Annotated in this window: 49 protein-coding genes (2 of these 49 cut by a window edge); 20 read left to right on the top strand and 29 right to left on the bottom strand. The window is 47.2% G+C overall.

Features of this window, described 5'->3' with window-relative positions:
• The 10 genes from secA to F8C67_RS04240 form a co-directional block, all read right to left on the bottom strand.
• Positions 1 to 49 carry the 5' end (the start) of a preprotein translocase subunit SecA gene (gene secA / locus F8C67_RS04285; protein ID WP_151666577.1) on the bottom strand. The gene continues 3,317 nt to the left of window position 1, outside the view, so the window shows 49 of its 3,366 coding nt (coding positions 1–49); it begins with the start codon at positions 47 to 49; its stop codon lies beyond the left edge, outside the window.
• 210 nt (positions 50 to 259) lie between these two features.
• Complete coding sequence (locus F8C67_RS04280) at positions 260 to 484, bottom strand: DUF2795 domain-containing protein (RefSeq protein ID WP_151666576.1); 225 nt, start codon at positions 482 to 484, stop codon at positions 260 to 262.
• Between the two features lie 80 nt (positions 485 to 564).
• Positions 565 to 1,113: a cob(I)yrinic acid a,c-diamide adenosyltransferase gene (locus F8C67_RS04275; protein WP_151666575.1), complete on the bottom strand. Its 549-nt coding sequence runs from the start codon at positions 1,111 to 1,113 to the stop codon at positions 565 to 567.
• 65 nt (positions 1,114 to 1,178) lie between these two features.
• Positions 1,179 to 2,600, bottom strand: a complete 1,422-nt coding sequence (locus F8C67_RS04270; RefSeq protein WP_170266358.1) for an ArnT family glycosyltransferase — start codon at positions 2,598 to 2,600, stop codon at positions 1,179 to 1,181.
• A 52-nt stretch (positions 2,601 to 2,652) separates the two neighbouring features.
• Positions 2,653 to 3,561 carry a T9SS type A sorting domain-containing protein gene (locus F8C67_RS04265; protein ID WP_151666573.1) on the bottom strand — a complete coding sequence of 303 codons (909 nt, stop codon included), beginning with the start codon at positions 3,559 to 3,561 and terminating at the stop codon, positions 2,653 to 2,655.
• A 57-nt stretch (positions 3,562 to 3,618) separates the two neighbouring features.
• Positions 3,619 to 5,046 (bottom strand): ArnT family glycosyltransferase, encoded by a 1,428-nt coding sequence (locus tag F8C67_RS04260; protein ID WP_151666572.1) that lies wholly within the window; start codon positions 5,044 to 5,046, stop codon positions 3,619 to 3,621.
• Between the two features lie 52 nt (positions 5,047 to 5,098).
• The gene (locus F8C67_RS04255) at positions 5,099 to 6,997 is read right to left on the bottom strand and encodes an amidophosphoribosyltransferase (RefSeq protein WP_151666571.1); all 1,899 of its coding nucleotides are present in this window, start codon (positions 6,995 to 6,997) and stop codon (positions 5,099 to 5,101) included.
• Between the two features lie 113 nt (positions 6,998 to 7,110).
• Positions 7,111 to 7,425, bottom strand: coding sequence for a hypothetical protein (locus F8C67_RS04250; RefSeq protein WP_151666570.1), 315 nt, complete (start codon positions 7,423 to 7,425; stop codon positions 7,111 to 7,113).
• The gene (locus tag F8C67_RS04245) at positions 7,422 to 7,796 is read right to left on the bottom strand and encodes a hypothetical protein (protein WP_151666569.1); all 375 of its coding nucleotides are present in this window, start codon (positions 7,794 to 7,796) and stop codon (positions 7,422 to 7,424) included. Before F8C67_RS04245 ends, F8C67_RS04250 begins: the two co-directional genes overlap by 4 nt.
• A gap of 5 nt (positions 7,797 to 7,801) precedes the next feature.
• Positions 7,802 to 8,833 (bottom strand): amidohydrolase family protein, encoded by a 1,032-nt coding sequence (locus F8C67_RS04240; RefSeq protein ID WP_189660806.1) that lies wholly within the window; start codon positions 8,831 to 8,833, stop codon positions 7,802 to 7,804.
• 98 nt (positions 8,834 to 8,931) lie between these two features.
• Here F8C67_RS04240 and F8C67_RS04235 point away from each other — a divergent pair, with 98 nt between their 5' ends.
• From F8C67_RS04235 to F8C67_RS04220, 4 genes are read left to right on the top strand one after another with little or no spacing between them, the layout of a single operon-like run.
• The gene (locus F8C67_RS04235; protein WP_151666568.1) at positions 8,932 to 9,489 is read left to right on the top strand and encodes a hypothetical protein; all 558 of its coding nucleotides are present in this window, start codon (positions 8,932 to 8,934) and stop codon (positions 9,487 to 9,489) included.
• Between the two features lie 30 nt (positions 9,490 to 9,519).
• Positions 9,520 to 10,059 carry a hypothetical protein gene (locus F8C67_RS04230; RefSeq protein WP_151666567.1) on the top strand — a complete coding sequence of 180 codons (540 nt, stop codon included), beginning with the start codon at positions 9,520 to 9,522 and terminating at the stop codon, positions 10,057 to 10,059.
• Between the two features lie 2 nt (positions 10,060 to 10,061).
• The gene (locus F8C67_RS04225) at positions 10,062 to 10,973 is read left to right on the top strand and encodes a tetratricopeptide repeat protein (RefSeq protein ID WP_170266357.1); all 912 of its coding nucleotides are present in this window, start codon (positions 10,062 to 10,064) and stop codon (positions 10,971 to 10,973) included.
• Positions 10,970 to 11,389 (top strand): hypothetical protein, encoded by a 420-nt coding sequence (locus F8C67_RS04220; protein ID WP_151666565.1) that lies wholly within the window; start codon positions 10,970 to 10,972, stop codon positions 11,387 to 11,389. The genes F8C67_RS04225 and F8C67_RS04220 overlap by 4 nt, the downstream gene beginning before the upstream one ends.
• Here the strand turns inward: F8C67_RS04220 and F8C67_RS04215 are convergent.
• The 4 genes from F8C67_RS04215 to F8C67_RS04200 form a co-directional block, all read right to left on the bottom strand.
• A complete protein-coding gene (locus F8C67_RS04215) occupies positions 11,386 to 11,916 on the bottom strand; it encodes a 3-hydroxyanthranilate 3,4-dioxygenase (RefSeq protein WP_151666564.1) in 531 nt (176 codons plus the stop codon). The two genes, F8C67_RS04220 and F8C67_RS04215, sit on opposite strands and share 4 nt — an antisense overlap.
• 52 nt (positions 11,917 to 11,968) lie before the next feature.
• Positions 11,969 to 12,955 carry a potassium channel beta subunit family protein gene (locus F8C67_RS04210; RefSeq protein ID WP_151666563.1) on the bottom strand — a complete coding sequence of 329 codons (987 nt, stop codon included), beginning with the start codon at positions 12,953 to 12,955 and terminating at the stop codon, positions 11,969 to 11,971.
• Between the two features lie 150 nt (positions 12,956 to 13,105).
• Positions 13,106 to 13,696 (bottom strand): peptide-methionine (S)-S-oxide reductase MsrA, encoded by a 591-nt coding sequence (gene msrA / locus F8C67_RS04205; RefSeq protein ID WP_223277508.1) that lies wholly within the window; start codon positions 13,694 to 13,696, stop codon positions 13,106 to 13,108.
• Positions 13,697 to 13,783: 87 nt separating this feature from the next.
• Positions 13,784 to 14,761 carry an aspartate-semialdehyde dehydrogenase gene (locus F8C67_RS04200; protein ID WP_151666562.1) on the bottom strand — a complete coding sequence of 326 codons (978 nt, stop codon included), beginning with the start codon at positions 14,759 to 14,761 and terminating at the stop codon, positions 13,784 to 13,786.
• A 60-nt stretch (positions 14,762 to 14,821) separates the two neighbouring features.
• Here F8C67_RS04200 and F8C67_RS04195 point away from each other — a divergent pair, with 60 nt between their 5' ends.
• Positions 14,822 to 17,239 carry a lamin tail domain-containing protein gene (locus F8C67_RS04195; RefSeq protein ID WP_151666561.1) on the top strand — a complete coding sequence of 806 codons (2,418 nt, stop codon included), beginning with the start codon at positions 14,822 to 14,824 and terminating at the stop codon, positions 17,237 to 17,239.
• 47 nt (positions 17,240 to 17,286) lie between these two features.
• A complete protein-coding gene (locus tag F8C67_RS04190) occupies positions 17,287 to 18,333 on the top strand; it encodes an agmatinase family protein (protein WP_151666560.1) in 1,047 nt (348 codons plus the stop codon).
• On the opposite strand, the gene F8C67_RS04185 is transcribed toward F8C67_RS04190, so the two are convergent.
• Positions 18,334 to 19,164, bottom strand: coding sequence for a hypothetical protein (locus F8C67_RS04185; RefSeq protein WP_151666559.1), 831 nt, complete (start codon positions 19,162 to 19,164; stop codon positions 18,334 to 18,336).
• 159 nt (positions 19,165 to 19,323) lie between these two features.
• On the opposite strand from F8C67_RS04185, the gene purQ reads away from it, so the two are divergent.
• Both purQ and F8C67_RS04175 read left to right on the top strand, forming a co-directional pair.
• Positions 19,324 to 20,016: a phosphoribosylformylglycinamidine synthase subunit PurQ gene (gene purQ / locus F8C67_RS04180; protein ID WP_151666558.1), complete on the top strand. Its 693-nt coding sequence runs from the start codon at positions 19,324 to 19,326 to the stop codon at positions 20,014 to 20,016.
• Positions 20,017 to 20,972: 956 nt separating this feature from the next.
• Positions 20,973 to 21,671, top strand: a complete 699-nt coding sequence (locus F8C67_RS04175; RefSeq protein ID WP_151666557.1) for a hypothetical protein — start codon at positions 20,973 to 20,975, stop codon at positions 21,669 to 21,671.
• A gap of 72 nt (positions 21,672 to 21,743) precedes the next feature.
• On the opposite strand, the gene F8C67_RS04170 is transcribed toward F8C67_RS04175, so the two are convergent.
• From F8C67_RS04170 to aspS, 3 genes are all read right to left on the bottom strand, one after another.
• Complete coding sequence (locus F8C67_RS04170) at positions 21,744 to 26,279, bottom strand: VPS10 domain-containing protein (RefSeq protein WP_151666556.1); 4,536 nt, start codon at positions 26,277 to 26,279, stop codon at positions 21,744 to 21,746.
• Between the two features lie 642 nt (positions 26,280 to 26,921).
• Positions 26,922 to 28,700, bottom strand: a complete 1,779-nt coding sequence (locus F8C67_RS04165; RefSeq protein ID WP_151666555.1) for a chloride channel protein — start codon at positions 28,698 to 28,700, stop codon at positions 26,922 to 26,924.
• Positions 28,701 to 30,455: an aspartate--tRNA ligase gene (aspS, locus tag F8C67_RS04160; RefSeq protein ID WP_151666554.1), complete on the bottom strand. Its 1,755-nt coding sequence runs from the start codon at positions 30,453 to 30,455 to the stop codon at positions 28,701 to 28,703.
• Between the two features lie 334 nt (positions 30,456 to 30,789).
• On the opposite strand from aspS, the gene F8C67_RS04155 reads away from it, so the two are divergent.
• Positions 30,790 to 31,209 (top strand): hypothetical protein, encoded by a 420-nt coding sequence (locus F8C67_RS04155; protein ID WP_151666553.1) that lies wholly within the window; start codon positions 30,790 to 30,792, stop codon positions 31,207 to 31,209.
• Positions 31,210 to 31,282: 73 nt separating this feature from the next.
• On the opposite strand, the gene F8C67_RS04150 is transcribed toward F8C67_RS04155, so the two are convergent.
• A complete protein-coding gene (locus tag F8C67_RS04150) occupies positions 31,283 to 31,726 on the bottom strand; it encodes a nucleoside deaminase (protein WP_151666552.1) in 444 nt (147 codons plus the stop codon).
• Between the two features lie 256 nt (positions 31,727 to 31,982).
• Between F8C67_RS04150 and F8C67_RS04145 the strand changes: the two genes are divergently transcribed.
• Both F8C67_RS04145 and F8C67_RS04140 read left to right on the top strand, forming a co-directional pair.
• Positions 31,983 to 32,462: a hypothetical protein gene (locus tag F8C67_RS04145; RefSeq protein ID WP_151666551.1), complete on the top strand. Its 480-nt coding sequence runs from the start codon at positions 31,983 to 31,985 to the stop codon at positions 32,460 to 32,462.
• 265 nt (positions 32,463 to 32,727) lie between these two features.
• On the top strand, positions 32,728 to 35,637 hold the full coding sequence (locus tag F8C67_RS04140) for a sensor histidine kinase (RefSeq protein ID WP_151666550.1): 2,910 nt from the start codon (positions 32,728 to 32,730) through the stop codon (positions 35,635 to 35,637).
• A gap of 126 nt (positions 35,638 to 35,763) precedes the next feature.
• On the opposite strand, the gene F8C67_RS04135 is transcribed toward F8C67_RS04140, so the two are convergent.
• Positions 35,764 to 36,387 carry a response regulator transcription factor gene (locus F8C67_RS04135; protein ID WP_151666549.1) on the bottom strand — a complete coding sequence of 208 codons (624 nt, stop codon included), beginning with the start codon at positions 36,385 to 36,387 and terminating at the stop codon, positions 35,764 to 35,766.
• Positions 36,388 to 36,516: 129 nt separating this feature from the next.
• Here F8C67_RS04135 and F8C67_RS04130 point away from each other — a divergent pair, with 129 nt between their 5' ends.
• Positions 36,517 to 37,368: an MBL fold metallo-hydrolase gene (locus tag F8C67_RS04130; protein WP_151666548.1), complete on the top strand. Its 852-nt coding sequence runs from the start codon at positions 36,517 to 36,519 to the stop codon at positions 37,366 to 37,368.
• A 10-nt stretch (positions 37,369 to 37,378) separates the two neighbouring features.
• Positions 37,379 to 39,241 (top strand): M1 family metallopeptidase, encoded by a 1,863-nt coding sequence (locus F8C67_RS04125; protein WP_151666547.1) that lies wholly within the window; start codon positions 37,379 to 37,381, stop codon positions 39,239 to 39,241.
• Here F8C67_RS04125 and F8C67_RS04120 read toward each other — a convergent pair.
• Entirely contained in the window at positions 39,238 to 39,909 is a 672-nt protein-coding gene (locus F8C67_RS04120) for a LysE family translocator (RefSeq protein ID WP_151666546.1), read from the bottom strand. The two genes, F8C67_RS04125 and F8C67_RS04120, sit on opposite strands and share 4 nt — an antisense overlap.
• 8 nt (positions 39,910 to 39,917) lie before the next feature.
• A complete protein-coding gene (gene rnr / locus F8C67_RS04115) occupies positions 39,918 to 42,095 on the bottom strand; it encodes a ribonuclease R (protein ID WP_151666545.1) in 2,178 nt (725 codons plus the stop codon).
• Positions 42,096 to 42,647: 552 nt separating this feature from the next.
• Here rnr and F8C67_RS04110 point away from each other — a divergent pair.
• Genes F8C67_RS04110 through F8C67_RS04100 form a run of 3 tightly spaced genes read left to right on the top strand, consistent with a single transcriptional unit; the run spans position 42,648 to position 45,193 of the window.
• On the top strand, positions 42,648 to 43,205 hold the full coding sequence (locus tag F8C67_RS04110) for an RNA polymerase sigma factor (RefSeq protein ID WP_151666544.1): 558 nt from the start codon (positions 42,648 to 42,650) through the stop codon (positions 43,203 to 43,205).
• Positions 43,202 to 43,993: a hypothetical protein gene (locus F8C67_RS04105; RefSeq protein WP_151666543.1), complete on the top strand. Its 792-nt coding sequence runs from the start codon at positions 43,202 to 43,204 to the stop codon at positions 43,991 to 43,993. The genes F8C67_RS04110 and F8C67_RS04105 overlap by 4 nt, the downstream gene beginning before the upstream one ends.
• Positions 43,994 to 44,017: 24 nt before the next feature.
• Positions 44,018 to 45,193, top strand: coding sequence for an outer membrane beta-barrel protein (locus tag F8C67_RS04100; protein ID WP_151666542.1), 1,176 nt, complete (start codon positions 44,018 to 44,020; stop codon positions 45,191 to 45,193).
• Between the two features lie 67 nt (positions 45,194 to 45,260).
• Here the strand turns inward: F8C67_RS04100 and F8C67_RS04095 are convergent, their stop codons facing one another.
• The 7 genes from F8C67_RS04095 to F8C67_RS04065 all read right to left on the bottom strand — a co-directional run bounded on the left by F8C67_RS04095 (position 45,261) and on the right by F8C67_RS04065 (position 53,432).
• A complete protein-coding gene (locus F8C67_RS04095; RefSeq protein ID WP_151666541.1) occupies positions 45,261 to 46,571 on the bottom strand; it encodes a T9SS type A sorting domain-containing protein in 1,311 nt (436 codons plus the stop codon).
• A 71-nt stretch (positions 46,572 to 46,642) separates the two neighbouring features.
• Positions 46,643 to 47,998, bottom strand: coding sequence for a murein hydrolase activator EnvC family protein (locus tag F8C67_RS04090; protein WP_170266356.1), 1,356 nt, complete (start codon positions 47,996 to 47,998; stop codon positions 46,643 to 46,645).
• Positions 47,982 to 48,770 (bottom strand): DUF4292 domain-containing protein, encoded by a 789-nt coding sequence (locus F8C67_RS04085; RefSeq protein WP_151666539.1) that lies wholly within the window; start codon positions 48,768 to 48,770, stop codon positions 47,982 to 47,984. The genes F8C67_RS04090 and F8C67_RS04085 overlap by 17 nt, the downstream gene beginning before the upstream one ends.
• Complete coding sequence (locus F8C67_RS04080; RefSeq protein ID WP_170266355.1) at positions 48,757 to 50,481, bottom strand: tetratricopeptide repeat protein; 1,725 nt, start codon at positions 50,479 to 50,481, stop codon at positions 48,757 to 48,759. Before F8C67_RS04080 ends, F8C67_RS04085 begins: the two co-directional genes overlap by 14 nt.
• A 4-nt stretch (positions 50,482 to 50,485) precedes the next feature.
• On the bottom strand, positions 50,486 to 51,493 hold the full coding sequence (locus tag F8C67_RS04075) for a sugar nucleotidyltransferase (RefSeq protein ID WP_151666537.1): 1,008 nt from the start codon (positions 51,491 to 51,493) through the stop codon (positions 50,486 to 50,488).
• 17 nt (positions 51,494 to 51,510) lie between these two features.
• Positions 51,511 to 51,945: a dUTP diphosphatase gene (gene dut / locus F8C67_RS04070; RefSeq protein ID WP_151666786.1), complete on the bottom strand. Its 435-nt coding sequence runs from the start codon at positions 51,943 to 51,945 to the stop codon at positions 51,511 to 51,513.
• Positions 51,945 to 53,432: an oligosaccharide flippase family protein gene (locus F8C67_RS04065; RefSeq protein WP_151666536.1), complete on the bottom strand. Its 1,488-nt coding sequence runs from the start codon at positions 53,430 to 53,432 to the stop codon at positions 51,945 to 51,947. The genes dut and F8C67_RS04065 overlap by 1 nt, the downstream gene beginning before the upstream one ends.
• Before the next feature lie 242 nt (positions 53,433 to 53,674).
• On the opposite strand from F8C67_RS04065, the gene F8C67_RS04060 reads away from it, so the two are divergent.
• The 4 genes from F8C67_RS04060 to F8C67_RS04045 form a co-directional block, all read left to right on the top strand.
• The gene (locus F8C67_RS04060; protein ID WP_151666535.1) at positions 53,675 to 54,109 is read left to right on the top strand and encodes a T9SS type A sorting domain-containing protein; all 435 of its coding nucleotides are present in this window, start codon (positions 53,675 to 53,677) and stop codon (positions 54,107 to 54,109) included.
• Positions 54,110 to 55,437: 1,328 nt separating this feature from the next.
• Positions 55,438 to 56,379, top strand: coding sequence for a pyridoxal-phosphate dependent enzyme (locus F8C67_RS04055; RefSeq protein ID WP_151666534.1), 942 nt, complete (start codon positions 55,438 to 55,440; stop codon positions 56,377 to 56,379).
• Positions 56,380 to 56,418: 39 nt separating this feature from the next.
• Positions 56,419 to 56,994 carry a sigma-70 family RNA polymerase sigma factor gene (locus F8C67_RS04050; protein ID WP_151666533.1) on the top strand — a complete coding sequence of 192 codons (576 nt, stop codon included), beginning with the start codon at positions 56,419 to 56,421 and terminating at the stop codon, positions 56,992 to 56,994.
• On the top strand, positions 56,991 to 57,671 hold the 5' end (the start) of the coding sequence (locus F8C67_RS04045) for a serine/threonine protein kinase (RefSeq protein ID WP_151666532.1). It continues 1,641 nt past the right edge of the window; the window shows 681 of its 2,322 coding nt (coding positions 1–681); its start codon is at positions 56,991 to 56,993; its stop codon lies beyond the right edge, outside the window. The genes F8C67_RS04050 and F8C67_RS04045 overlap by 4 nt, the downstream gene beginning before the upstream one ends.

Below are 57,671 nucleotides of genomic sequence, written 5' to 3'. Positions count from 1 at the left end.
CGCGCTTCGACTTATCTCCAAGTATGGTTTTGAGTATCTGATTGATCATTGTGTCGTGCTTAATCTCAGTGCCACTAGGGCGGCTGACAAAATTAGCCGAAATGTCTGCTAAGACCTATTTAAAACGCGGAATTTCGGAATAATGCTCAGGGAACGAAAATCATTCCGCAGAAGAGTTTAGGACAAAGTGTCAGAAAACAAAAAACCCTTCCGCCAATTCAGGCGAAAGGGAATGACAAAATCTTATCTGTAGGGAGAATCAATACTCCTCTTCGTTCCACAGGAAGTCTTCCTCCGAAGGGTAATCTGGCCAGATTTCTTCGATAGACTCATACACCTCACCGTCTTCGTCTTCGATAGATTGAAGGTTTTCAACCACCTCTAGCGGAGCCCCGGTACGGATGGCGTAGTCTACCAATTCGTCCTTGGTAGCTGGCCAAGGAGCATCACTTAAGTAGGAAGCAAGTTCTAACGTCCAATACATAGCGGCGTTTTAATTTTTGGCAAAAGTAACTTTTTTCGAATACCAGTCAAGCGCTTTTTTTCAACCTTACTCTCACATTCTCATGCACTTGGATTCCAAGGCACTTCATCAGCATTCAAATCGGCCGAAAGTTTGCGCGCCAACACAAACAGATAATCCGATAAACGGTTCAAATATTTTAGGATGATCGCATCCACCTCGCCTTCCTGACGCAGAAAAGCTACATGCCTTTCAGCTCGACGGCAAACCGTACGGGCAATATGACAATGGCTCACGGTTGGATGTCCACCCGGCAATACAAACGAACGAAGTTCCGGTAGAGTTTCATTCATTGAATCCATGGCCTTCTCCAACGCATCGATATCCGATTCGTCAATTTGCGGAAGTTTCACGCGATCGTTTCCACTTTCGTTGGCCAAATGGCTTCCCAAGGTGAAAATCCTATCCTGAATTCGAATCAATATCTCCACAACGGCAGCATCCTTCACCTCATCTCTCAGAAGCCCTACCCAAGAGTTTAACTCATCGGTAGTTCCATAGGCATGCAGACGCTCATTGTACTTGTCCACACGCTTTCCAGTGAGTAAACTCGTCTTTCCTTCGTCGCCTGTTTTGGTATATATCTTCATCGAATTCTATTCTCTATCAAATATGTCGATTTTCCTCGTGTTTTCCGCGCTTTCAAGAAAGGAAGTTATTCACCGTTCCGATGTTCCTCAATGGAAGCTTTGCTTTGGTAAACCCGCATGGGGTAGTTTGGTTCAGACCAAATCAATTCGTACTTATTTCGCAAGAGTGGCTCCACCCTCTCCCATTCCCACAAATGGACAAATAGAATGTCCGCTTCACCCTTAATATCCTTGTCATCCGTCAATTCTATGTTGAGCTTTCGGGTGCTGATATAATAGTTTGTGGAGTTCTTGTAGATATTGAATCGCTCAATCGATGCAGGTTCATCCCAGTCTTCCACCAAATCGCCTACAAAGTAAATAGCCTCTTTCGTCTTTGAAGAGTCGGGCCACTTGTGTGTCGTGTTAAGATTTATGGACAATCCAAAGTTGATCACGAAACCCAAGGCAACGATGCTAAGCACAGCCTTATACCCTTTGTTCGCAACTGAATCCAGCCGCGCGATTTCCTGAAGCATAAGGAAAAACACCAAACCCAAGATGGGAAGAAGGTTGACCAACATCCTACCTTCCGGCAGGTTCGCGCCTAAAAACTGATGTTCCACGAACCAACCGAACGGGATGCCGATCACTAGTGTAAGAGCAACCGCTAAATTGGATGTGAAGCGCTTATTCAACAAGACCCACAGTAAGATTCCGGAAACGAGTACGCCCACAGCGACACCCATCAGCTCTGTAAACCAAATCGGTTGATCATCAACATACAGAAACATCCGGGCCGTGCGCATAAAAGAGGCGTAGTAAGATGGTGCGCCAAACCTTAAATCATCGTTGCCCTTGAGTATGAGAAGTGATCCGATTGCAAAGGTGAGTGTAACACCAATTCCTAAAATCGATTTCAGATTCCTGCGAATCCAACCATGTCCACTTCGAGCTTGATCTACGATAAGCCATCCAAACAGTAAAAGGATGAAGTTGATAGCGTTGAAATTTGAGAGTACGGCAAGGAAGGCGGCAATCACGACCAAAAAATGACTCTTTTCCGCATATTCAGCATTCGTTCTACTCTGTATGAATAAACCCAAAGCCAGCATTGAAAACGCAAGGCTAAGTCCGTAGCCTCTCGCCAATGAGAAGAATTCTAGTGCAAAAGGATTCAGGAGTAAAAATGCCATTCCAGCCAATCCAACCCAAAGGTGATTTGAACGTTTAAGGATGAGCCATACCCCATTGCAATACACCAAAAATGACAAACCGTTGGGCAAGCGAAGTGACCATTCACTGTGCCCAAAAAGCCAATGGGTCACCCGCATCAATTGGGTGTTTAAGATGTGGTTGTTAGAGTGTAGCGCGTGGTTGTATTTGCCGATGGCGAAGTAGTAGGAAGTCGCCTCATCAGGTGTGAATGAAATCAATATTGCCCGCAAAAGAACGTATACAAAGAGTCCAAACGCTACGAAGCGAAAGGTCCATTTGAGTCGATTCATGCTTGATTGATTCATAGCCATACTCCAATCACGAATATAGCCTTTCCAACTTCTACTCGACGATGAGCTTTTGAGTCCGTTGATGGTTGTCGCTCTTCAATCGGATAAAGTATACGCCAGCTGGTAATTCAGCAACATCAAGCGTAACGGCCATATCAGACTTCATCAAAGCTCTAAGGGTTCTTCCGTCCGGAGCGAGTAACGTAATTTCACCGGTTAAGTCTCCTTCTATTGTGACGAAAGAATAAGTCGGATTTGGGTAAATCTTGAATCCGTCGGGATGGACTTCGGTTATTGAAACAGTACTTATCCCACAAGAATCACTCTGCCAATTCATGAAGAATTGAACGCCGTTGTCATAGCCACAGTGACTAGTGCGATTAGCAATGTGATTCAAATTACACGGATACTTGACGAAAAGTGGTGATTCAAAAGATCCAAACTTTTCCACATAAAAGAATGGGCCGTAGAAGCTAGTGGAGTTGCACGATTCATATTCCAACACGACTAAAGAATCTCCCAGCATGTCTTGAATTTTGTATCTATCCGTGATGTATATCAGGCTATCGTCCCCATTGGAAAGAGAAGAAGCTTTTGTCCATGGGATAAAAGAAACAAGCGTATCTCCAATCTGTGCAGATAAATCCATCATTGGATATTCTGATGAATCTGCGGGTTCGTAAAAAAACACTTCACCCGTGGTTAAATCCTCTCTAAAGAACAGCTCGGGTTCGTTTCCATTTTCAGAAACGACAGCGATGTATGTTTCACCAAAAACCACCGTGTCTCTATCGCAATAAACAGAGTCATTCATTGAGGAAACAGGAGAGGATGGGAGTTTCAGTGATGACGTTTGCCAAGACTTCCCCAAGGCATACGTGGCCTGGTAATTCTGAGCATGAGCATGTCCACCAAGGCAGAGAACAATGGATACAACAAGAAGGTTTGGGAGAAATTTCATGAGAGAGAGTTTAGAAGTTAGCTAAGGTACAATTCTTCTCCCAAAACCGGTCTCTACTCACAGCGCAAGGATATCTTTCCTGATATACAAACGTAGATTGCTTCTCTCGTAGTCACCGATAAGTTCGTACTTGGAAGTTAACTGCTCGTCATCGAACGAATAGTGAAAGTCATTCTTCCGCACAAGTAAAAACTCAGCGTCGAGTTGGATTCCGGCCTCCATATCCACTTGCGCATTCATGTCGCGCGTTCGTATGTAATAGTTTACCTCCGAGCGCAGAGAGTGGTGCTTTTCTATAACCGCTTCCGTTGATAGTTTCTCAGCATATTCGTCTACTTGGTACATGGCCGATTTCACATCAGCGCTTGCGCCCCATTCTCTGAGAACTTCAAAGTCAACGGCCTTGCTGAAATTACCCAAAATTACAAAGGCAAAGACGCTGTAGACGACCATGGTTGTATACTTGAGGATTGGTCGTTCCAGCCTCCCAACGGCAATTATGAAACCCACGGTCAACACCCCCAACAAGGGATAGTACACGAGACTTGTACGATGCATGGGTAAGAGAGAATCAAAGAATTCAAATTCCACAACCCAACCGATACTGGAACCTACTAGGATAACCAATGGAATGACAAACTCAGCTTTGAACTTCCTATTAAACAACCATAAGAAAACAGGCCAAAGTAATCCGAGCGCCAAGAGATTGAGCATTGTGGAGGCTCGAAGGAAATAGGGCCCATACACTGGCCACAAGTAATACAACTGAAAGCGTTCCCAAAATTGGGCATAGCTCTCATTTCCGTAGAAAAGCTGCTCTGACTGCCCCAGTTCAATGAGCTCATTTACACCCCAAGCGAAACCAAGTACTAGAATAAATCCCGTTGTCAACAACGATCTCCACCCAAACCTGCTCCACTTCCAAATTTGAAGTCCAAGAATGCAGGCTGAAATCATGATGAATACGTTGATCGCCGCCAAGTACGCACCAAGTCCAAGGCCAATACATATCGATGCGTACAAAAGTCGTCGCTGTGAAAAGCTAGCTGACTCTTTAGCGTCAGAAGCCTCAATCGTCATTACCACGGCAGCTATGAAGAAAACTGTGCCCAAAGCATACCCTCTTGCAATGCTGAAGAACTCAATCAAGTTTGGCTGCACTAATAGAACGACACTCGCCAAGACCGCTATCCAAGTGGATGGCACTCTCTTGACTAACCGCCAAGTGGCCCAAGCATACAAGACAAAAGAAAGGGAATTTGGTAAGCGCAATGCCCACTCATCGTGACCAAACACTCCACCAAAAACCTTCATTAAAAAGGTGTTTAGCTTGTGGTTGTTAGCGATGATGCGATCCCATTCATCAATCACAAAATTGTAGGTCATCGCTTCATCAATACTGAATGACAGCGTGATTGACCGCACTATGATGATGGCGAACAAGCATCCAGCTAGCGCCCAATGTACCGTTCTTGAGATGTGCAAGGAGTTGTCTTTTCGCGTTAGAGAGAAGTCGAATTTAGCAATTCCGCCTCACTTAGTAGGCGCGCTCGTTTCTTCCTTCCACGAAATTGATGAAGGCCTTATTTACAACTCGATTTCCTCCTGGCGTTGGATAGTCGCCCGTGAAATACCAATCGCCCAAGTTACCTGGACATGACGCGTGTAGGTCCTCTATCGTCTGGAAGATAATCTCCACCTCGGCATTCACGTCAACCGGCTTCAACAGTTCTGCGCATTTCTGGCTGATCTGCTCTGGCGTAAATGGCGCGTAAATGTCCTTCACAAAGTTGCGAACCTCCTCATCTGGCATGTTCACTTGAGCCAGACATTTCTCGTACGTCTCCTGGATGAGCTTGTGTTGGTTGCTTTCTTTCAAAAGCTCAATAGCCGCACGGAATGCGATAAAGTCGCCCATCTTCGCCATGTCGATTCCATAACAATCAGGGAATCGAATCTGCGGAGCCGAACTCACGACAATGATTTTCTTGGGCTCAAGTCTATCAAGAATCTTGAGGATGCTCTGCTTCAATGTAGTTCCTCGAACAATGGAATCATCCATCACAACGAGGTTGTCGCTTTTCTTGACCACCCCATACGTCACGTCATAAACGTGCGAAACAAGGTCATCGCGACTGTCATCTTGTGTGATAAAAGTTCGGAGTTTCACATCCTTCCAAGCCACCTTGTCTACACGCATACGGGTGTTGATGACCTTATCTAAACGGGCAGGATCGATATTTCCGCCCATTGCGGTGATCTCCTGCTTCTTCCATTCGTTTAGGTGTTCTTCCACGCCCTTTACTATCCCGTAGAAGCTAACCTCTGCGGTGTTAGGAATGAAGCCAAAGACCGTGTTGTCAATGTCGTGGTCTACCGCCTCCATAATCACCGGGGTAAGTCGGCGACCAAGTTCGAGGCGCTCTTCATAAATTGAGGCGTCGTTGCCTCGAGAGAAGTAGATACGTTCAAATGAACACGCCTTGCGCTCAAGCGGCTGCTTGATTTCCTCGAGGAATACATCGCCGTTCTTCTTCATGATCAAGGCGTTGCCCGGAGGAACTTCCTTGATAGAATCGATCGGTACATTAAATCCAGTTTGGATAACTGGGCGTTCGCTGGCTACGACAACGAGTTCGTCGTCTTTGTAATAGTAAGCCGGACGAATACCACTAGGGTCGCGAAGTACGAAGCTATCGCCGTGTCCAAACATACCGGCCATGGCATAACCTCCGTCCCATTTCTTTGCGGCGGCACGAAGAATCTCGCCGATGTCGAGGCTTTCGGCAATCTTGTGAGAGATCTCCACTTTGCTCAAGCCGTCTTCTCTAAATTGATGGTAGAGCTCTTCGTTGGCCTCATCTAGGAAGTGACCAATCTTCTCCATCACCGTTACCGTATCGGCTTTCTCCTTTGGATGCTGACCAAGCTCAACGAGTTGGTTGAAGAGTTCATCAACATTTGTCATGTTGAAGTTTCCCGCAACGATGAGGTTACGCGTCATCCAGTTGTTCTGGCGAAGGAAAGGGTGACAAGCTTCGATGCTGTTCTTTCCGTACGTTCCATAGCGAAGGTGACCGAGGTATACTTCGCCGATGAACGGCAAATTCTCCTTCAGCCAATCGGCATCTTTCAACAACTCTGGATTATCCGCTACACCGTCGGCAATGCGCTTCTGAACGTATTGGAAAATGTCTTGAATCGGTTTCGGGTCGATGCTACGCTGGCGAGAAATGTAACGTCTGCCTGGAGGAACATCCAATTTGATGCTCGCGAGGCCGGCTCCGTCTTGTCCGCGGTTGTGCTGTTTCTCCATAAGGAGATACATTTTGTTTAAACCGTAGAGGGCTGTGCCGTATTTCTCGACGTAATAATTGAGGGGTTTGCGGAGCCTTACCATGGCTATACCGCACTCGTGGTGGATGAAGTCACTCATTTGAAAAACGACCTTTTTTCCTCCTATCAACGTAGCTGCCGAAAGGAGCTGCAAAGATACAAACTATCTATCGTCTTACGACTATCGCCGTTGACGTGCGAATGTGACTTACCTTACTTAGTGAACCAAAGCATTCCGATAAGGAAGTACAATGGAACAGGTATAACACCACTTTGGTAAGGGACGTAAATTGCTATGAGTGAAAACACAACGAGGATGGCTGTGTACAACTTCGGATTGAGCGGATTGGCCCGATTGAAGCGCTCAACACTCTCGCCCCACTTGTTCGAACGACCCGCAAAAAATCTGAAAATCATCATCAAAAACAGGAACAAAGCTAGGATGACATGCAAGGTTACCTGCATATCTCCGAAGGCTATCACCTCCGCCAGCAGCACAGCCCATATAGCGTAGTTCAGGTTTTTCATGACATAAACTGCTTCTTGTAATCGGAATAAGCTCGAACGAGAATCAAACTCGTAACCGTCAGGCCAAGTGCGAAAATCTCATCGAATTTAGCATCATCTAGCGCATACGTCCAATACCCTCCGGCAAAGGTTAAATGAACAAGCACGGCAACAATATAGGTAGGCGTATTTCTACAAATATTTCCCCCCTTAAAAACGCCCCAGCCCGCACTAGGCAGCATGGGCCAGCAAGCTACAGCAGCACCCGTAAAGGCAATAGGCAATAGCGGTTCAAGCCGATCTGACATAAACTCGTACCAGCCAAAAACGACCATGGCGGCCATTTCAACAAACACTATCCAAGCCACTGCTCGGAGTACGGAGAAAGGCACGGGTCTCACTTAAAATCGGATTTAGACATGTTGAGCCACTCAAGGGCAGACCCACTGAGTAGGTTCTCTTTTTTTGATTCTGACCAGTCCATTGAGTGGATGAGCTGACCTGGTTCGAGTTCGCCTAAAGGGAAGGGATAGTCTGTACCTAGTGCTACACGGTTTTCCCCAACCAGATCCACCACATAATCGAGCATCTTTTGATCGTGTACGAGAGAATCAAGCCAGAACTTACCCATGTACGATGTTGGCGGAATAGGGTTGTCGATGGCGCATAAATCTGGACGCACATCGAAACCGTGTTGGATTCTTCCCAAGGTGGCTGGGAAGCTGCCCCCGCCGTGAGCGATTGCCACGCGAAGATTAGGTAGCTTCTCGAACGTACCAGAGAAAATCAAACTGCAAAGTGCAAGCGAGCTTTCGGCTGGCATACCAACAAGCCAGGGCAACCAGTACTTAGGCATATTCTCCTTACCCATCATGTCCCATGGATGCACAAACACCGCCATATCCAAATCTTGGCAAGCTTCAAGAACGGCGAATATCTCAGGTGCATCGAGGTTCCAATCGTTTACGTGTGTCCCGATTTCGATTCCTCTTAATCCAATTTCCTTGCACCGCTTCAATTCTTGAATGGCGAGCTCTGGATCTTGCATTGGGACCGTGCCCAATCCTACGAATCTGTCGGGATACGTATGACGGATATCGGCGATGTGATCATTGAGAAACTTGGCAACTTCGAGTGTGTGCTCTGGTTTTGCCCAGTAACTGAACATCACAGGCACCGTGGAAAGCACTTGTACATCCACTTGTTGATGGTTACACTCTGTTGCACGGGTTTTGGGATCCCAGCAGTTGTCTTGCACTTCGCGAAAGAACTTATCATCCATCATCATACGCGCACAGCAAGGCTTGTGATGATCTAAGTGAATAAAGCCGCCGTACCCAAACTTCTCACGGAAATTTGGAATATTCTCCGGGAGGATATGGGTGTGGATATCAATCGTGAATATATCTGGAAAAGCGGATTTCGACACTGCAAATGGGGTTTGTCGCGAAGATAACAAAAGCGCAACGGTATATGATTGTGAGTTGCGCCATCTGGTTCTTAAATTGCGTACTCAAACTCTCAGTTATGCTCTTAGACGCCGATCCATCGAAGGTTTCAGAATTCAGCCATGGCAAATCCTTTTCGTCCGGAATGCGCTTCGGCGCATGGCTCTTCATTTTAATCGCCGGTGCGATTTTCACGTTCACCCCCGGCATGGAGTTCACCGTGCTCATCGCCGCGGTTCCAATCGGAATCATCTTCTTGCTGATTGGCCTTTTTGTAATGCTTTTGGAAACGAGAACCCAAATCCTCCCAGAGGCCGGCCGTATTCGCTCAGTAAATTACTTCTTGGGATTGCGACTTGGAAAATGGCAAGATGTGGGTCCTTATCAGGATGTCACCATCATGAAACGAAACATGAGCACGAGAATGGCCGACTATGGAGGTAACGTTCAATCTGACACGGATGTCTACTACGACGTGTTCCTCATGAATAAAAGTCATTTGAAGAAATGGCATTTAGCCCGTTTCACCAATGCAGATGACGCGAAAGCCGTTCAGAATCAAGCCGCTGAGCTATTGAAGCTTACACCCGCGGTTTACAATCCTCAAACCAGAAGGAGTTCAAGACGTCGGCGATAGAATTTTGTCGGCGTATATTCGGGCTTCAGAATGGAAGATCACGGAGACTATATTGAATTTGTTCGCGACGCGACCGCAGGCAGGTTTAGCTTTACGGCCAATATCGTATTGCTAGTTGCCCTAGGCCTTTTGGCGCTGCCCTACTTGCTCGAGAACCTCACCTTTGACGCTACGCAACTTCAGATTGTTGCCGGTGCAACCGGGCTTCTTGGATTGTTGATTAAGACCACCAGAACAAAGGTTCAGTTCGACATCCGAGAAAAAAAGATGCGAACCCACAATCACGTATTTGGGCTTAGACTAGGGAAGTGGCGTAAAATTGAACCTCTCACAGATATTTGTTTGATTACGAAGAAGTATCAGTTCTCCAACCAGCGAGGAATGAGCGATGGCAATTCCAGCATGGTTTATGAGTTGTTCCTGTTTTCGGCAGACAAGAAGCAGAAATATTACCTCATGTGGACACCCGAAAAGGAGGTCGCTGAGAAGATTATGAAAGACCTCCAGAGGCACTTCCGTTTCGAGGAGACTACCTACACTCCCAAGCGAGTGTTGAGAGAACGTAGATGAATATGAAGATGAGACTTAGTATCCTGATTTCAACCCTGTTAATTTCGGCAACATTAGCCGCCCAGACATACAAAGAGCGCTTTGATGCGGCGTTTTATTCCGACTCGTCCGTTCACCTAGCACTACCTATTCTTAGAGCTTGGGAATCGGCCAGTCCGAACGACCCCGAAATGCTCGTTTCCGCCTTTAACTTCTACTTCCACGCAAGCCAAGAAGAAGTCTCGCAGTTCTCACTCACCCCACCTTCAGATGGGCGTGAGGCCTACGCCATCACGGATTCGGCAGGGAATTCAGCGGGATATATGTACAGCAAAATCGTTTTTGATGAAGCGTTGATTACCAAAGGTTTAGGATACATCAATCGTGGAATCGAATTGTTTCCAAAACGCCTAGACATGCATTTTGGCAAGGCATATGTGCTCTACGAAGCTGGGATGTACCAAGAGCATGTAGCCTATCTGGAAAAGATTTTGGAACTGGACTCAGACTACAACGGAGAGTGGTTGTGGAGCGACGGTCAATTACTAGAAGGGGATCAAGAGCAATTTTTCACGGAGAGCTTCCAGGACTATTTGGGCACTTTAGCAACTACAGATGCCGTTGAACCATCCGTGGCAGAAGGCATCATTCTAAAGGCCAAGGAAAGCTACCCAGAGAACACCTCTTTTGCCAACGACCTCGGCGTACTATGGTTCCTCGAAGGCGATTTGGAAAAAGCAGAGAAGGCACTTCTTGAGGCGTACGACATCGACGAAACCGATGAAGTAACCCTTGGGAACCTTGGATACCTTTACCTTCAAATGAGCCAGCTTTCAGAGTCTAAAAGCTATTACGAAAAGCTGCTTACAAGCGACGATTCTACTACAATCGAATATGCAAAAGCACAAATTCAGTTTATAGGAGAACAGGAATGAAAGAGAAAGTTATTCGAACTAAGTTCAGAGTAAAAACAGTTTTCATTTTAGCCATAACATTACTACTCTCTCAAACATTCACCCTCATTGGGATGTCAGAGTTCAACTGGGCCGATTTTATTCCCACGTTGGTGATATGCGGTGGCAGCGCTTTCTTTCTATACACGGGAACACGTATGGAAAAGATTACGCTTACAGACAACGAAATGACAGTTCGAAGTGGAGCGATGCTTCACGTCAAAATCGAAAAAACAAAAGTTCGAAGTTTCAAGATTCGCGACACGACGAAATTGGAACGCTTCTTCGGCCAGCCAAAGCAGATCATCGAAGTGAAGTACAACACATTCGATGATGGCGTCATTCAATCGACTGACCCGGCCGTCATTCAGTGGCTCGAGGAGGCGAAGGCCTCCTAAACGAATCTCGGATCCGTTTCCATTACATGTCCGCAGTTATCACACGTGCGCTTCTCTTCTGAGGCGTAGAATTCCTTGAATCGAGGAAGGAAATCGGATTCAATATCTAGAAGCGGGAAATAGGTTTCGTGCAGCTTGTTGTTGCAGTTGTCGCAGAACCAAAGTAGGCCATCCTTATAATCTGTTCCTTTCCTAACGCGCTCTACCACGAGGCCGATGCTTCCCTCTTTACGCATGGGGCTATGAGGCACGTTGGCCGGACACAAGAACATGTCACCTGGACCGAGGTGGATGTCACGCGGCTCGCCATCCTCTTGAATTCGAACGGTAATTTCGCCTTCGAGCTGGAAGAACCACTCCTCGGTTTCGTTGTAGTGGTAGTCTTTGCGGGCGTTTGGACCAGCAACTACCATCACAATGTAATCCTCTCCTTCCGGATAGAGGTTCTTGTTCCCCACAGGTGGCTTGAGCTTATCTCTATTCTCATCTAGCCATTTATTGAAATTGAAGGGACCGCGAATTGCCATGATGAAGAGGTTATGTGTTCAACGTGCAATTTAGGCAAGAAATACATTCTAATCACCACATCGGGTGCTCTGGTGCATTGTCGAGAATCTCTTCTACCTTCGCCATAACATCGTCCGTGATCTTATCCTTGAGCTCGAGAACTTTCAAGTTATCCTCCAGCTGAGAGGTCTTGCTCGCGCCCAAAATAACGGTGCTGACATTCGGGTTCTTCCAACACCAGAGAAGTGCCAGATGGTGACCACTAATGCCGAGTTCGTCATTCGCAAAAGCAACCATCTTATCTACCTTCGAAAGCGTCTCGTCAACCACACGTTGGTCCTTCAACCAGCTGAGTTCCTCCCTATTTAATCTTGAATCACTCGGAATGCCTTTGCTGTACTTTCCAGTGAGAACACCTGAAGCAAGCGGACTCCAAATCGTGGTTCCGAGTCCGACAGTCTTATAAATCTGTTTGAACTCCACCTCTACCTTATCGCGATGCAGCATGTTGTACTGCGGTTGTTCCATGGTTGGACCAATAAGGTTGTAACGCTCCGCTACCATGTGCGCTTCCATGATTTCTTGGGCCGACCATTCGCTTATGCCCCAGTACAAGATTTTTCCTTGCTGAATCAAGTTGTGCATGGTCCAAACTGTCTCGGCCATGGGTACACTCTTATCCGGACGGTGACAGAAATAAAGGTCGAGGTAATCGACTTGAAGTCGTTGCAGCGCAGCATCGCAAGCCTCAACTACGTGCTTGCGATTCAGCCCTTTTTGAGTAGGTAAATGACCCCCTTTCCCGAAATATACTTTTGACGACACGATGTAGCTATCGCGGTCCCAACCCATCTTCTTGAGGATTTCGCCCATGACGATTTCACTTTGGCCATTGGCATAAACCTCAGCGTTATCGAAGAAGTTGACGCCGGCGTCGTACGCCATTTTCAACAATTCCTCCGACGTATTATCGCCGATTTGATTTCCAAAAGTGATCCAAGATCCAAAGCTAAATTCTGAAACTCGAAGTCCGGATTTTCCTAGGTTGCGGTATTCCATGTGGGCGGTTTTAGTATGAAAATAGGGTGAAGTTCAGGTAGTGGGTAAAAGGCTTGAGGTTTGAGGCTTGAGGCTCTGAAGGAATTTTATGCCAATGGCGCTTTCCCTTCTAGCCTGAATACTATTGCCTCTAGCCTTTCGCCTTTAATCTTAAAACAACTTCCGATACCCGTGACAATACGGCGTTCCTCCCTTATTGTCGTAATAATCTTGATGGTATCCTTCGGCGTCCCAAAAAGTGGCTGCGTCCTTGACCTCGGTGGCAATGTCTAGACCTTTAGCCTCGAGAATGCCAATGAGATCTTCGGCGATTTCGCGTTCTGAATCATTTGCCACGAAAATGGCGCTGCGGTATTGCGGACCGATATCTGGACCCTGACCGTTTGCTTGTGTAGGATCGTGTGTTTCGAAGAAGAGGCGGGTCAATTCTTCGTAGGATACGATAGATGGGTCGTACTCCACCTTTACGGCTTCGTAATGACCGGTAGTTTTTGAACAAACCTCTTGATACGTAGGATTGTCCACATGTCCACCCGTGTAACCCACGGTGGTCGAGATAACGCCTTCTTGGCGTTTCATGTAATATTCAGTCCCCCAGAAGCATCCTGAGGCGTAAATCGCAACTGCTGTTTCCTCGCTCATTTCTGAATTCATTGTTGATGCAATTGGTTGAGTTGGCTCACTCTTGCAAGCCATTAATACCATTGCTAAAGTTGAAAGTACAATAGATAGTCGTCCCATAGCTCATTCTTCTTGATTCAATTAACGAGACGAGCCGCCATAAGGTTTCTTACAGCCCTAACTTTCTTTTATGATTTCGCCCGCTTTCTACTTTACGAAGAGCTCTGCAATTTGAACTGCATTCGTAGCGGCACCCTTGCGAAGGTTATCCGAAACAATCCAGCAGTTGATAGCATTCTCATTGGAGTAATCGGAACGTATTCTGCCCACAAATACATCGTCTTTCCCCTCCGCGAAGCGCGGCATTGGATAGACGTTTACATCTGGATTGTCTTGAAGCGTCACTCCCGGAGTGGCTTGCATTATCTGACGAATTTCAGGAATGGAAGGCTTTTGATTGAATTCGATATTCACAGACTCGCTGTGACCTCCTTGCACCGGAACACGCACGGCCGTTGCCGAAACCATTACAGAATCATCTTCGAGAATTTTAACCGTTTCGCGGGTCATCTTCATCTCCTCCTTGGTATAGCCATTGTCGGTAAACACGTCACAATGAGGAAGACAATTCTTATCGATTGGATATGGATAGGCCATTTCGCCCTCCACCCCGTTGCGTTCATTGTTCAACTGCTCAACCGCCTTAACCCCTGTGCCGGTGATACTCTGATAGGTACTCACAATTACACGGCGAATGCCATAGCGCTCGTGCAAGGGCTTGAGCACCATTACGAGTTGAATGGTGGAGCAGTTCGGGTTGGCGATAATCATGTCATCAGCCTTGATAGAGCTCCCGTTAATCTCTGGAACAACCAATGGAATTCCTGGCTCCATACGCCAGGCAGAACTATTGTCGATTACGCGTGTGCCTGCCTCTGCAAATTTTGGCGCCCAGGCTTTGGAAACGTCACCCCCAGCTGAGAAAAGTGCGATATCGGCTTTTGCGGCTACGGCATCCGGAAGGGAAACTACTTTCACATCCTCGCCTTTGAATTTTACAGTCTTTCCAACTGACCTCACCGAAGCGGCTGGAATTAATTCTGTAACTGGGAAGTTTCTCGCTTCCAACACTTTCAACATCACCTCGCCAACCATTCCGGTGGCACCAACTACAGCAACGCGCATTTCTTTGTGAGATTTTGTAATTTCAGGTGGCAAATTTAACCAAACCAACCTTTTTTTCACATGAAAGCCCTCTATTTATTAGTGGGCCTGACTGCAAGTTACGCAGCTCAGGCGCAAAGTTCGTGGTATGATTCATTTTCCGATTCATCCCTTCATCAAAACCCGCAGTGGACAGGCGACACAGCCGCATTCAGCCACACCTCCAACGGAGTTCTGCGTCTTTCCGATTCTGCAGGTGGCACCTCATCCATCTACACCATTAGCGACATTTCACAACACGGGCATTGGTCAGGGTGGTTAGCGCTCGATTTCAATCCATCAACTTCAAATTATGCCGACATCATTCTTTGTGAAAGCCCAACAGGAGAAGCATACCGACTTCGCGTCGGTGGCAATGCACAAGATCGAATAGAACTACTGCACGTTAAACCTGGAATTGAAACTGTCTTGTCCGCCTCTATCCCAGGACTTTTAGGTAATACAAGCATCAATTTGGGATGGAGTGTAGAGCGTCATAAAGACTCTGCGTGGGTAGTAGAAGTTAACCTAGATAGCCTAGGATGGCAGACCATCATCCAGATACCCGACTCCTCCGTCTTTGCCTCGGCACAATTCGGAATCGAATGCCATTACACCAAGACTAGAGCAGACAAGTTCTACTTTGATGATATCTCAGTTGTAGGCGAACCGTTTGTAGACACTATCCCTCCCGCCCTGATTGCCTACGAATGGATAGATCGCAAATCAGTAAGGCTGAAGCTTTCTGAAAGCTGCTATGCGGATTCTGGTCTGGTTGTAGATCAGTTTGGTGTGAACTGGCAACTGCTTTTCACAAGCAACAGGGAGGTTACGCTCTATCGAGATCTAGCCGCGGATGACGGTACATACCATATCAACCTAAACACAATTAAAGACTTGGAAGGCAACCCGATTGGCGCACATGATTTTGAGCTCGAGCGACATCCTCGCGGGTCTCTACAGGTAACCGAGATTATGTCGGATGTCGACCCTCCAGTAGAAATTGAAAGGGAGTACATTGAATTGCAAAACCGCACATCGGGCCCGCTCAACTTACAGGGTTGGTCAATATTCATCAATCAAAATCAAATTGAATTGCCCGATACAAACTTGCTACCCAATGGCTACTTGGTGATATCTGATGGTCCACTAGAAGGAGCTATAAACACGAATCGAGCAAGCTTTCTAAACCGCACAAGCGGAATTATTAAGGTAAAGGATGACTGGGCCGAAACAATCGATTTCGTTCAATACGAGAATAGTTGGCACTCCACAAACTGGAAAGCAGGCGGCGGTTGGTCGCTAGAAAAAGACGTCGCAAACAGCAGCTGTAGCGAACCGCTAAAATGGAGCAGTTCAAGATCATCCTCGGGCGGGACACCTGGTCGGGCTAACCTACCGGAGGGAAGTCGCAAGGAAATTCTGAACGAAATACAGTCCATACAGTTTCACGCAGATTCACTGCACATCATCTTCGATTTAAGAGTTGAAACCGTTTCACTTCATTCCAACATAGACACGCTTATTGGGGCTCCAATCGATTTCAACCGCAGAACATGGCGCTTCACTTGGCCTGAAGATGGGCGGTGGGAGTTGAGTGCAGAGGACTGTCTAGGTCGCGAACTCGACACTAGTTTCATCACTATTGAAGCACTTGACAGCGCTGTCCCACAGGTGTGGGTCACGGAAATTTGTCCCAACACAATGACAGATCGGCCCGATTTCATTGAGATTGAAAATAGGGGTCAGACCGCGTTTAGACTAGGAGACCTTCGTTTCGGAAAGTGGGACGCAAAGACAGGAATAGAGCAACTGTATCTACTTGAACCCAAGAATCAAATTGTGCTTCCAAACGAGGTAATAGTTATGGCGGAATACCACAGCAAATCGATGTTCGCGGAGTATCCAAAGGCAAACACAAGGAGCGTACTCAGTTCGGAAATGCCATTCAGCCCGAGTTCGAGCGGAGGGGTTTGCATAACCACGAAAGATGGAAAGCTGATAGACGCTGTAGCATGGAGCAACGACGATTATGGGGATTTGGAAGAGCGGGAAGGGAAAACTCTGACACGCAAATCGAATGGAAAATGGAGCATCTCTGCTGCCCGGTATAATTTCGGAACGCCAGGATGGCATGAGCAAAACACATCTGCAGAATCGGGATTAAAATTCGATAACCTCGCCTTCTACACGAACGACGAAATCCACCCGCTAAAAATTCACATTCCTGAGGAGTGGAGCGGCTCTAGGCTGACTATAACCCTTCGAAACAAAGCGGGAATTGAGCTTGGTAAATTGCACAATAGTATGGTTGTCATTGGATTTGAAACCATCGTTTGGTTCGGTGTGCTTAATGGGGAGACACTCCCAACAGGCCAATACTTGATTGAGTTGATTGTGGAGGACAAGGACGGATACAGGGAAGTATATCACCAAGGGTGTCTTTTGATTCAGAAATAGCAGAAGCTTCAAATCTTTTCCCATTTTTGTGTAAACCGAACTCTTGTATGACCAAGCAGGAAAAGATTGATTCGTTCGACCCCAATGGTCCCGCTTCTGGGAACCGAATTTTTGGGCTTCCATTCTCTCAGAAAGACGCTGAAATTGTGATTCTTCCCGTACCATGGGAGGTTACCGTGAGCTATGATGCCGGAACGGCCTTGGGTCCTGAAGCCATTCTCGAAGCCTCCAAGCAGGTGGATTTGTATGATCCATTTGTGAAGGATGCTTGGAAAATGGGCATCTACATGGCTAAGCTCGACCCAAAGGTGATCGAGAAAAACCGGAAGTACCGCGACAAAGCCGTGGCGTATTTGTCGGCAGTAGAGGTTGGACATGAAGATGAAACGACTGACGAACTTTTGGCCAAGATCAACAAGTCGTGCAAGAAGATGGTCAATTGGGTGCAGGAGAGAACCACCGAATTGATGAACGAAGGTAAGCGCGTTATTCTCCTTGGTGGCGACCACAGCACCCCATTGGGATACCTGGAAGCCCTCGCCAAAGAGCACGAGTTCGGAATACTTCAAATTGACGCACACGCAGACTTGAGAAATGCCTACGAAGGCTTTACCTACTCACATGCTTCTATCATGTTCAATGCATTGAAGATTGATAATGTGAAGAAGTTGGTTCAAGTTGGGATTCGCGACTACTGCGAAGAGGAAGTTGAAGTGATCGAAGCTTCTGAAGGTCGCGTAAAAACCTATTTCGATAGAGACCTCAAGCATCAACAATATGCTGGAGCCACATGGAAACAGCAAGTAGATGATATAATCTCTCAGCTACCGCAAAAGGTCTACGTGAGCTTTGATATTGATGGTTTGGACCCGAAGCTTTGTCCACATACCGGCACACCCGTAGCCGGCGGCTTTGAATCAGAAGAAGTGATGTACTTGTTTGAGCGACTTTCGGAATCGGGCAAGACCATTATAGGAATGGACTTAAATGAGGTAGCCCCTGGTCCGCATGATGAATGGGATGCGAACGTAGGGGCTAGACTGCTGTATCGTATGGCGAACTTATTTGGTAAAAACGCCGGGGTCGTTGGCTGATCAGAGGTTGATTATAACGGTGTTATTTCCGTCTGATACCTCGGCTTTATTATCACAATCGCCATTACCAAAATCAACTTGGTAATTCGGTAAACCTACCACGCTCAATTCGTAGGTGCCGTCAACGATATAAGGGCAGTTGTATTTCCAAATCAGCGGTTCAACAGTAGAAGCGAGCCAAGAAGGATTTCCGGTTCTTTCTCCGCTTGCTGTGCCGGTGATGCTAAATCGAATATTTGATGGGTCGAAAGGAATAAATCCGTTAGTCCAGGTACGGGTGCGCGAACTCATATAAAAGAGGGTATCACCCGGAGAGTAAACAGCAGAACCATCAATGTCCACTGCCCACTCCGGTTGATTGGCCGTATTGAGGCCCAAGTAGGTCTGATGGTAAAGACCTTCAATTTTAATCTGATTGTAGTAGTAGTTGATGAACTCGATATCTGTCGTGGCGCCACCTTGAGTGCGCGGTACAGTATAGGTTGTTCGAATTACTCCCATGCGTGTATTGCCTGCGGCATCGGTACAACCTGTTCCAAAGTCAACCGTCACGCGGTGCATCATGGAGGTGAGTGTGTCGATGGTAATCGTTGCGCAAGAAAGAGCGTCGTATGTTTTACCGTCGTACGCGCCTTGATACGCTAGGTCTGTAATAGTCGAAGCATCGTCATACGGTACGGAAGCAACAGCGGCGGCGCTAGTCGCTTGTTCATCGTGTTGAACGGGCCCGTTGTCAAGGGTGAAATCCTTTTCACAGGCAACAATTACTAGAGCGGTAGTCGCTAACATCCAGGCACTTCGCTCTAACCAGGTCTTATTGTTACGTTCCATTGTTCAGGAGATAGATTATGTATTGCAATGTCCGCATACTTCCGAATAAAAGTTGCGCGAATCGTCTGACGGGCGTAGCGTACATATCTGAAAACGGGAACATTAAATGTGCGAAATCTCGACGTGAGTTTTACTACCTTTGCAACAAATTCAGAGCGCATGAAATTTGGTGTAGTAACCTTCCCGGGATCGAACTGTGATCAAGACATGATTTACGTGTTGCGTAACATCATGGGATGTGAAACTGTTGAATTGTGGCATAAAGACACGGACCTTCAGGGTGTGGACTTTGTAGTGCTTCCTGGTGGATTCTCTTATGGAGACTACCTCCGTTCAGGCGCGATTGCACGCTTCTCTCCAATTATGGATGCGGTGATTGAGCACGCCAACAAGGGTGGCTACGTACTCGGCATCTGTAACGGATTCCAAGTGCTCACTGAATCGCACCTTCTTCCAGGTGCCTTGCTTCACAACGACAGTCACAAGTTCATTTGCAAGAACGTATACCTCAAGCCAGAGTCTACGAACAGCTTGGTAACACGCGGACTTGATTCAAATAAGGCATACCAAATTCCGATTGCCCACGGCGAAGGAAATTACTACGCCGACGAAGACACTATCGCGAAGCTAAACGCAAACGACCAAATTCTATTCCGCTACTGTGACGCCGATGGCAATATCAACGCCGAGGCGAATCCGAATGGTTCTGTAGAGAACATTGCGGGCATCACAAACGAGAACAGAAATGTCTTCGGCATGATGCCACACCCAGAAAGAGCGGCAGACGAAAACCTTGGCAACCTAGACGGCAAGGCTATGTTTGAGAGCATTCTGGATATGGTGAAGGCGTAAGCGAGAGGCTTTAGGCGTGAGATTTCAGCCTTCAGGCAAAAGGCGTAATGCCGGAGGCCGGAGGCATGAGATTTCAGCCTTCAGGCAAAAGGCGTAAGGCCGGAGGCCGGAGGCATGAGATTTCAGCCCTCAGGCAAAAGGCGTGAGGCGTGAGGCCAGAGGCATGAGACATAACGCGTGAGGGTCAAAACCCAATCCTATTCCTAGCCCGGCATGAGCTAAAGCACCGTGCCTATAGATGGGGATTCTGAGCGGCAATCAATTTCATTTAGGGGTAGTTGTTTTTTGCGGTTTTTACGCACTCCGATGATTCTAACATTGCGGTTTTGCGAGGAACACATTCGATGACCCCCCACGTTCATCCGAGGCTCGGCACGCGCTAAAGCACCGTGACCCACCTCGGGCTAAAGCCACGAGGCTATTAAAATTATCCCCTCCGGGGAATGGCGTCAGGATGATAATGCCCGGCACGCGCTAAAGCACCGTGCCTATAGCTTGGAATTCTGAACGGCAATCAATTTCATTTAGGGTAGTTGATTTTTGCGGTTTCTATACGCAACTACCATTTTGATTTATGGCGGTTTTGCATTTTGCGGTTTTGCAGCTTGCCCGCCAGCCGGCGGGTGGAACACATTCGATGATCCCCCACGTTCATCCGAGGCCCGGCACGCGCTAAAGCACCGTGCCTATAGATGGGGATTCTGAGCGGCAATCAATTTCATTTAGGGGTAGTTGTTTTTTGCGGTTTTTATACGCAACTACCATTTTGATTTATGGCGGTTTTGCATTTTGCGGTTTTGCAGCTTGCCCGCCAGCCGGCGGGTGGAACACATTCGATGATCCCCCACGCCCGCTGATCCACCACGCACATCCACAGCGCCCTCTCTCCACCACGCTAATCCCTCCTGTTCTCTACGAGAAATCAGTATATTCCCCAAAAACCAACATAATCTAGCATGCCCGGAATTCTCAAGCTCAAACACTGGCAACTCTTCAGTATCATTTACGGCGGACCATTCATCGTATCCACCGGAGTGGTGGTCTTCATGCTCGGCAAGATATTCGCCGCCGTACAGCAAATCGAACCTGGAACCCCAGACGAACAGAAGTTTCAACAAATCTTTGGCGTCTACGCAGATGTCATGCCCTACTTCATCATTCCAATACTCTTTAGCGCGGTTTTAATCTATTGGCGACAGAAAGTTGTCGACTATGCCAGCAAAACACTGAAAGAGGCGTACAAGTATCCTAAAGGACTGTTCCGAGTTGCTCTCTGGGCTCCATTCCTCCTCGCAATATTGGTGTTCCTTTGGATGCCAGGATTCTTTAGAGAATTATCCGAATTTGTTACAGAAGTGGAATCGAACAGCATACAAGGCGAAGAGCTACCCCCAAGTTTCGTCTTCAAGTTTCTGGGAACATGGATTTTGCTCGCACCTATTTCTTTAGTGCTCTCCATTGGACAATTGTGGACGTATTTGGAAACTGCTAGAGCTATTCGTTCGATTGAAGTAGGCAGAAGAGTATCCGCAGGAGAAGTCGTTGGTGAGTTCTTCTTAAACTGGTTCTTTTTCATTGGAGTTTGGATACTTCAACCCAAGATCAACAAGTTCGACGTGACCGAAAAAGATCCTTATCTGAAGGAGATGGTTTGATCATCCTTCTTAACAAAAACAAAAACCCCAGGCCTCTCGACCTGGGGTTTCACATTTGGAAAGAATGACGTCTTACTGACGAACCACTCTGTTGGTAATCGTTACATCTCCTACTGTGAGTTTCACGAAGTAAACTCCCTTAGCGAAAGATTTGAGGTTGAACGGTACAACCACATCGCCATTCACAGTGCCTAAGTTCTGAACGTCGATCACCTTACCCGCAACATCGACCAATTCCACCGACACTTCACGTGTGTCTTCCAAGGTAAAGTAGAGGGCGAAATCATCGCTTGTTGGGTTCGGATATGCGCGGAGGTTAATCTGACCTGCAACGTGCTCTTCTACACTGATGTTCTGAATGTTTACGAAACCTGAAGTCTCATCACACGATGAACCAGCTCTGACACGAACAGCATAGTCACCCGGTGTTTGTGGATAGAAGATTCTATCCGTCTCACCCGGGATTGGCGTTCCGCTCGCATCCAACCATTGATATTGATATCCAACTTGGTTGCATGTAAGCTTACCCCACTCTACCGTGATAGTAGGATTCGTTGGAGCGGCCAATACAACAATCGTATCTCCTTTAACCGTAGTACAAACTCCATTAGAGTACGAATACTCCAGGTAGTGCTTGCCCACGCCTAATGCCGAAGGATCGATATTTGAAGCCGGACTGCCATTCACAGAGTAAGTACCTCCAGTTGGGAAGCCTCCACCAGCGCCTTCAGCCGGGTCGCTTTCGCAATACGTTTTGGCAGATAGGAATACATTCGGCTTAGATTCGACCAAAATAGTCGTGGTAGCCGTGTTTGTACAGCCATTGGCATCCGTGTACTCGTATGTGATAGTATGTGTACCAGGACCCGCATCAGCTGGATCGAAGTTCGTTCCTGAAACACCTCTACCCGAGTACGTTCCACCAGAAGGAGAGCCGGTAAGTGCAAACGCGCTTCCATCCACACACTGCGTTGTGTAGCTACCTGCGTTCACTGTTGGAAGCGGGTTGATAGTCATCAAAATTGAGTTTGAACTAGCTGCATTTGTAGAAACACAAGCTTCAGAAGAACTCAATACAGCCACAACCGTATCGTTGTTAGAAAGGCTCGCCAAAGTAATGGTATCTCCCACTTGCGGACGTTGCTGTCCGTTCACGAACCACTCTACTAATCCGTTAGAACCGCCATTCATGGTTGAAGCGTAAAATTCAACGTCTTCACCTGCACAAACCGCCGTACTATTTGCAGTGATTGTTACAGATGGAGTAACCGTGGTTTGAATAGCGATGAACGAGCTCTTGTAAATCGAGTCAGACCCAATTCCGTTGCTTACAACGAGCGACACATTGTACGTACCTGCCGTATTATAAGTAACCGTAGGATTGGCTGCCGTACTCGTTGAAGGCGTTCCGCCTTGGAACGTCCAACTGTAGTTTTGACCGTTCGAGCCAGCCAAGTTGTAGAACGTTACCATGCTGCCTTCGCAGGCGGTTGAATTTGCAAAGAAGTCAGCAACCGGAGCAGCTCCTGCAGCGCCATTGATGTTGATATTGTCGAGGTACAAGTTATTTCCGTAAGCGTTCACAGAAACAAACTTGATGCGAACCTCATCCATACCATCGTATGCAGAAAGGCTGAGCATGTCGTTTCTCCAATCTGAAGCATTTGAAGGTGTGAAAGCACTTGTCAACGGAGTTCCCGTAGCGAAGTTTTGTGTTCCATTTTCACCTCTTGCATCTACCAAAGTCCATGTTGAACCACAATCGGTGCTCACATAGATCTTAAGACTATCCGAGCTGCCTGCAGAGTACTGACGATACGCCATGTCATAAGTCAACTGGACGTTCTGCTTTCCTGTGAAGTCTAGCGGAGGAAGGATGAGTTCATCTTCTTCACCGCTGCCGTTGTAGGAATAGAAATCCATGTACATGCTACCTGATCCACCGTTACTTGCGCTAGTGTGCGACCAAGTGTTGCTGTTGTCGGCATTTACAACCTCCCAATCTTCAGGCAGACCGATTGCAAAATCTTCAGCGAAAGGAAGTGCATAACCTCCGACACCAATTTCAGCTACTTTGATTAGTGTATCGGAGCCAAATCGGTTAGAAGCAATTAGCTGCACTGTATACTGACCATTCGCTGTAAAGAGCACTTTTGGATGCTGGCTTTGGGCATTGGTGCCTCCAACGAACGTAAACGTGCTTGGATAGATTTGCCAGTCCCAAATGGTAGGCGCGTATGTACTCATATCTACCAACTCAACGGTGTCAGCTGTTGTACATACTGCACCTGGAGCCGAACGGAAATCAGCCTGAGGCTTACCAAGGAAGGTGTTTGCCAACGGGCTTTCCCAAACACCACGTCCATAAGTACCAGCGCGAATCACACCTGTGGCGTAGTGTATCTCTAGGTCGTTCACAATGGTATTTGGAATGCCGTTCATGAATGCAACCCATCCATTTGATGAAAGGTCGCGGTAATAAACACCAATGTCCATACCCACGTAAATAGCACCATTCGATCCATCTTGATAGATAATGGTGTTAGCCGGTAAGTTTGGAAGTCCAGATGAAATATTCGACCAAGTAGAACCACCGTCAAGTGATTCGTAAACCTTGTGGTTTGAATCGTACCCCGACTTTGTAATCCAGATGTGATTAGGATCAACATCTGAGATAGCGATATCGGTTACGGAACGAGAATTTGAAATGTTGTTTGAGATGTTGGTCCAAGTTGAACCACCGTTGCTAGAACGATACACATCATCATTAATGGCAACATAAATAACCTGACCATTACTCTTTGAAACGGCAATCACGTCGATACCTGAAGTATTCCCCGCAATTGATCCACTCGTCTGAGAGAATGAAAGACCAGCGTTGGTAGACTTCCACAGTTGGTCGTAGCCAGCGTACAGAATGTTGTCGTTACTCGGATCGATTACGAATGGTGTCACCCACTGACCTTGACCATTTGGTGGTAGGTTGAAGGAAGCATTAAAGCTTTGCCCGCGGTTGGTCGACTTGTCGAAGTTACCGTACTGCGAAGCAGCATACATGACATTCGGGTTGTTGTTGGCTATGGCATTGTCCATACCATCGCCACCCTTTACACGATCCCAGCTAGGAACGTCGTTCAAGTGTGTACCGTTATCCTGAGCACCACCAATAGTGAGGTTTTCGTCGGCTTGAGAAACATCAATCTTGTAGTACTGGGTGATGTGTAGACCATCACTCAACTCGGTATAATTCGTACCGTTTGATGTGCGATACACCCCGCCGTCGTTTCCAACGTAAAGGTTGTTCGTTCCTGGCTCAAACTCAAACCAGTGCTGATCGGCGTGAGCAAACGCTGCACCACCGCCACCGAACCAGTGTGCGCTGAGTGACCAGCTAGTACCGCCGTTTAGCGATCGCCAAACGTTCACACCACCAACATAAACAGCGTTCTTGTTAACGGGAGAAACGGCAATGGCCAAGTCATACCAACCTTGCCCGCCAGTAGATCCTCCGCTCACATTACCACCTGGGTTTGAGCTCCAGTGAAGCAAGTTTTGCGTGGCTCCACTAAACTGTTGAGTCCAAGTATTACCTCCATCGGTAGAGCGGTAAATGCCGCCAAGACCGTTATTTGAAGCTGAAAATAGTGCGTATACGTAATTCGGGTCGTCAGCCGTTGTGGCTACCTCAACGCGGGTAACACCACCCGTTGGAAGACCGCTGCTCAAAGCGCTCCACGTAGCACCGGCATCAACCGAACGAACGATATTACCACCGCTGTTGGAGCCGGCAAAGAGTGTGTCTGTAGCCGTAGGAACGAAGGTCAACATCTGCCAACTACCACCTTGTACTTGGCTGAATGTGGCACCACCATCCACTGAACGCTGGATACCCACGCGTGTGGCTACAACGATTTCTTGCGTATTCTTTGGGTTGATATAGATACCACCGATGCGACGGCTTTGGTTCAATGAATAGCTCAAACCGGTAGTTTGCCAAGATGCGCCACCGTCGGTAGATTTCATCAAACCGATACTGTAGGTGTCTGCCGCGTCACGGTCACCCGTAGCAATGTACATGGTATCCGGGTTATGCGGGTCGATAGCAATATCTGAAACACCCAAGTTTGGAAGTAGATCCGTGTTGGTTGACCAAGTAAGTCCACCATCCGTAGTCTTCCAAATACCACCGGCAGGTGCGCCGATGAACATAATGTCGTTATTTTCCGGATGGAAGGTCACGCAGTTTACACGGCCAATACCGTTGAGTGCGTTTCCATCGTACGGACCAATGTGAGACCAATTGCCGAGGTTCACGGATGCTCCTCCGGCTTTCATCGCCTCATCATATAATATGGTAGGATTTGGGCGTTCTCCGGTCGGATAGACGCGAGGCTCCATAAACGCCTCCCAGCGCTTGAACTGTTTCCAGCCTTGGCTGCGTTCTACTTCCTTACCATCCCAATGTTCTTCAAAGCTCTGTTGGACATCATAGAAATTCACCGAGGGATCGGCCATTTCTTCCACGTAGCGCGGTGGACCAACTTGTGCGAAGGTGGTCCCAAAAGCTACGCTCAACACACCAAATAGTGCAAAGCGCAAATTCTTCATTCGTAGCAGTTTAAAGCGGGTTTCTCTCTCCTATACGAAACTCAAACACAAAAGGATGTCAGTTGTTCGAAATTTCACAAGGATGGGCAATATACGGAAAGTATGGACGTGGCAGGAGCCATCTACTTACAAAAGCTTTTTGTTCATGCGGGTCTTTACATTTGATAAAGAAGGAGTTATGGCTAAGGAACTCACTTCATTCGTTCAAGAGCTTGTCGAGGACGACAAACTAAGTCCTCGGCTTTCAGCGAGGAAAGAACCTCCCATGAGGTCGGTTAAGCCCCCCAGCAACTTCGGTATCACTTTGCTCTTTGGTTCCTGCTGAACAATTGTCCCTTTATCCGTTCGTTCAGCTATTGATTGACTGTGAGACTCATATACAAAGAGAACTGTTCTGAACATCTAAACATTACGCTGTCCAGCTTAAAGTCAAGATTAGCGACACGCGTTTAGGATAGTACTTTCGGCCATAAACAGACTTGGGTACTTCACAAGAAAGATTGAATAGAGAGGACATTTCACAGCGACTAAACGCTTAGCCGTCCAGGTCAACGCCACCTTGGCGGAACGCCCTTGGCGAAGCCCTTTCAGCCGGAGGCTGACTTGCTTACCGAAGGGAAGCCTTAATCGACCACCGGGAGATTAATCCGACACCTCCAACAACTTCCTCCTATACGCCGAGAACAGTTTCGATTTTGAAATGAAACCGCGGTATTTACCTTGATGAACTACAGGCAAGTTCCATGCTCCAGTGGTCTGGAACTTGTGCATGACGGCTTCCATGGTTTCTTCCTTATCGACTATGGCCGGGGGATTGGTCATTAAGTCGCGGACAAACACCTTGTCGTATAGGGTTTTGTCGAAGAGCATGGCCTTGAAATCGTCAAGCGTCATCACCCCTACTAAAACGCCGTCTTCGAGGACTGGGAATAGGTTTCTTCGCGATTTGGTGAACACCTTCACTAGGTCGCGAAGTTTCATGTCTGGGTTTGTCTCAATGAAATCGGTTTCAATTACTTGTTCCGTTTTCATTAAGGTCAAAATAGTTCGGTCCTTATTGTGGGTAATCAAGTCCCCGCGGCGAGCAAGCTGCTCGGTATAGATGCTGTGTGGATCGATACCCCTAGTTACAAGGTATGCGGTTGCGGAGACCAGCATCAACGGCAGAAATAAGTCGTACCCTCCAGTGATTTCCGCAATCATAAAGATGGCAGTGAGCGGTGAGTGTAGGACTCCAGCCATTAGGCCAGCCATGGCAACCAACACAAAGTTGCTTTCAGGAAGCTTCGCGAGACCGGTGTAGTTCACCACTTTGGCGAAGAACAAGCCGACTGCCGCTCCCATAAAGAGTGTTGGTGCGAAAATGCCACCGACACCACCTGCGTTCATAGTTAAGGAGGCTGCTATTACTTTAAATAGAAACAGCCCGGCCAGAAGTCCGAGCAGTACGGGAAAACTCTCATCTCCGCTCCAGAGGAAGCTTCGCGATAATACGTTCTCCAGATTTCCTTCGAGCAAGTGGTTAATGGTTCCGTAACCTTCACCATATAGAGGTGGAATCAAGAAAATCAGCAATCCTAAGACCGTACCTCCAACAAGTACTTTCAGGTAAGAACTCTTCAGCTTGTTGAACATCCTCTCCGTCAAGAAAAAGGCGCGCTTGAAGTAGATTGAAATCATCGAACACACGACCGCCACACCAACATAAGCGGGGATATGTGCGACATCGAAAGCGGCGACAACGTCGGCAGAGAAGACTTCAATTTTACTATCACCCTGAAGGAAAATACTCGTTACCGCTCCAGAAACCGATGCTAAGAGCAACGGCACAAGTGAAGCAAGGGTCAGATCAAGACTGAAGATCTCAATGGTAAAAATGATGGCCGCAATGGGCGCATTAAAGATGGATGCGATGGCTCCTGCTGTGGCACAGGAAATCAGCAGAATTCTTTGCTTATAGGTGAGGTGCATTAAGCGCCCCAGGTTGGAGCCGATAGCTGAACCTGTACTCACGGTGGGGCCCTCCAAACCGACTGAACCACCCAGACCAACGGTGAAAGCCGAGGTAATCAGGGAGGCGTACATTCGGTATGGTTTCAGAATTCCATTCCGACGCGAAATGGCATAAAGCGTACTTGGAATCCCCTCACCTACCGGGCCAGAAAAGGCACGCTTAATCAATACGGTAATAAGAATACCGATGATTGGGAATAGGAAATAGTAGACTTGATGGTAGTCTCTCAAGCGCTCGCCTGACACCAATTCTTGAAGAAAGTGCGTTGAGTTCTTGAGGATGACCGCAACGAAACCGGTGATCAAACCCACGACAATACTGAGCATGATGATGAACTGGCGCTGAGGGATGTGTTTTATCCGCCAGACCAGAAACCTTCCCAGCCAGTTGTCGGGACGAGTGGTCATTTATTCGTCGAGTGGTTTCAAACCAAGATACAATTCCTCGAGCTGTTCAGCCGAAATCGTCGCTGGAGCATCAATCATCACGTCGCGTCCTGCATTGTTTTTTGGGAACGCGATGTAATCACGGATAGTTTCGTCTCCACCAATAAGGGCAACCAATCTATCGAATCCGAAAGCGATTCCGCCGTGAGGAGGAGCACCGTATTCGAAGGCATTCATAAGGAAGCCAAATTGCGCTTGAGCTTCTTCATCAGAAAATCCAAGAAGCGTGAACATGCGCTTTTGGAGGTCGCGATCGTGGATACGAATCGATCCACCACCAATCTCGTTTCCGTTCAACACCATATCGTAGGCGTTGGCGCGAACTTCTCCTGGAGCCGTTTCCATCTTGTCGATATCCTCTGGCTTCGGAGAAGTGAACGGGTGGTGCATAGCGTGGTAGCGCTGTGTATCCTCATCCCATTCAAGAAGTGGGAAATCGGTAACCCAAAGTGGAGCGTATACATCTGGATTTCTGAGCCCGAGTTGCTCGCCCATGTGTAGACGAAGCTCGCTCATCGCCTTTCTGGTCTTTGTCTCGTCGCCAGCAAGAACTAGCATCAGGTCGCCAGGCACAGCACCGAAGGCCTCGGCCCACTTAGCTTGAGCTTCTTCATCGAAGAACTTATTTACTGAAGAAGAGCGAGCACCGTCTTCGGCATATTTAGCCCAGATTACTCCGCCCATTCCAATTTGCGGACGTTGAACCCACTTGGTGAGAGCGTCAAGTTGCTTGCGCGTCCAACCGGCAGCGCCATCAACCTTAATCCCCACAACCAATTCGGCATCATCGAACACCTTGAATCCTGAATCCTTTACGAGTTCGTTCATGTTGAGGAGTTCCATGCCGAAGCGGATATCTGGCTTATCGTTTCCGTAGCGCTCCATGGCTTCGTGCCAGCTCATGCGCGGAACTTCGTTGATTTCAACACCGCGCACCTCTTTGAGGATATACTTTACGAGGCCTTCGAACATATTGATGATGTCCTCCTGCTCTACGAAAGCCATTTCGCAGTCGATCTGCGTAAACTCGGGCTGTCGATCGGCACGTAGGTCTTCATCGCGGAAGCAACGAACGATTTGATAGTAGCGATCCATTCCAGCAACCATGAGAAGTTGCTTAAAGGTCTGTGGCGATTGCGGCAGAGCGTAGAATTCGTTTGGATTCATACGGCTAGGCACAACAAAATCGCGGGCACCTTCGGGGGTTGATTTGATGAGGTACGGAGTTTCCACATCGATGAACCCGGCATCGGAAAGATACTTGCGCACTTCCATGCTTACGCGGTGGCGTAGCATGAGGTTATCGCGAACCGGGTTACGGCGGATATCGAGATAGCGGTACTTCATGCGAAGTTCTTCGCCGCCATCGGTTTCATTTTCGATAGTGAAAGGAGGCGTTTTCGCGGCGTTTAGAACCTTGAGTTCTGTCACGATAACTTCTACTTCACCGGTAGGGTTGTTGGCGTTTTTGCTTTCGCGTTCCACCACTTTCCCACTTGCTTGAATCACGAACTCGCGGTTCACTTTGCGGGCCTTCTCGAGGAGAGAGGCATCGATACCGTCGTTAAAGGCGAGTTGGGTAATTCCGTAGCGATCTCGGAGGTCGATAAATGACATTCCGCCAAGATCGCGGCGGCGTTGAGCCCATCCGGCCAAGGTAACTTCTTCACCAATATTCGCGGCGCGTAATTCGCCACAGTTATGCGTCCGATACATAGTTGTGATTTTGCGCTGCGAAGGTATGAAAAAGCTGGTGTGTGGGGAGTTTGCAGAAGGACGATTGCGCGGGTTCCGTTCAGGAGGGGTGCGTGTGTGAAATATGCGGCGGTTTTCCCCCACATAATTACGTGTTTCTACGTATTGTGGAAGAGGTTGAGCGGCGGTAAATTGAACTATCCATCATTCGAGAGACCTAAAAACCAAAAACTTACGTCGCGGTCAGTTTGGGGGTGACCACCCACCTATGAAACTACTCATGCATCTCTTTTAAAATTTATCGATGAGATGCCAACCAACAACCTAATCTGAAAAGATTCAAAATCAATTTGCTATGGCAACTTTAAAAGCACTGTACATCCTCGCCTCTACAATTAGTGGCAACACATACATTGTTAACATGGAAACGGGCGCCCAAGAGCCTATCCAGACTTTGGATAACCCTAATGCAAGTGGTTACCCAGTCCTTCAGGGATCAATTACTGTGGTAAGCTCCAAGGGTGAATCCAAATCGTATACGATTCCAGCAGGCAAAACACAGTTCATCTACAATGCACTTTGGCCAAACTCTGCATCAAGTCAGGAATCTGGCAGTGATGTTGTGAATGGGCTTCAACGTTTGTTTGTGAACTTTGATAATAGCAACAGCAACACGGTAATTTCGGCGACGTCCTCTGCGTCTGTCTCAATCGTGGGTCTCGGACAGCCAAATGATACAGCTGTAATGGTACACTCTGTATTTCCACCGCAGTAGTGCGACCACCACGCTTAGGAAAGAAAAACGCCCGGCAGAGATGCTGGGCGTTGGTATTTCTTGAGGAAGGTATTCACCTCTTCCTCCTAAAAAACTCCACCAATAAATCTGAGCACGACTCTGCCTCTACACCGGTTTTGATTTCCGTTTTTGGGTGGAGCTTACCGCCTTGTTGGAGGAATCCACGTTTGGGATCACTCGCGCCGTAGACGACTCTTCCAACCTGCGACCAAAAAAGTGCTCCCGCGCACATGGAGCATGGTTCAAGTGTAACGAACAACGTGCAATCGGTAAGGTACTTTGCACCAAGGTGGTTAGCCGCCGCTGTGATGGCCTGCATTTCGGCATGAGCCGTTACATCCTGAAGCCTTTCCGTGAGGTTGTGAGCCCTTGCAATGATCCTATTGTTGCTCACCACCACTGCCCCAACGGGAACTTCATCCATGTCAAATGCCTTCACCGCTTCCTTTAGCGCCTCACGCATAAACCGTTCGTCTGAGTAGAGGTCGATTTCCATATCGCGAAGATAGGTAACAGCCTTCAGCCTTTAGCCTTTAGCCTTTAGCCTTTAGCCTTTAGCCTTTAGCCTTTAGCCTTTAGCCTTTAGCCTTTAGCCTTTAGCCTTGCCAAAAAAACGTTCCCTCACGCAAACCTTTCGGCAACTTTCTACGTTAGTTATTAACAAAATGACAATGTCGGCATCGTGTTTGATGTACATGTTTGCCGTACCTTGTAGGAGAATTCACACCAAAATCGATAAATAAAGCGCTTCAATGAAGATCAACAACACTAATATTCGTCGCCACTTCTGGATTGTGCTCAGTGCACTCCTCCTTATTTCTATCATGGATTTCATCCTAGCTAGAATTAGTGGTACGGTGAACGAATTGTTCTGGGGATATCTGTTCGCCGTGAATATCATCCTCGTAGCTCTCGTTTATACACTCTTCGGAAAACCAATCTTCCGATTTAACGAATCAGGCGAAGTGTTGGAAATCAGCAATGGACTAGCGCTTGGAAGATGGCTCGACGAAAAAGTTCTCGTGAACCGCGGTAACCTCGTTCGATTTACCATCGAAAAGAAAAACCTGAGAAGCTATCTCGTTCTAAACATTCTACAGCAAACTGGAATTAGAACACACCGCTTCTCCATCAGCTTCCTGAGCCGAGGCAAACGCGAAAAGCTTCGCAAGCGCCTTCAAGAAATGGTTATCGAAAAACAAGAAGGTAAAGACGTTCACTTGTTTATCTAAGACACGTCTCAACACATATCAATTCCCGTCCGAGCAACTGCTCTGGCGGGATTTTTTTTGCGCTCCACCCCAGCATTCATGCATGTTTCAAAAAAAGTTTGAAAATACCGTGCGGACTCTCTGCGCTGGTATCGCTTATCTAAGTGAGGGTAGTTTTTATAGGTTAGGTTTGTAGAGGTCGTTCCGCTTGGAACGGCCTCTACTTTTTTCATGCCTATCCACATTCAGCTCCTTGGTTGCATTGTGCTACTTTTGCCGAGAGATTATGAAACTGTACGTCCTTCTTCTCATCTGCATTTCCACATTCCTGTCTCCTCGCTTAACCGCGCAAGAGAACAAGGCTACCGATTGGCTCTTCGAGTACAATTGGCATTGGATTGATGGACAAAACATCGGCTCAAATCTGATTGTAGATATCCAAGAGCACAACGATACCTTCTTCTTGCTTCTGCCTAGCCAGGTGCTAACGAGCACGGACGGACAGCGCTGGACCGAGATCAACAGCGGATATGGACAAATCATCGTTCGCGGACTCACAAAACTGCACAACAAATGGTATTTCGTTGGAGGATACGTAAAGGATCTTCGAAATCGAAATGGCGACATCATCACCAAGTGGAAGATTATCGATCACGGCAGGCATTGGCAAGTTTGGAATGATCTTGAGTCCGAAAAAACCTTCATGACTTACCAGAACGACACCAACGAGCTACAGGGTGCCGTCTCTCATATCCATCAAATCGATACCAACCTCTTTCTGTGCGTTCCACTCGACAATGCCGAGAATTGTTTTGTCTACAATTATTCAACGGACACATACTATCAAATTGATTTCAAGGTCAATACTGATGAAATTGAGATAGAACACGTGGGTAAGCACGTCTACATTCTGGACGATGACCGAATTTCGTTTCTTTATTTCTCTGAAGAAGGCAAGCTCCTCGTCTGCCAGACCGAAACCGCCTCACCAGAGGCTCAGCTTTCCAGATTCGACGATGTGATTGCGCTCCGCACATTCGACGATATTCAAGTTCTTCACGACACCCTTCAAGAGTCAGATGTCGCCGCATTCAAATTCTTAGACGTTTCAAGAATCCTCAGGTTGCGTAACAAGGTCTTCGCCATTTCTTCTTCTCGCGGACTTAGTCTACTGGAGCCGAACGGTGCTAGCGAACTCTGGACACCCCCTACCGTTGACCCCATTGTGGACGGCCTCCTTGAACTTGAAGGTCAGCTCTACATTGTCAACTGGGCGGGTCGACCAGGATTACAAGTCTCGCAAAATGGAATGTTCTACAGTCGATACGTCGGCTCGAGCACATTCCGATTCAACAATATGGATCTCATCTTCTCTGCCTATATCGATCAAGAGAATTGCACAGAGGTCGATCGCGAAACATTCGAGTTCTTCTTTCCTGAGCTTCCCTTTGAGGAGGGGATTCCAAAGAGGCTAATTCACGCAAGAACGACCAATATCATCGTTGAATCTGACAGCACGATGATTGTTGGCAGAGACAAAGCAGACATCCTAAGGATTCATGCCAAGAGCAATGGTACTGTTGCGATAGACACTGTCTTTGTTAATGACTCACCTGGAATTGTCTATCGTTTTCAGAGGCTTCAAGAATCCAACGAACCGACCGGGTACTGGGTATCGAAACCCGATACGTTGGTCTTCACGGATACAGAATTCAACGTCACGTTTTCTTACCCCGTTCCTCAAACCCGATCCGTTTCGAAAATGGGCGATGGCTACCTCATTGCCAGTTATGGAGATGGATTGTTCTATTTGGAAAATGACACACTGAAAAGAGTGGTTTACAACGATGCCAAGAGTAATGAGTACTTCAGTGAAGTTGGGTTTCAAAATGGGTGCTTCTTCGCCTTGTCAAACGAAGGCATCTTTCTTCAAGATTCGGCCTTTGCTGTATCGTCCATTCTAGAAGAAAAGCCACTCTACCTCTATCCCGTGTTTGCGGATTCGAAGGTTGAAGTGAATGGAGGTCTGTTTCAGCCTTCCCTAAAGACCGGCCCTAACACGCGGATTATTTCCACCACGCTAGGAGTTTTACAACTCACGTTCCCCTCAAAATTCCGAGTAAACACTCAAATGCTTGGGGGCGAGAATCCTTCCGATTCTGTGCTGGCGATTTCCGAATTCAATAAGATCGACATTGCGGGCTTCAACAACTTCTTTGCTTGGAATTCTAACCGCAAGGAATGGGAAGAGCTCTCGAGCTTAGAGCTGATTCAACGAAATCCTTCTCGGGTGATTTTAGCCTACTCGCCATCCAACAATTCGATGGAGTACATTGAATACTTCCGAAAGTCGTCCCTGCTTTCGCCGTTTACCATTTACGGGATCATCGTCGGGCTTTCCATCATCATCCTGCTTCTTGTTCGCCAGCAACAACGACTTGCAAAAAGTCGAAAATTGCAACGCTTGAGCTTGAACTCTGGATGGAAACCCATCAAACACAACCGAGAAGATTTACATTTCAAATCCATTATACAGCTCATTCACCACGATTTTAAGGGTGGAATGCAGATGCTCTTAAACACACTTTCTTTTGCCAAGAGGGCTGAGGAATCTAAAAAGGGAGAGCTTATCGAAAACGCGGAAGGCATGATTCTGAACTTCAAGCAAAGCCTATCTGATCGACTTTCGAATGCGCTTTACAATGATGACCATATTTATATGGACATAGAAAGCGTGATTGATTCCGCGATGAATGAAGTTCGTGAATACGCCTTGTTAAAGCGTATAAAGCTGGACGTGTCCTCCAATGTCATTCTTAAAGTGAAGCACTCAGATGAGCTTGTTCGAGCCGTTAGTATTTGCCTGGGTAACGCCATCAAATTCTCGCATAACGGCCAGACCGTTTCTTTGAGAACCTACATAACGAAAGCCTTTTTGGTCATAGAAATATTGGATAATGGCATCGGTCTACCCAACGACATGACAGACGGAATACCGGAGAAGCAGAAGGGTGCTAGTGGCGAAGTTGGAATGGGCGTGGCGCTTGGTATTGTGACCAAATTATTGACGAAGTACGACGCACATGTTTCGGTAGAGAACAGAAATGACGACGACGGTGTGATTGCACAGATTGCATATCCTATGTCGAGCACCGACTACCAGGCCCGTAAAAACAGCAAAGCCTCCGATAATTGAGAGGTTCGGAGGCTGAGCCATAAATTATACACACAAATTCAGCGCAAAAGTATCTCGCGTCGCTTGTGCTGCTAGCAATAAAGTTCTTTAATCGATTCTGAACGAGTCAGTTTTCCCGCACAAGGCCTAAAGCAGCCCCATAGTGCGAGCGAAGTCGATGAGCTCTCTTTTAGAAGAAACCCCGAGCTTGTTCATGATTCTCGAGCGGTAGGTGCCCACGGTCTTTTGTCCGATTCCGAACTCGTCGGCTACTTCAGAATAACTATTTCCGGCAACGAGTCTCTTTAGAATATTGAATTCACGATCGGTTAGCAAGTGGACACCAGACTTGAGTTCGTTCACTTCTTTCAACCTTTCTTTTGTGGCTACATCAACATACTCGCCGCCTATCATCACCTTTCGGATTCCTTTCATTACCTCTTCAAAACCAGAAGATTTGGCGATGAATCCATCTACACCAATATGGAGCATGCGGCTTACCACTTCGGGCGCATTGTGCATACTGTAGATGATAATCTTAGTTGGAGTTTTGGTTTGTTTGATTGCCTCTACCACCTGAAAACCGTCTTTTTCGGGCATCTCAACATCTATCAAACACAAATCGGGTTGATGGGTGCGAACCAACTGAAACGCTTCTTTTGGCTCTGCCGTGGTTATCACCTCGTCAAATCCTGCTTCCTTTAAGAATTGAATGAGGCCTAGAAGCATTACCTCGTGATCGTCTACAACAACTGCCTTTAATTCAGCCATCAGTGTCGGGTCTGTATGAGAGAAAAGCTAGATCGTGGTGGTTCGACAAAGGTACGTGAAAGATTACCAACAAATTGTGAGTAATTCCCCTACATCTTATTGATTATCTTCGCTCCAAACGCAATTTTGATGAAAATCTATCCGCTTAACACGGGTTACTTTAAGCTTGACGGCGGCGCCATGTTTGGCGTAGTTCCTAAGTCGCTCTGGCAAAGAACAAATCCGGCCGACTCTAACAACATGTGTAATTGGGCTATGCGAAGCATGCTCATCGAAGATGGGGATCGACTCATCCTGATTGACACGGGAATTGGAAACAAGCAAGACGATAAGTTCTTTTCATTTTACTACTTACACGGTGACGATAGCCTGGATGGCAACCTTGCCAAACTTGGGTTTCACAGAAACGATATTACTGACGTGTTTCTCACCCACCTTCACTTCGACCATGTGGGAGGCTCAATAGAATGGAATAAGGACCGAACCGGTTTCATCCCTGCATTTCCAAATGCAAAGTTTTGGTCGAACGACAAACATTGGAAATGGGCAACCGAACCGAATGCCCGCGAAAAGGCATCTTTCCTGTCAGAGAACATCCTTCCGCTTCAGGAATCTGGTCAGCTCAATTTTATCGATGTAGGAAACGATTTCACTTCAGCCACACCGCTTGGGTTTGATGTATTTGTGGTGAACGGACATACCGATGCCCAAATGATTCCAATCATTCAATACAAAGGGAAGAAGATCGTTTTCATGGCAGACCTTCTTCCATCCGTCGGACACATACCACTGCCGTATGTGATGGGCTACGATACTCGTCCGCTACTCACTTTAGACGAAAAGGCAAAGTTTTTGAACTTAGCTGCAGACGAGGAGTTCGTTCTCTTCTTGGAACACGACTCGATTAATGAGTGTTGCACGGTTAAGCACACTGAGAAGGGTGTGCGACTTGACAAGACTTTCTCTTTCAACGAACTATAATTTCACATCAATGAATAGATTCTCAGCAATTCTAGCTGCAATCAGTCTTAGTCTTGGAGCTTTTGCCCAAGCTAATTACTGGCAAAACCATGTGGAGTATCGCATGGATATTGACATGAATGTTGAAGACCACACCTTTGCCGGAGAGCAGTGGCTCACATTCACAAACAACAGTCCAGATACGCTTACTGAAGCGTTTTACCATTTGTACTTCAACGCTTTCCAGCCAGAGAGTATGATGGATGTTCGCTCGCGCAACATTTCAGATCCGGATGGACGTGTTAAAGACCGTATTTCTAAGCTCAATGGAAACGAAGTGGGCTACCACGAAGTGTACTTGCTTGAACAGGACGGCATGGCGGTTGAATTCAGCGTCACCCAAACGATTATGAAGGTGAAATTGGCTCGTCCCATTGCTCCTGGTGATGCTTCTGTATTTCGCATGAAATTCAACAGTCAGGTTCCAGTACAAATTCGTCGATCTGGTAGAGATAATGGAGAAGACGTGGCATATAGCATGAGTCAATGGTATCCTAAAATGGCTATGTATGACGAAAACGGATGGCACCCAGACCCATATGTAGGAAGAGAATTCTACGGAGAGTTCGGAAACTTTGTGGTGAATATAACCATCGACAAAAGCTACGTGGTTGGCGGAACTGGCGTGCTTACTAACCCCAATGATGTTGGTCACGGTTACGCCGATGTTCCCGAAAAACGCACCAACAAAATCACCTACAAGTTTGCGGCTGAAAACGTTCATGACTTTGCCTGGGCTGCAGACCCGGACTTTGTGCATGAGGTAGTGCAATCCAACTCTGGTATGCCTATCCACTTCTTTTACAAGGAAGAAACGGCGAATGTGGAGAACTGGAAAAAACTCCAAGAGATGGCGCCTAAATACTTCGCGTTTATGAAGGAGCACTTTGGAGAATATCAATATCCACAGTTCTCGGTTATCCAGGCGGGCGACGGTGGCATGGAGTACCCCATGTGCACTTTTGTTGTAGGTGGTGGAGATGAGTTTGAAGGATTCCTAGGGCTCTTCGTTCACGAAGCAACACACAACTGGTACTACGGAATGCTTGGAACAGATGAGCAGCGTTATCCTTGGATGGACGAAGGCTTTACGACATTCGCAGAAGATGAGTGCATGAAGTCATTGCTCGACAGGGAGGACGACCCACATGCGGGTACTTACAACGTCTATGCACGCTACCAAGCATCTGACCGCCGTGAGCCAATGAGCACACCTGCGGATCATTTCAACCACAACTTTGCCTATAGCATTTCTTCGTACTACCTAGGCTCGATCTTCCTCAACCAACTTCGTCCAGTTGTAGGCGAAGACGCCTTCTGGAGAGGAATGATGACTTACTTCGACACTTGGAAGTTTAAGCATCCGAAACCGGAAGACTTCATTCGTGTGATGGAACGCGAAAGTGGAATGGTGCTAGATTGGTATTTGTACTACTGGGTTGACCAAACAAAGTCAATCGACTATGGTATTGCCAAGGTGGAGGCTATGGGGCAAGGTTCTACCCACATTCAGCTTGAACGAATTGGAGAAATGCCAATGCCGGTTGATGTTGCGATTCTCTTCAACGACGGAAATGTGGTATTCTACACCATTCCATTGGTTATGATGCAGAATCACAAAGATGACGACAAGTACCTACCTGAGCAGGCATGGCCGTGGACGCATCCTACGTATGACTTGCAGGTAAACTTCAACATCAATGATATTAAGGCAATTGCGATCAATCCTACGCGCAGGGTGGCCGATATCAATATTGAAAATGAAATGTGGACTCCAGAGAGTGAATCGAACGAGTCTGACGAAGAACAACGCGGCGAATCGGTGAACGACTAAGCGATTCCCAAAAACTCTTCTAGTGAATACCCGAGGTGTTGAAGAATGCCTCGGGTAATCATTAAAGCCCCAAAGGCAATTAAAATAAAGCCTACTATGCGTTCGATTTTAATGAGAACAGCATCTGTTAGGCGTTGTTGAAGCTTACGAGCTGAGAAAATCTTTGCCACATCCACGAGTGCGTAGGTAGCTACAGTCACGATAAAGTAAATCTTCATCAATCGCTCGTCATTATCTACCGAGGCGCGCATCACCACAACTGTAGCGAGCCAGTAGGCTAGAACACCTACGTTCAGAAAGTTCATAAAGAAACCCTTCACCGCGTAGAGCCCCAAGCTCATCGTCTTGCCTTCGGGAAGTTCGTCTTCTTCCTCAAGGTGGTGTTTCTTCTTTTTGGCTACACGAACATTGTAGAATCCGTACGCAATAATCACCACGCCTCCAATACCGTAAACCCAAGCCATGTTGGTGATATTCTTCAAGAAGGAGCTGCTGTAAAGAATAGCGATGATAAACAGAACATCGGCGAAGATTACTCCAGCATCAAATGCCAAGGCACGCTTCGCTCCTTTATTCATGGCTATTTCCAAGAGTAGGAGAAAGACAGGTCCTACCATGAAAGAGAGGGTAACTCCCAGAATTGCCGCTGCAATTATTACTTCTACCATGCGGATGGTTAGGCTTCGCTACTTCCTGAGCGAAGTGGGGTGAAATCTATTTGCTTCTTCTCAAGATCTACGTGCTTAACGCGGATTCTCATTGGGTCACCAAGTTGGTATATTCTTCCCGAAGATTCACCTATAATTTGGTGATTTTTTTCGTCGTAGATATAGTAGTCATCCCTAAAATCACGAATTCGAATCATGCCTTCGCAGTAGTTTTCATTCAACTCTACGAACACACCCCAATCGGTAACACCGGTAATCACACCAGCAAACTCCTCACCTACAAACTTCTCGAGGTACTTAGCTTGCATGTACTTTATAGACTCGCGTTCGGCAGAGGCTGCCATCTTCTCGCGTTCGGTCGAATGCTCACAAAGCTCCTCGATTGCATCCGCATTTGCGGAACTCTTTTTATCCAGATAATCCTGAAGAATTCTATGGACAATTACATCGGGATATCTTCTGATGGGGGAAGTAAAGTGTGTGTAGAAATCGAAGGCAAGTCCGTAGTGACCAACATTTTGTGTGGTATAAATCGCCTTGGCCATAGAACGAACGGTAAGCGTTTCAATCATATTTGCCTCGCCAGAGCCCTTCACTTCAGAAAGCATCTTATTTAGCGAGTTTGATATCGCTTTACGTCCGCGTGTACTAATGCTATAACCAAACTGCTTCACGAAGTTGGATAATTCGAGAAGTTTTGTTGGATCCGGATCGTCGTGCACACGATACACCATGGTGCGCCCACTGTCGCCACCATCTTTGCCCTTACCAACAAAGGTCGCCACCTCGCGATTGGCGAGAAGCATGAACTCTTCAATGAGCTTATTGGCATCCTTCGACTCTTTAAAGTAGACGCCAGTTGGACTACTCTGTTCGTCGAGATGAAATTTAACCTCTCTCTTATCGAAGCTAATTGCACCGGCCTTCATGCGATCTCTTCGCAGCTGTTTTGCAATGGAATCAAGAAGGAGAATCTCATCCTTAAGGGGACCGTCACCACCTTCTATAATGGCTTGTGCATCTTCATAGGCAAATCGATGATCGGAGTGAATGGTTGTTCTTCCGAACCACTTTTTGTACACCTTTCCGTGCTCATCCATTTCAAAAACGGCACTAAAGGTGAGTTTGTCTTCATTTGGACGAAGGGAACAAACGCCGTTGGACAGCTTTTCTGGAAGCATTGGCACGACACGGTCTACCAGGTAAACACTAGTTGCTCGTTCAATTGCTTCTTCATCAAGCGCAGACCCCGGCTTCACAAAATGGCTCACATCGGCGATGTGAATACCCACAGACCATCGGCCGTTCTCTAGTTTCTCGAGTGAAAGGGCATCATCAAAATCTTTTGCATCAACCGGATCGATGGTAAAGGTCGTCACCTTACGCATGTCACGTCGCTTCGCAATTTCCGACTCCGGAATCTCCATGGGGATGCGCTCGGCTTCAGCCTCCACTTCAGGCGGGAACTCGTATGGCAATCCGTATTCTGCTAGGATGGCGTGAATCTCCACGTTGTGGTCACCGGGCTCACCTAGAATCTTAGTGATTTCGCCAAACGGAGAACTTGCGCGCTCTGGCCAGTCGCTCAATTTCGCTATTACCTTCTGACCGTGCTTTGCGCCGTTCAACTTCTCCTTTGGAATGTAGAGGTCTACCTGCATTTTGATACTGTCGGGAACAACAAAAGCGTACGCCTTACTCATCTCAACTGTACCTACGAACTCGGTCCGTTTCCGTTCTAGAACTTCCGTTACCTCACCTTCGAGGCGTTTATTTCTAGTGCGGGCGTAGAGCAATACACGAACGGTGTCTCCGTGCAATGCATGATTGAGGTTGCCGGCTTTTACCAAGACATCCTCTTCGGTTTTATCATTTACTATGTAAGCGTTACCCGAGGAGGTCATATCTACAACACCCTCAACGTGGTTCGCATGAAACTTGAGTTTGTATTTCCCTCTTCCGATTTCGATGAGATCACCGCGATTGGCCATCTCCTTTAGAAGAGCCTCGAGATTCTCGCGCACTTGTGAAGGAACTAGTCCGAGGCGTGAGGCGATTTGCTTGTAGTTGAAGCTTTGATTGGCATTTCTCTCGAAGAGGGTCAATGTTTTCTGGCGGATATCGCCAAGGCCGGCCGCCCGACCAGACGAGCCCCTTGCTCGTCTATTCTTTTTCTTTTTACTCATACTTCAAAGGTACGGGGGATTCGCGAATGATGGATTATGAGAGTGTTAGAAAGTGAGAGGAGCAAGGATGAGGAGTAAAAGAAAGGAATGAAAGATTTACGAGAAATTGGGAGGCGGTGTTGAAGGAGGCGGTGTTGAAGGAGGGGGGGCTTTAATGGGGGTGGGCGTCAGGCCCCCGGGGGCAGCTCCCGCTTCCCCATCATTAAGTTACGATTCACAAATCGGCTAACCGGACGGTAAACGTTTACTAACGGATAAAAATTTATCCGGGGCGATTTTGAGTTAAAGGTGGGTGAGAATCGGAGGTTGAATTGCGGAGTTCGTAACTTATCCTCGGGGAGGAGGTTGGAGGCCCCCTGCCATTCCTCCGCAACTCAGTATGACCAATGTATCAAGCATTTCGAAGCTACCCTCTATTCTCAAAACACTTTACCCCACCTTCCCTAACTTTACCTTCTGCACACCTCATTTCAATCTTTTTCAAAAAAAATTCACCCCCCGTGCAACGTTTCCAAAAAATAGGGTGTCTATATAATTGAAGACCCAACGAAAGTGAAACTCTTCCGACTCAACTCAACAACCGACCAACTGATAGAGCGCTGTCGTGATTACGACAGAAAAGCACAACACGAGCTCTATGATCGCTTCGCAAGTACGATGCTAGCGGTGTGTGTGCGGTATGTGAAGAGTGTTGAAGAGGCCGAAGAAGTTCTTATGAACGGTTTCATCAAAATCTTCAATAAGATTGATGACTTCAGCGGAGATGGGTCTTTCGAAGGGTGGATGCGACGCATCATGGTGAACGAAAGTTTAAATCACCTCAGATACCGCAAAAACCTCTTCGTAGAAAGCGAAGAAGAAGATTGGCCGGAGCCAAATCACGCTCCGATGGAATCGAAAGAAACCACAGCCGCACTTCTTCAACTCATAGAAGAACTACCCGTCGGGTACAGAACAGTATTTAACCTGTTCGCCATCGAGGGTTACGGACATAAAGAAATTGCAGAGATGCTCGAGATTGACGAAAAAACGAGCAGATCACAATTGAGCCGAGCTAGAAAACAATTACAAGAGCGCGTTACGGAAGCAAAATATCTGTACAAGCCATGAGCGAAAAGAATCCAATAGACGAACACTTTAAGACCCACCTCGCCAACGCGAAGGTTGAGCCTAGCGCCGACCTGTGGTCTAAGATGGAGCCGCGTCTCGACGATCACAAAGCGGGTCGACGTGGTTGGTTTATCGGCGTTGCAGCATCAATCACTCTTGTATTCGCCGTTTCAAGCTGGTTGTACGATAACTACCAGAATGATGGAGGCTTGCCAGACAATGGCATCACTATCGAAAAGCCGGAGGACAACCCTAATACTACTCCCGATGCGGTAATCGACACACCTCAATTTGAGGATTTGCAAGAGGAAACTCCAGGAGTGAACAGTATTGCTGATGATGCGGACAAGGTCCAGCCATCAAGCTCCCCACGCAGAGAGACCTCTCGTCCAACGGAACGCATTGCTCAAGGTCGTCAAAATGAATCTCAAGAAGAGAACCGCACCCTTGCAATGAATACGGAAACAAGTAGCGGCGACGTGGTTGAAAACTTGGATCGCCAAGCACAAGATGCCTCGCCAAAAATTGGGGTCGAAGTGAAAATTGATCCGTATAGATACCTCAAGAAGGCAGAGCCCGCGCAGGAAGATTTAGCACAAGCAGATACGGAAACGGAGAAGGTTGCACTCGGCGATTACGCAGAACAGCAGTTCGACAATCTAATCCAAGGGAAATCCCTTGAAGCTCCAAGCAAAGAAAACATCAGATGGCCGGAAGTGAGCATCAACCTCAGCCCGATCATCCAAAAATTCACACCAGACACCGACAATTCAACAACAGAACAATAACTAAATCAACAAAAACAAGAACTCATGAAAAATCTGATTCTAACACTATTTGCCCTGGTAGGATTCAGCATTTCTGGACTCGCACAAGACACCGTGCGTGTGAACGTTAACGGTTCAGAAATCATCATCCTCTCCGAAGACCTCACCCAACTTGGTGATGTAGACATCAACGGTATGATGTCAAAATTCTCGCAAGGAATGGCTGAAGCGAGCGCAGAATTTTCTGCAAAGATGGCCGACATCGAAGCGCGTAAAGAAGCCGGTGAAATCACCGAAGAGCAAGCTGAAGAAGAAGCTGAAATCGCGGAAGAAGAATTCGAAGAGAAAGTAGAAGTACTCGGCGAAATGATGGAAGAGTGGGGCGAAGCCTACGAGGATCGCGCCGAAGCCCAAGAGGAGCAGTGGGAAAGCTGGGCCGAACAATGGGAAAGAGGAGCCGAAGAAATGGAAGAAAACCGCGAGCGAACCGAAATCCGTAACGGTAACCAAACCATCATCATCGACGAAAACGGTGTGCGTATTCAAGATCGCGTGAAAGAAGATATCATTGTAGACGAAGACAAGGGCTACAAGAAGAGCGAAGGCATTTTCGGATTCCACTTCGGTTGGAACACCTTGTATAATTCTAATATGGAACTCGCGGGTGGCGATGCTGAAGTTGACTTCTTCGACTCATGGACGTACGACCTAGAGTTTGGACATAAAGTTCGCCTCGGATCAACAAGCCCTGTATTCTTCCAGTACGGATTGAACTTCTCATGGCACAACTTCGAGACTAAAGAGTCTCTAATCAAGTACGACAACGGCGGTGAGCCAGCAGTGGTATTCGAACCACGAACTGACGTAACCATCAATGAAACCGAATTCGATATCGTTTACATGGACATCCCAGTAATGTTCTCACTTGACTTCAGTGGCAAGGGTATCGGGAAGGGATTCAACGTTGGCGTAGGTGGATACGGCGGTGTGCGTCTTTCTTCTGAACGCGAAACCGTTTACCGCGATTTCAACGGAGATAAGATTGAGGAAGATATCGACGATCACTTCCTATCTAACCAATGGAGATATGGACTTATGGGACAGATTGGTTGGGGAGCCTTCCGCGTTACCGCGAAGTACGACCTGAACCAACTCTTCCAAGAGCGTTACAATACACCTGACTATCAGGCTGCAAGTTTAACACTAGGATTTGTCTTCTAAGACGTCCAAGTGTTGAGTTGAGGAGGAGGCCGCCTATCGAGAGATGGGCGGCCTTTGTATTTCCCCCTTATTCTATAATGATCCTTCGAGTCGTAGCCCCGAGCTCATTCGAAATTCGAATCATGTAAACTCCAGAATTGAGCTCGCTCAAGTCAACCGTTTGGACTTCCACACCGGTTTCCAGCTCGCGTAATGTCACGCGCTGTCCCGAAACTGACAGCACCTCAAGCGTCGTTCCTGAATCAAATGATTCCGATTTGATTTGAATACTTCCCGACGTTGGGTTGGGATAAATCGAAAGTGAAATTTCGTTCTCGATCAAACTCGCAAAGCAAGAGTCGAGAGTTACTTCAATAGTGTCGGCTGCCATACAACCATCGCCGCTAGTGACCATAACGTAATATTGACCTGGACCTCCTACCGCGTAAGTAGCGGAGGTTGAACCATCGTTCCACAAGTAGGTGGCAGAACCCGATTGTGTCACATCGAGGTAAAGCGTATCTCCAACACAAATGGCCGTATCAGCACCCAATTGAACCTCGGGCTCTGTCAACCCCGAAATAACGATTGAGTCCACACCCATACACTTGTTGGTATACGTAGTTACTTGGTATGTCCCAGGTTGATTCACAACAATCGTATTTGTTGTTTCTCCGGTAGACCACATTACACTATCGCGATTGGCTCCCGCGCTAAGCATGTATCCGGCAGACAAGCAAACGGCGGTATCCGCACCCAAATCAACCGACGGATCTACCATGGTAATGGTTTTCGTTATGGAATCTGAACATGCCGTATCATAGGCAACTAGACTAATTTGAAATTGTCCTGGCTGAGAGAAGAGTCCCATGTGGTCAACCGATGTTGAAACCAATGTACTCCCTTCATACCATCGGAAGCCCGTTGCAGAAGCAGAGGCATTTTCAAACTGAACCGTATCTCCAATACAAATCGTATTAGAAGGGATGATATTGAAATCGGCCGTGACTTGGCAGCAAGCACCAACCGTAATTGGATAATAAGAGATATCGTCTAGCGTGCCATTCAGGTTACAAATGACTTCAATTGTAGTGCATGTTGAGGGAATCTGACCTACTGAAACTGATTCAGTCACATTCGCTATGGCTCCTAAACAAATCGGCCCCAAAGTATAATCTAACACAATGGTGGTCGTATCCGCTCCTATTGAAGCCCCTGTTCCATTTAAAGCGATGTTGGTACAATTCTTTTGAACACCCACTAATGCACCGGTCGAATTACATTCGAGTACAGGCTGAGGTGAATAGGAAATACTTTGACTACTAACGAGCTGGGCAGCTCCGCGATGGGTAAGCAACATCACCCCTAAAAGGGCAATTGTCTTCACAAGATGTCTCATGTTTCATTCTGGTTTGGCCTAAATATATCCCAAACCACAGAATGTTGTGTCAATAAAAGTCAGTTAGTTTTTTAACGAGACAGCCAAGGTAATGGATCCTCAAGCTGATCATTCTGCCAAAGACCGAACTGCAAAACAGTTTGACTGTCAACTGGATCTGTATAAATCCTACCTAGATTTTGACGTGCAGTAATCTGCTCCCCTTCCTTCACATACACCTCACTTAGGTTGCCGTAGTGGGTGTAGTAATTACCATGTTGTACAATGACCGTGAACGGCGAGCCTGGAATTCTAATCACGCGGATGACCACTCCGTCAAAAGCTGCACGGGCTTCAGAACCCGCCTGCGTTCCAATCTCAATGTGTGGGTTGTTGATTTTAATGGTAGGATTCGCTGGGTGCGGCTGACGTCCGAATCGACCAACGATAATTCCTCTTTCTACCGGCCAAGGTAAGTTACCCTTATTCGCCTCAAAGTTTCGAGCTAACCTCGCCACGTCAGGTGTCATAGCAAAAGAAGACGTTGCCGGCTCTGGCTCTGGTGTTGGCGTCGTTGCCCTTGCCCGTGCTTCGGCAATGAGGGTCTCCAATCTTGAGTTGCTGGTTCTATCGTTGAAGTCTGTCCCCTTTACCAAGCCAGCCGAGAGCGCCCTATCTTCCAATGCCTTTCGCTGTGCTCGTGCTCTTTCCTTTCGAATTTCTTCGGCGATAATTTTCTGAATCTCTTCTTCCAAACGGTTGGCCTCTGCCTGCTTAGAGGAGATTTGAGATTCGAGCGACCCTTCCGTTTCCTGAAGCTCAACAATGGCGCGCTGTTGCTCCTGCCTTTCGGCCAGAATGGAATTGCGCTCTGATTCCTTTTGTACGCGAAGTCCCTCCTTTTCTTCCTTCTGTCGGCTGAGCATATCTATTTCATGCTCTAACTCCGCTTGTCTCTCCTCAATAGCCGCTACCTGTTGTCGACGATATGAACTGTACTGTCGGAGATACTGAACCCGGCGTACCGCTTGTGCAAAGTTCTGGCTTGAAAGAACGAACATCAGTCGACCTGTTTCCGATTTCGACTTGTAGGCCTGACGGATCATCTCAGCATACTCAGCCTTGAGTGTGTCAATCTCATTTCTCAAGGATTGAATGTGATCCTCTTGTTCTTCTATCTCTTCTTCAATAAGCTCAATTTCACGGTCAATGGTACGGAGGAGCTCTTCTCGAATTCTGAGTTTTTGATTGATGGTTTGTAGTGAAGTCACCGTCGCCTGGCGATTCTGACGTGCTTCTTCGAGAATCTTATTCGCCAATTCGATCTCATCTTGCAGCTGAATCTTTCGGCTGCGAAGCTCTTCCTTCTTCGTTTGCTGACCAACGGCCGACAAGCTCAGAAGCAATGCCATAAAGACGAGTGAAATGTACTTAGCGAATGCGCTCATATCCATCTGGTACGCTAAAAGGAATGTACAAATCTACATCTCTCAACACATCTCTGTGGTTGAATTGGATTGATATTTTGCCATCCCAGTTCAGCATTAACATCACGTCATACGGAATACCGGTATCCGTTTCTAAATAGGTATAATTGATATCGACACTTCTTAGACTGTCATTAATAGACTGTCTCGTAAGAGGTAGACCGCGCACATAGCCATATTTATACTGATACACGGGTGATGTATACTGAAACAGTGAGTCTGCCGGATCACCAATCGCGTCTACCAATACTATCCCCGGCTCTACCGATAAGGATATATCATCACTCTTCTCTGGAATAAACATCGGTTCACCCAAAAGAACAGCTTGAAGGTGGTAGAAATTCAAACTAACCCCAAAGGCCTCTTTCACAACCTCTGCTCCTCCAGCCATCCATGACTTTTCAAATCGATTGTACATCACTGCGCTATCAGGATAAATCACAGCTCGCGCTAGCTTCAACCCAACATACGGATCTGTAATGTCCATCCAAATCACGCTATCCCTTGCTATGCGAATGGTGTATCCGAAGGAAACCTCTTGGTCTGGAGAATCGTAATTGGCCGAACCTACAAACTCCACCACGTTGGCAGAATCGAGGCTTGTTCGCATGGCTGAAAAGAAGTCTTTCTCTTCAACCGAATCTGTGGATACGTCGAAGAGCAACTCTTTTGGTCCACAAGCGGCAACCAAAAACAGGAGTGCAATTACGGATATGTGCTTACTGTAGCGCATCTAACTTTTGTCTAATTCGATCGGCATTACCACCCAACTGGATGGCTCTATTCCAAGCTGATCGGGCCTCATCCATTCTTCCTAAAGCGGATAAAATATCACCTCTATGCTCCATGATGTCTGGCGAAGAGCTCCCGCCATATTCGATTGCTTTCTCAATGGCTTCGAAGGCGCGTTCGTCATTCTTCATGCGATAGTAAATCCAAGCCTTAGTGTCCCAGAAGTTGGCTTCATGCGGACGAAGTTCTATGGCTTGATCTATCAAATTCATGGCAAAGACCAGCTTCTCTTCTCTCAATGCCAAATAGTATGCCCAATTGTTACGGGCCAAGGCATCGTACTGATTTCGGTCGACGAGCTGCTTAAAGTAGTCGTCGCTTTCATCATAATTTCCAGCCAAGTGATGTGCCCTTGCCAACTCCATAATGAACTGCTGATGCAATTCTGGACTGCCCATGGCGTATAGCTCGCCGTCTTCTAAAGCGGCAATGGCCTCATCGTATTGCTGACGTTCTAAGTGTGAAATTGCCAGGAAGAAATATCCTCCTGGTTGATTTGGATATAGCTCTAAAACGTTTTCAGCATCCACTTGCAAAGAGTCCCACCACGCTAATTGGGCATCGGTTTTCAATATCTCTTGCCACACAACCCACTTATCTCCTCCCGGAAGCCGGGTCGCTTTCCGCCACAGATTCCTACTCTCCATCGGCCTATTCGCCCTAATGGAGAAGTCTGCTTTTAGCACATAGGCCTTGGGGTCGTGCGGGTGAACAGAAATAATGGTGTCGAGCATTTCGAATGCAAATGGGAGTACACTTGGGCGCGAATCTGCGAGCTGCATGAACACTCCCATGACGCCCACTTTTGGATCTATCCCCAAGTCTTTACTACCAATGGCCTTACGCAGGTGGTACTGAGCGCTATCCACTTTGTTTTGAGTGAACAACATCTCGGCCACTTGCATGTGAGCTCTAGGGTCATTCGGGTTGATTTCGAGAATCTCTTGAAAAACTTGGATGGCCTCATCCTTGCGTCCCAGTTGCTTGTAAAACTCGGCAAGTCGACCCCTGTATTCAGACTGATTCGGAAACTTTTGAATCGCCTCCTTGAGCAAGGTTTCGGCTGATGCATAATCTCCTTCGTCCAAATAAATGCGAATCTTTTGATCGGTAAGCGCCGTGTTTGGTCCCAACAGAACTTCGAGGCGATCCATCTTTGCGATGGCCGAATCGGGCTCTCCCATTTCTAAATGCACCATCGCCATTTCCCAGATGTATTCGGGATTGGCTTCGTCTAGTCGCATCAACCTTCGAAGGGCTTCTGCTTCTGCTGATTTATCAAACTCTCGTTTTGAAACTTCCCAAAGCGAACGTGCCACCCAAACATTACTGTCGTCGACTGCCAAGGCTTTATTCAAATACTCCTTTGCCTTGGCTGTATTCCCTTCATTGAGGTAATAGTTGCCAAGCTCGAAGTTCACAGTGGGATGGTTCGGGTTGATTTCGGCACACTTCATAAATGCGCTAAAAGCCTCCTCTTCATTTCCGATAGACTTGAGTCTCTGAGCTTCGAAGAAGGCCTGCGCAAATCGGTACTGCGTTTCGGCAGAAAGCTCGGCATCTGGGATGCGCACCTCGAGCGTATCTTCCTGAGCAGGTGCGATAACGCCGCTGAGCGCGAAAATCAATATGAATACTGAGCTTAGCTTCAAATAATTAAGATTCCAAACGGCAGTAATCGCCGAGTGAGATTGATTTGAAATTACCGTCGAGAACAGCCTTGTTACCAATCATGGAATTCTCCAAGTTCATGTTCGACACCACGCTGTCTTCTTGAATGATGGTCGTGTTAATGTTCGAATTCTCAATAACGGTTCCGTTCCCCACGCTAACGTGCGGACCAACAGTAGAATTGCGCAAAACCACACCTTTACCAATGTAGCATGGCTCAATGATTTTGGAGTTCTCAAGAACCACATCATCGGAAACTAGGTTCTCCTCATCTTTCAAGAAAGTGAGAATGCGGTTGTTGGTGTCTACTGTAACGTCTTTGTTACCGCAATCCATCCATTCATCCACCTTGCCGGGCTTGAACTTGAGCCCTTTGTTCTTCATATTGTCGAGCGCATCTGTAATCTGATACTCGCCTTTATCGGTAATGTTGTTATCAATCAAATACTGAAGCTCATCGCGGAGGTTATCTCCATCTTTGAAGAAGTAGATCCCGATGATGGCAAGATCAGACACAAATTCAGTAGGCTTTTCTACAAATTCTGTGATTGTGCCTTCATCATCCATATTCACTACACCAAAAGCACTCGGATCTTCTACGCGTTTCACCCAGATCACTCCGTCGTTAGAAGTGTCGAGCGTAAAGTCAGCACGGAATAGTGTGTCGGCAAAGGCTACAACACACGGACCAGTGATAGATGGCTTTGCGCACAGAATGGCGTGTGCGGTTCCCAATGGTTCATCTTGATGGTAGATTGACCCTTTGGCACCGAGAGATTCGGCAACGCTGATGAGATGATCTTCCGTTTCCTTGCCGAAATCGCCAATAACAAAGGCAATTTCTTCAACTTTCTGTCCGGCAACTTTCACGATATCCTCCACTAATCGTTGAACGATTGGTTTACCAGCGATGGGAATGAGTGGTTTTGGTACTGTGAGCGTATGAGGTCTGAGGCGGCTACCTCTACCGGCCATTGGTACAATAATCTTCATGAGTAAACGGGTTAAGCTTATGATTTTCCGGTTGATCCAAATCCACCACTTCCGCGGTCGGATTCTTCTAATGCGGGAACTTCTTCCCAAGTAACTTGCTCATGCTTTGCGATAACAAGCTGAGCGATGCGCTCTCCATCTTCAATTCTAAAGGGATTGCTTCCATGATTGATGAGGAGCACGCCTATCTCGCCGCGGTAATCTGCATCGATTGTCCCCGGGCTGTTTAATACGGTAATTCCATGTTTGAAGGCTAATCCACTGCGCGGACGAACCTGAGCCTCGTATCCTGCCGGAAGCTCCATGAACAGACCAGTTTTTACCAACGTATGGCTACCTGGGTTGAGGTCAATCGGAGATTCGAGATTAGCTCGAAGGTCGAGCCCAGCAGAAAGCGGGGTGGCATATTGAGGTGTGGCGTGGTGTGACTTATTAATCAACTTTACCTTCATCATCTTTTTCTAATGCGTTCGCTTACCAGTTGTATCAGCTTGCGTTCGTTAAATGCTACGGTTGCCACAAAGGCTAAAATGCAGCCCAATTGAACGAGAAAGTCTGGTCTGGCGTATTCGAAGGCAAGATAGCCCAATACCGATGAAATAAAAAGGTAAAGCAGGATGGTTCCAATCGGATATGGAATAGGGTAATACTTCTGTCCGAACAAGTACGAAGAAGCCGCCATAGCCGAGTAACTAGCAAGTGTTGCCCAGGCCGCACCCATGATTCCAATCTTCGGTATCAAATACACGTTTAATCCGATGGTGAATACGAGACCAATCCCCGTGATGACCATACCGAAGGAGGTGCGGTCGGCCAGCTTGTACCAGATGGAGATATTTGTGTGAAGACCCAGAATCACGTTGGCGAGTAGCAGGATTGGGAGAACATCCATCCCTACCCAGAACGAATCATCGCGAATAAAGAGCTCTTTAAGTGGGTCGGCAAAAGCGAGGACAGTTACCAGGCCAAAGCACATAACAATGGTGAAGGCTCGCAGAATTTGTGCGAAAAGCTTTCGATCCGTTCCCTTTGCTCCTTCAGAGAAGAAGAGTGGTTCCGCTGCGTAACGGAATGCTTGATTGAAAAGCACAAGTGCAATAGAGAGCTTATAGATTGCCGAGTAAATACCGAGTTGGGTTTCCGCAACATCCTTAGGTAGAAGATACTTGATGAACTGTCGGTCGATCATCTCATTCGCAACTCCTGCAAGGCCGGCCAGCATGAGTGGGAATGAAAACTTGAACATCTCGCGCCAAATCTGCCAATCAAACCCCTTGCGAACCTTCCAAATGATAGGTGCTAAATCCAATAGCATAGCGGCGTTGGCGATAATGTTGGCGGCGAGCACATAAACGACCAGATTATCCACATCCATCATACCCTTCGCCCACTCGGCCGTACTTCCGGTGCCTTTCGCCAATTCTGGCAAGAGCATGAAGAAGAACAAGTTCATGAGGATGTTAATGGCGATAACAGTTAATCGATTTCGCACAAATCGCCTTGCTCTGCGGTCGCTTCGAAGCTTTGCCAAAGGAACTGCGGCGATGACATCTGCAGATATGATCCCCAGGAGCAGGAAGAGAAACTCGGGATGATCCTCATAGCGCATTGCCTTGAGGATAGAATCACCGAAAAGAAAAACGGCACCTAAGAAGAATGCGGTTGAAACGAGGATACTGCGGGTCGCAGTAGCAAAAACGAGATCGGATTTATCCTTGTACTTCTCTGTGAATCTGAAGAACCCTGTCTCAAAGCCATAGGTAAGCAGCACCATGAGAAAGGCTAATATGCTGTAGAGGTCGGCATTCACACCGTACTCCGCCCGTGTCATATAGCTCGTATGAAGTGGAACGAGCACAAAATTGAGAACACGTCCAAGGATGCTACTCAATCCATACAATGCGGTGTCTCCTGTAAGTCGCTTAAAAGTTTGAAGCACTTGAGGCTAGTTGAGCGGGGTTACTGTGCCAAATGTAAGGTATATCGGCGTGGTACGGGTGTCCGAAGCCGAACGAACAACTGTTCACAATCGGACACTTTTTGTTAATAAACGTCCAAAAACGCCCTGTTTTCGCGTTGGCACGCCGTTTTCAATAGTATGGCACGAGAGCGGTTGAGCAACCGCAATCAACAAAAACACACAACACACACTGAAACAACAAGAACTTAAAAACTCACACCATGAAAGCTCTAAAACCACTTCTCACCGCGGCGATAGCCACCTTCCTAATAAGTGCTCCGGCGCTTGCTCAACCAACCACTCCTGGTCCAGACGAAACCACTCCGGCGGTTCGTACGACGCCAGACAATCCGAATGAGGATCCAGACCGCAAGCCTGCGGACCTCGGAACTGAGGAGGCACAAGTACAAGCCCTCAAACTTTACCCTAACCCCAGCATTGGAAGTGAGTTCACTATGGATCTCCCTTTGAATGATGACGAGCCGATTGCGATGTTCGTATACGACATGAACGGTCGTGTAATTGATCGCAAGCAAGGCTCGTATGGGGAACTTCGCCACTTCCGCTTCCGTCACCTTCAAGAAGCGGCCTATATAGTTAAGGTGTTTTCTAAAGACATCCTTTTCCAGTCTCGTGTACTCGTAGTACACCGATAATTGTGCGTTAACGTCTACTAGCTTTGCTCTGTAAAAGGACCTCATCAAAGCGAGTGTGCACGTTAGGTTTTGGAGGAGATCGTCGAGAGGCGGTCTCTTTTTTTATTCCGCTACGCGGAAAAGGGTAAGCTCGTACCTCGCAAGAATCTTCGCCGTTGGCAAGATTAAGGCTTCGTTCCTCAGCAAGGCATTCTGCGAATGCAAGACAGCAGATTCCTTCTCATTGCACAAATCCTACCACTTCAACTCTACCATCGCACACCTTCATATCGACTCTAATTGATCTTACTGTGAACAAGCAAGAATCTTCGTCGCTGGCGAGATTTAAGCTTCGCTCCTCAGCAAGGCATTCTGCGAATGCAAGACAGCAGATTCCTTCTCATTGCACAAATCCTACCACTTCAACTCTACCATAGCATAGCTCCAAATAGTCTCCAATTGACATGACTATGAACTAGGAAGAATCTTCGCCGCTAGCGAGATTAAGGCTTCGTTCCTCAGCAAGGTATTCTGCGAATGAAAGTCAGCAGATTCTTTCTCAATGCACAAATCCTACCACTTCGACCATACCATAGCTTCAGATAATCTCCAATTGACCTGACTATGAACTAGGAAGAATCTTCGCCGCTAGCGAGATTAAGGCTTCGTTCCTCAGCAAGGCATTCTGCGAATGCAAGTCAGCAGATTACTTCTCAATGAACAAATCCTACCACTTCGACCATACCATAGCTTCAGATAATCTCCCATTGACCTGACTATGAACTAGGAAGAATCTTCGCCGCTAGCGAGATTAAGGCTTCGTTCCTCAGCAAGGCATTCTGCGAATGAAAGTCAGCAGATTACTTCTCAATGCACAAATCCACCCACTTCGACCATACCATAGCTTCAGATAATCTCCCATTGACCTGACTATGAACTAGGAAGAATCTTCACCACTAGCAAGATTAAGGCTTCGTTCCTCAGCAACGCATTCGGCGAATGAAAGTCATAAGATCAAGCTTCGCCAGAAATTAATCGCAGCTGCAACTTAATCATGAAAGCCAATAGTTCTTCTGCACTCTTGCGCAATCGCGCCCTTGCCGAGGAACGAGGCCTTAAGAGTTCGTTGTAAACAACTCTTCCTTAGCCCTTAATAAAAAGGGCTTCCAGCCCCTTCACAAAACTTTAACTCCCTCTCTCCCACCCTCCTGTGCGGGTTTTCCTACATGAAGTCGCTTATCATGTAGAGGGTAGTTTTTCATAGGTTAGGTTTTTGGTTGGTTGAGCCGCAAGGCTCACTATTTGACCCTCGATAGCCCCCGTATTTATATGGGGGCTATTTTTGTTACATGCATCCAAATCTATCCTTCCACAAAGAGGTGCTCAACCTCATTTCGCCATACGTGCACAGAACCCCAGTTCTCACAAGCAGCTCGCTGAATGACGAGGTTGGCGCCGAGTTCTTCTTCAAAGCCGAACATCTTCAACGCATGGGCGCCTTCAAAATGAGGGGCGCTACACATGCCGCCATGCGGTTGTCAGACAGCTCACGCAAACTCGGGCTCGTAACCCACAGCTCAGGAAATCACGGACAAGCAGTGGCTCTCGCCGCCAAAAGCCTCGGTATTCCTGCACATGTGGTTGTGCCCAGAAATGCGCCTAAATCGAAACTGGAAGCCATGATTGGCTACGGTGCCCAAATCTCCTTTTGTGAACCTACACAGGAAGCTCGCGAAAAAATGGCGGCTGAAATTGTGGCTGAAACAGGTGGGCATTTTATCCACCCATCTAACAATGAAAATGTGATTTGGGGTCAAGGTACCGCAGCACTAGAACTGCTAGAAGACGTGCCCAACCTTGATATTATAATAGTTGCCGTGGGTGGTGGCGGGCTTCTCGCCGGGACTTGTCTCGCCGCAAAAGCCATCAATCCAAATATTGAAGTCATCGCCGCGGAGCCCGAACTGGTTTCAGACGCCTATGAATCATTGCAAGCCGGCGAGATCATACCGTCTTCCGGGGCCGCCACAATTGCAGATGGACTCAGAACCAGCCTTGGATCTATCAACTTCCCCGTCATCAAAAAGTACACATCCGAAATCCTACTCGTGAATGAAGATGAAATCGCTGCCGCAACAAAATGGACTTGGTCGCGAATGAAGCAAATCATAGAGCCATCAGCCGGTGTGCCCTTGGCGGCGGTGAGACGGTATCCAGAGAAGTTTCGCGGTAAACGCGTAGGAATCATCCTATGTGGTGGAAATACGGATTTGGACGCTCTTCCGTTCTGAGCTATCAATTTGTATCTTCGAAACAAGACTACCTCTACTATGGCCAATCCGCAGCACTTTACCAAAGTTCTTAAAGACCTAAAAGACGGTGACGATAAAGCCGCCGATGTACTGTTTCCTATGCTTTACGATGAACTCCGCAGCATGGCAGGAAACTACATGAGGTATGAGAACAAAGGACACACCCTTCAGCCTACCAGTCTCGTTCACGAGGCTTATGTGAAATTAATTGGTCAGGATGATGTTGACTGGCAAGGAAGAACCCACTTTTTGGCTGTAAGCGCCCAAGCCATGCGTCGAATACTTGTCGACCATGCCAGGACAAAGCGACGTAAAAAACGCGGTGGCGATGTGAAAAAAGTGAATGTGGATGACGTAGAGTTCAAACTGCTCGACCCTGAAGTCGGTGAACACGTACTAGCCATAGATGAGGCACTTACCCACCTAGAAGAAATTGACCCCCTACAAGCGAAAATCGTCGAAATGAGATTCTTCACCGGAATGACGGTGCAAGAAGTCGCGGATGCACTCGGCTATTCCAAACGGAAAATTGAGTCTGAGTGGACCATGATTAAAGCATGGCTGCGAAAAAATGTACGCCTTGAAGGGAAATGATGAAACCAGAACAATATCAGAAGGTAAAAGAAGTATTTCAGGAAGCGATTGAGCTTCCCCGAAATAAACGTCCAGCTTTTGTTCACGAAGCTTGCGACGGTGATGAAGTGCTCATTGCTGAAGTGATGGAACTCCTCGCCAATCACTCTGAAGATTCACTCCTCACCAACGAAAGAGAAGATGAACCTCAGACTAAAAGCAAGAGCTCGGAAGGACCAAGATCCAATCGTAGAATTGGCAAACATACCGATACACTCTTTTCGAAAAGATCCATTTGGCTGGAGCGCTTCTTTGGCACGCGAACACGCTTTGGCGTTACGCTTATCATTACTTTCATCCTTCTCATTGTTCTCGGATATTGGTCGCATACCCAAGTAAAAAACAGCCTTGAGGAAATCCGAGCGGAAGAACTCCAAACGGTTCTGGAGGCGGACGTCCTCGCCCTCGAAATATGGATCAACGATTACCGAAATTCTGTAAAAAGCTGGTCGAGAACACCCGAACTCAGCGATGAAATAGAGTACATTCTCAACTATGGGAACTGTCCCCTGTGTATCGAGGAGCTTCAATTCGCGCCTTGGCAAGACACGATTACGGCCATCCTTAGACCCTTCTTAGAAGATTCCCGAAGTGCTGGATACAATGTGTTCGACACCGATGGATATGTCTTCTCCGCA

The sequence above is a fragment of the Phaeocystidibacter luteus genome, assembly GCF_008933115.1.
GTDB lineage: Bacteria > Bacteroidota > Bacteroidia > Flavobacteriales > Schleiferiaceae > Phaeocystidibacter > Phaeocystidibacter luteus.
Note: the sequence above shows the minus strand (reverse complement) of the source record. Positions and strands in the feature narration are given on the sequence as shown.

Excerpts from the sequence above, each read along its gene's own strand:
- F8C67_RS04280 (WP_151666576.1), bottom strand. The coding sequence starts at position 484 with ATGTATTGGACGTTAGAACTTGCTTCCTACTTAAGTGATGCTCCTTGG.
- F8C67_RS04275 (WP_151666575.1), bottom strand. The coding sequence starts at position 1,113 with ATGAAGATATATACCAAAACAGGCGACGAAGGAAAGACGAGTTTACTC.
- F8C67_RS04270 (WP_170266358.1), bottom strand. The coding sequence starts at position 2,600 with ATGAATCGACTCAAATGGACCTTTCGCTTCGTAGCGTTTGGACTCTTT.
- F8C67_RS04265 (WP_151666573.1), bottom strand. The coding sequence starts at position 3,561 with ATGAAATTTCTCCCAAACCTTCTTGTTGTATCCATTGTTCTCTGCCTT.
- F8C67_RS04255 (WP_151666571.1), bottom strand. The coding sequence starts at position 6,997 with ATGAGTGACTTCATCCACCACGAGTGCGGTATAGCCATGGTAAGGCTC.
- F8C67_RS04250 (WP_151666570.1), bottom strand. The coding sequence starts at position 7,425 with ATGAAAAACCTGAACTACGCTATATGGGCTGTGCTGCTGGCGGAGGTG.
- F8C67_RS04235 (WP_151666568.1), top strand. The coding sequence starts at position 8,932 with ATGCTCTTAGACGCCGATCCATCGAAGGTTTCAGAATTCAGCCATGGC.
- F8C67_RS04230 (WP_151666567.1), top strand. The coding sequence starts at position 9,520 with ATGGAAGATCACGGAGACTATATTGAATTTGTTCGCGACGCGACCGCA.
- F8C67_RS04225 (WP_170266357.1), top strand. The coding sequence starts at position 10,062 with ATGAAGATGAGACTTAGTATCCTGATTTCAACCCTGTTAATTTCGGCA.
- F8C67_RS04220 (WP_151666565.1), top strand. The coding sequence starts at position 10,970 with ATGAAAGAGAAAGTTATTCGAACTAAGTTCAGAGTAAAAACAGTTTTC.
- F8C67_RS04215 (WP_151666564.1), bottom strand. The coding sequence starts at position 11,916 with ATGGCAATTCGCGGTCCCTTCAATTTCAATAAATGGCTAGATGAGAAT.
- F8C67_RS04210 (WP_151666563.1), bottom strand. The coding sequence starts at position 12,955 with ATGGAATACCGCAACCTAGGAAAATCCGGACTTCGAGTTTCAGAATTT.
- msrA (WP_223277508.1), bottom strand. The coding sequence starts at position 13,696 with ATGGGACGACTATCTATTGTACTTTCAACTTTAGCAATGGTATTAATG.
- F8C67_RS04200 (WP_151666562.1), bottom strand. The coding sequence starts at position 14,761 with ATGCGCGTTGCTGTAGTTGGTGCCACCGGAATGGTTGGCGAGGTGATG.
- F8C67_RS04195 (WP_151666561.1), top strand. The coding sequence starts at position 14,822 with ATGAAAGCCCTCTATTTATTAGTGGGCCTGACTGCAAGTTACGCAGCT.
- F8C67_RS04190 (WP_151666560.1), top strand. The coding sequence starts at position 17,287 with ATGACCAAGCAGGAAAAGATTGATTCGTTCGACCCCAATGGTCCCGCT.
- F8C67_RS04185 (WP_151666559.1), bottom strand. The coding sequence starts at position 19,164 with ATGGAACGTAACAATAAGACCTGGTTAGAGCGAAGTGCCTGGATGTTA.
- purQ (WP_151666558.1), top strand. The coding sequence starts at position 19,324 with ATGAAATTTGGTGTAGTAACCTTCCCGGGATCGAACTGTGATCAAGAC.
- F8C67_RS04175 (WP_151666557.1), top strand. The coding sequence starts at position 20,973 with ATGCCCGGAATTCTCAAGCTCAAACACTGGCAACTCTTCAGTATCATT.
- F8C67_RS04170 (WP_151666556.1), bottom strand. The coding sequence starts at position 26,279 with ATGAAGAATTTGCGCTTTGCACTATTTGGTGTGTTGAGCGTAGCTTTT.
- F8C67_RS04165 (WP_151666555.1), bottom strand. The coding sequence starts at position 28,700 with ATGACCACTCGTCCCGACAACTGGCTGGGAAGGTTTCTGGTCTGGCGG.
- aspS (WP_151666554.1), bottom strand. The coding sequence starts at position 30,455 with ATGTATCGGACGCATAACTGTGGCGAATTACGCGCCGCGAATATTGGT.
- F8C67_RS04155 (WP_151666553.1), top strand. The coding sequence starts at position 30,790 with ATGGCAACTTTAAAAGCACTGTACATCCTCGCCTCTACAATTAGTGGC.
- F8C67_RS04150 (WP_151666552.1), bottom strand. The coding sequence starts at position 31,726 with ATGGAAATCGACCTCTACTCAGACGAACGGTTTATGCGTGAGGCGCTA.
- F8C67_RS04145 (WP_151666551.1), top strand. The coding sequence starts at position 31,983 with ATGAAGATCAACAACACTAATATTCGTCGCCACTTCTGGATTGTGCTC.
- F8C67_RS04140 (WP_151666550.1), top strand. The coding sequence starts at position 32,728 with ATGAAACTGTACGTCCTTCTTCTCATCTGCATTTCCACATTCCTGTCT.
- F8C67_RS04135 (WP_151666549.1), bottom strand. The coding sequence starts at position 36,387 with ATGGCTGAATTAAAGGCAGTTGTTGTAGACGATCACGAGGTAATGCTT.
- F8C67_RS04130 (WP_151666548.1), top strand. The coding sequence starts at position 36,517 with ATGAAAATCTATCCGCTTAACACGGGTTACTTTAAGCTTGACGGCGGC.
- F8C67_RS04125 (WP_151666547.1), top strand. The coding sequence starts at position 37,379 with ATGAATAGATTCTCAGCAATTCTAGCTGCAATCAGTCTTAGTCTTGGA.
- F8C67_RS04120 (WP_151666546.1), bottom strand. The coding sequence starts at position 39,909 with ATGGTAGAAGTAATAATTGCAGCGGCAATTCTGGGAGTTACCCTCTCT.
- rnr (WP_151666545.1), bottom strand. The coding sequence starts at position 42,095 with ATGAGTAAAAAGAAAAAGAATAGACGAGCAAGGGGCTCGTCTGGTCGG.
- F8C67_RS04105 (WP_151666543.1), top strand. The coding sequence starts at position 43,202 with ATGAGCGAAAAGAATCCAATAGACGAACACTTTAAGACCCACCTCGCC.
- F8C67_RS04100 (WP_151666542.1), top strand. The coding sequence starts at position 44,018 with ATGAAAAATCTGATTCTAACACTATTTGCCCTGGTAGGATTCAGCATT.
- F8C67_RS04095 (WP_151666541.1), bottom strand. The coding sequence starts at position 46,571 with ATGAGACATCTTGTGAAGACAATTGCCCTTTTAGGGGTGATGTTGCTT.
- F8C67_RS04090 (WP_170266356.1), bottom strand. The coding sequence starts at position 47,998 with ATGAGCGCATTCGCTAAGTACATTTCACTCGTCTTTATGGCATTGCTT.
- F8C67_RS04085 (WP_151666539.1), bottom strand. The coding sequence starts at position 48,770 with ATGCGCTACAGTAAGCACATATCCGTAATTGCACTCCTGTTTTTGGTT.
- F8C67_RS04075 (WP_151666537.1), bottom strand. The coding sequence starts at position 51,493 with ATGAAGATTATTGTACCAATGGCCGGTAGAGGTAGCCGCCTCAGACCT.
- dut (WP_151666786.1), bottom strand. The coding sequence starts at position 51,945 with ATGAAGGTAAAGTTGATTAATAAGTCACACCACGCCACACCTCAATAT.
- F8C67_RS04060 (WP_151666535.1), top strand. The coding sequence starts at position 53,675 with ATGAAAGCTCTAAAACCACTTCTCACCGCGGCGATAGCCACCTTCCTA.
- F8C67_RS04055 (WP_151666534.1), top strand. The coding sequence starts at position 55,438 with ATGCATCCAAATCTATCCTTCCACAAAGAGGTGCTCAACCTCATTTCG.
- F8C67_RS04050 (WP_151666533.1), top strand. The coding sequence starts at position 56,419 with ATGGCCAATCCGCAGCACTTTACCAAAGTTCTTAAAGACCTAAAAGAC.